Raw genomic sequence first — 56675 nt, 5'->3', positions numbered from 1 at the left:
TGAGCCTGCCGCCGGAGCCCTTGGAGCCAGAACCGATGCCGCCAGCCTCAGACCCGGCACGGGTCCGGCTGCGCGCCCGCCTCTCGGGCCTGGGCCTGGCTTCCAAGCTGATGGGCATCGGCGGGCTGTGCCTGGTGCTGGCGCTGGCCTCGGTCGGGCTCACGCTGTGGGTGACCTGGCAATTGGAGGGCGGTGCCGCCGCCGTCAACGAAGCCGGGCGCATGCGCATGCAAAGCTACCGGCTGGCCCTGCGCCTGCAGACCCCGGTGCCCGACACGGGCCGGGCCGAGCTGAATCAGCAGGTGCAAGGCCAACTGCAGGACTTTGACGCCAGCCTGAGCCTGCTGCGCGATGGTGACCCCGCCCGCCCCCTGGCCGTGCCCTGGGACCAGGACACAAGGGCCCATTTCGAGCTGGTGCAGCGGCGCTGGCAACCCCTGCGCGAGCTGGCCGGTGAACTGGCCGTCCAGCGACCTGGCCCCGGGCTGAGCCTGCAGGTGGACGACTTTGTGCATGAGGTGGACAGCTTTGTCTCGGCCATCGAGCTGCACCTGGCGCAATGGACCACCCTGCTGCGCACGCTGCAGCTGGTGATGATGTCGCTGGCCCTGCTCAGTGCCCTGGTGCTGTTGTACGTGGGCCATGTGCTGGTGCTGGACCCGGTGCGCCGACTGCAGCGCAGCCTGGGCCGCATCGAGCAGGGCGACTTCGGCACCCGCGTCCAGGTGGCCAGCCACGACGAACTGGGCGCCCTGGCCGAAGGCTTCAACCGCATGGCTGAGCGCCTGCAAGACCTTTACAGCGGGCTGGAAGGCAAGGTACGAGAGAAAACGGCCCGCCTGCAACTGGAGCAGCAGCGCCTGCGCACCCTGTACGAGACCGCCACCTTTGTGGCCCAGGCGGACACCCTGCAAGCCCTGGCCCAGGGGTTTTCACGCCAGTTGCGCAGCATTGCCGAGGCCGACGCGGTGGCCATTCGCTGGTCAGACGAGGCCAACCAGCGCTATGTGCTGCTGGCCAGCGATTGCCTGCCCAAGGTGATGGTGGAAGAAGAGCACTGCGTGCTCACCGGGGACTGCCTGTGTGGCGCATCGTCCGAACGCGCAATGGCCCAGCCACTGAAGGTGATCCCCATCCTGGATGCGGCGCGGCTGACCCCGCCCGACGGTGCCAGCCAGCGGGTGCAGCAGCATTGCGAGCGCGCCGGCTTCAGAACCCTGGTGACGGTCAGCCTGACCTGGCACCAGCGGGTGCTGGGCGAGATTGAACTCTTCTACCGCCACGACACGGTGCTGGGCCCTGAGGAGCGCAGCCTGTTCGAAGCCCTTGCCAGCCACCTGGCGGGGGCGATGGAAAACCTGCGCAGCGCCGCACTGGCGCGCGAATCGGCCGTGGCCGACGAGCGCCAGATGCTGGCCCGCGAGCTTCACGACTCCATCGCCCAGTCACTGGCCTTTCTGAAGATCCAGATGCAGTTGCTGCGCAGCGCCATGAACGACTCGCGCCCGGCGGCCGTCGAGGCCACCCTCGATGAGCTGGACGCCGGCATCCGCGAAAGCTACAGCGATGTGCGCGAACTGCTGCTGCACTTTCGCACCAACACCCATGCCGAGGACATGGAGCCCGCACTGCGCGAGACCCTCTCCAAGTTCGAGCTGCAGGCCGGCATCCGGCCCAGCCTGTCCATCCACGGCGAAGGCCTGCCGATTGCGCCCGATGTACAGGTGCAGGTGCTGCACATCGTGCAGGAGGCGCTGTCCAACATCCGCAAGCATGCCCACGCCCGCCAGGTCGAGGTGTGTGTCGACACCCACCCGCAATGGCAAGTCACCATCCGCGACGATGGCCTGGGCTTTGACGCCCGGGGCGGCCCGCCCGATGGCACCCATGTGGGACTGCGCATCATGCGCGAGCGTGCCGAACGCATCGGCGCGCAACTGACCCTCGAATCGGGCCACCAGGGCACCTGCGTGACCTTGCGCCTGCCTCAGAATCCGCAGCCTGCTGCGGCCCAGCCCCACGAAGCCCCTGTGACATGACCCTGCCTCCTCCGATCCGACTGCTGGTGGTCGACGACCACAAACTGTTCCGTCGCGGCCTGGTGGCCTTGCTGTCTCAGCAGCCCAGCCTGCAGGTGGTGGCCGAAGCCACCGATGCGGGCGAAGCCCTGAAGCTGGCCGCCCAGCACGCGCCCGAGGTGGTGCTGCTGGACAACCACCTGCCCGGCGTGCACGGGGTCGATGTGCTGCCCCAGTTGATGGCGCTGTCGCCCACGCCCCAGGTCATCATGCTCACGGTGAGCGAGGATGCCGAAGACCTGTCGCAGGCCCTGGCGCGTGGCGCCAGCGGCTACCTGCTCAAGACGGTGGATGGCGACGAGCTGGTGACCTCGATCCGCCGGGTGCGCGAGGGCCAGTCGGTGGTCTCGCCCGAGATGACGGGCAAATTGTTTGCCGCCTACCGGCAGGCCGTGGCGGCAGCCCCGGCGCCAGACTTCAACGCTGAACCTGCTGAGGCGCCCCCCCCTGAGCCGCAGGTGCGCCCGTCCGAATCGGCGCTGGCAGCGTCCAAGCTGTCGCCCCGCGAGCGCGAGATTCTGCGCGAGATCGCGCGTGGCGCCAGCAACAAAGAGATCGCCCGCACCCTCAAGATCGCCGAGACCACGGTCAAGATCCACGTGCAACACATCTTCCGCAAGCTCAACCTGAGCTCGCGGGTGCAGGCCGCGGTGTACGCCGTGACTGATCCAGATCAAAGCTGACGCTCGGGCTACTCCTTTCGGAGGATGGTGCCTGCCCGGATGCAGGATGTTCACGGCGCACTGATTTTTTGACACTGGGGACCACTCAAAAGGAGGTTCCCCCATGTCTTCACGCGGCAAAGCGCTTTCGGTACTGACCGTCAGCACGCTCGCCTTCACGGTGTGCTTCATGGTCTGGATGATGTTCGGCGTCATCGGCATCCCGATCCGCAAGACCCTGGGCCTCAACGCCACCGAATTCGGCCTGTTGACGGCCATGCCGGTGCTCACGGGTTCGCTGGTTCGTGTGCCCCTGGGGGTGTGGACCGACCGCTTTGGCGGGCGCATCGTGATGATGGGCACCCTCCTGGCCTGCGTGCTGCCGATCTGGCTCATGAGCTACGCCACCCAGTACTGGCAGTTTCTGGTGCTGGGCCTGTTCGTGGGCCTGGCCGGGGGCGTGTTCTCGGTGGGCACCCCTTACGTGGCGCGCTGGTTCCCCAAGCACCAGCAGGGCTTTGCCATGGGCGTGTTCGGCGCCGGCAACTCGGGTGCCGCCGTCAACAAGTTTGTGGCCCCGGCCCTGATCGTGGCCTTTGGCTGGGCGGTGGTGCCGCAGGTGTATGCCGCCATCATGCTTGGCGTGGCCGTGCTGTTCTGGTTCGGCAGCGCCAGCGACCCCAGCCACCTGGTGACCAGCAAGACCAGCTGGGGCGAACAGCTCAAGACGCTGAAGGACCCGCGCGTGCTCAAGTACTGCCAGTACTACAGCATCGTGTTCGGCGGCTATGTGGGCCTGAGCCTGTGGATGGTGCAGTACTACGTGGGCGAGTATGGCCTGGACATCCGCTGGGCCGCCCTGCTGGCCGCCTGCTTCTCGCTGCCCGGGGGCGTGCTGCGCGCCATCGGTGGCTACCTGTCTGACAAGCACGGCGCGCACCAGATCACCTGGTGGGTGCTGTGGGTGAGCTGGATCTGCCTGTTCCTGCTGAGCTACCCGCAGACCGACTTCAGCATCACCACCGTCAACGGGGTGCGCAGCTTCCACATCGGGCTCAACGTCTACAGCTTCACGGCCCTGATGTTCACCCTGGGCATTGCGTTTGCCTTCGGCAAGGCCAGCGTGTTCAAGTACATCAGCGATGACTACCCCGGCAACATCGGCGCCATCTCGGGCGTGGTGGGCCTCGCCGGTGGCCTGGGCGGCTTTGTGCTGCCGATCCTGTTCGGCGTGCTGCTCGACCTCACGGGCGTGCGCTCCAGCGCTTTCATGCTGCTCTACGGCGTGGTCTGGGTCTCGCTGATCTGGATGTACTTCACCGAAGTGCGCAGCCGCGACGTGCTGCGCGGCAACCCGGCCTGAGAAGCCCCCCCCCGACAACCCCTTCAAAAGGAATCCCCATGTCAAGCAAGACCGTGGCGCCCCAGCGCGCCCGCCCCGGCAAGACCCTGGCGGTCTGGACCCCGGAAGACAAGGCCTTCTGGGCCTCGCAGGGCCAGGCCATCGCCAAGCTCAATCTGTGGCTGTCGGTGCCGGCCCTGTTCCTGGCCTTTGCCATCTGGCAGCTGTGGAGCGTGGTGGCCGTGAACCTGCCCCTGATGGGCTTCAAGTACTCCACCAACCAGTTGTTCTGGCTGGCCTCGGCACCGGCCCTGTCGGGCGCCACGCTGCGCATCTTCTACTCGTTCATGGTGCCCCTGGTGGGCGGGCGGCGCTGGACAGCGATCTCCACCGCCTCGCTGCTGTTGCCCGCCATCGGCATCGGCATCGCGGTGCAAGACCCCAACACGCCCTACCCCACCATGCTGATGCTGGCCCTGCTGTGCGGCCTGGGCGGCGGCAATTTCTCGTCGTCGATGGCCAACATCAGTTTCTTTTTCCCGAAAGAGCGCAAGGGCTCGGCGCTGGGCGTGAACGCCGGCCTGGGCAACCTGGGGGTGTCGGTGGTGCAGTTTCTCAGCCCCATCATCATCTCGGTGGGCGTGTTCGGTGTGCTCGGCGGCGAGCCCCAACACATCAGCAAGGCGGGCCAGGTGATCGACGTGTGGGCGCAGAATGCCGCCTTCGTGTGGGTGCCGTGGATTGCGCTGACCGCCGTGGCCGCCTGGTTCTTCATGAACGACATCGCCGACGCCAAGGCCTCGTTCGCGGCACAGGCGGCCATCTTCCGCAACCCGCACAACTGGGTGATGTGCCTGCTGTACCTGGGCACCTTCGGCTCGTTCATCGGCTATGCCGCCGGCTTTCCGCTGCTCATCAAGTCGCAGTTCAAGGACGTGAACCCGCTGGCCTACGCCTGGATGGGACCGCTGGTGGGGGCCCTGATCCGCCCCGTGGGCGGCTGGCTGGCCGACAAACTGGGCGGCGCCCGCGTCACGCTGTGGAACTTCGTGGTGATGGCCCTGGCCGTGGTCGGGGTGCTGTTCTTCCTGCCCAAGGGCACGGGCAGCAGCCTGGCCCTGCCCTGGGGCCCGGCCGAGGGCAGCTTCACGGGCTTTTTCCTGATGTTCCTGGTGCTGTTCTTCACCACTGGGGTCGGCAATGGCTCCACCTTCCGCATGATCCCGGTGATCTTCATCGACCTGAAGACCCGCCGCGCACCGCGCAACGATGAGGTGGCCCAGGCCCAGGCCGTCAAGGAAGGCAACACCGAATCGGCCGCCGTGCTGGGCTTCAGCGCCGCCGTGGCGGCCTATGGCGGCTTTTTCATCCCCAAGAGCTATGGCTCGTCGATCGCCAGCACCGGCGGCCCTGAGCTGGCGCTGCTGACCTTCATCGTCTTTTACCTGCTGTGCATCGTGGCCACCTGGTGGTTCTACGCCCGCCGCGATGCCGATGTGCCCTGCTGAGCACGCCCCCCGAACCGACCCCAACGGAGCCATTCCATGAGTCATTTTCTGGACCGACTGAGCTTTTTTGCCCAGGCCCGCGAACCCTTTTCCAACGGCCACGGCGTCACCACCGGTGAAGACCGCACCTGGGAGGACGCCTACCGCAACCGCTGGCAACACGACAAGATCGTGCGCTCGACCCACGGCGTGAACTGCACGGGCTCATGCTCGTGGAAGATCTATGTCAAAGGCGGCATCGTGACCTGGGAGACCCAGCAGACCGACTACCCGCGCACCCGCCCCGACCTGCCCAACCACGAGCCGCGCGGCTGCGCCCGCGGCGCCAGCTATTCGTGGTACCTGTACAGCGCCAACCGCGTCAAGCACCCCATGGTGCGGGGCGAGTTGCTCAAGCATTGGCGTGCCGCCCGCACCGTGGCCAAGAGCCCGGTGGACGCCTGGGCGACCCTGATGGCCAATGACGAGGTGCGCCGCAGCTGGCAGACCCAGCGCGGCCTGGGTGGCTTTGTGCGCAGCAGCTGGGACGAGGTCAACGAGATCATTGCCTCGGCCAACGTGTACACCATCAAGGCCCACGGCCCTGACCGCATCATCGGCTTCTCGCCGATCCCGGCCATGTCGATGGTGTCGTATGCCGCCGGCAGCCGCTACCTGAGCCTGATCGGGGGCGTGTGCATGAGCTTCTACGACTGGTACTGCGACCTGCCGCCCGCCAGCCCGCAGGTCTGGGGCGAGCAGACCGACGTGCCCGAATCGGCCGACTGGTACAACTCGACCTTCATCATCGCCTGGGGCTCCAATGTGCCGCAGACGCGCACCCCCGACGCGCATTTCTTCACCGAGGTGCGCTACAAGGGCGCCAAGACCGTGGCCGTGACGCCCGACTACGCCGAGATCTCCAAGCTCGCCGACCTGTGGATGCACCCCAAGCAGGGCACCGATGCCGCTGTGGCCATGGCCATGGGCCATGTGATCCTGAAAGAGTTCTACTTCGACAAGCGCAGCGCCTACTTTGACGACTACGCGCGCCGCTACACCGATCTGCCCATGCTGGTGATGCTGCAGGAGCAGGACACCCCGGCCGGTCGCGCCCTGGTGCCGGGCCGTTACCTGCGCGCCAGCGACCTCAGCGCCAGTGCCGCCACGGCCAACGCCGACTGGAAGACCCTGGCCTGGGACGATGAAGGCCAGGTGGTGCAGCCGCAGGGTTCGATCGGCTTCCGCTGGGGCGCCGAAGGCCGACCCGACCAGGGCCGCTGGAACCTGGAGAGCCGCGAAGGCACCGAGGGCCGGCCGGTGCAGCTCAAGCTCTCGGTGCTGGAAGGGGCCGGTGGCAGCACCCCAGCCACGAGCAGCGTGAACAAGGTGGCCTTCCCCTACTTTGGCGGCATCGAGTCGCCCCAGTTCACCGCCAACAAACAAGGTGACGTGCTGCTGCGCAACGTGCCCATGCAACGCGTGCTGGTGCAGCAAGACGGTGTGCCACGCGAAGTCTGGGTGGCCACGGTGTTCGACCTGCAGGTGGCCAGCTACGGCGTGCACCGGGGCCTGCGCAATGCGGCCGGCGACCTGGTGGACGACGGCGCTGCCTCGTACGACGACAACCTGCCCTACACCCCGGCGTGGCAGGAGCAGATCACCGGCGTGCCGCGCCACCAGGTGCTGACCGTGGCGCGCCAGTTTGCCGACAACGCCGACAAGACCCGGGGCAAGTCCATGGTCATCATCGGCGCGGCCATGAACCACTGGTACCACAGCGACATGAACTACCGCGGCATCATCAACATGCTGATGATGTGCGGCTGCATCGGCCAATCCGGGGGAGGCTGGGCCCACTATGTGGGGCAGGAAAAGCTGCGCCCGCAGACCGGCTGGACGGCGCTGGCCTTCGCACTGGACTGGTCACGCCCGCCGCGGCAGCAAAACTCGACCAGCTTCTTCTACGCGCACACCGACCAGTGGCGATACGAAAAGCTGGGGGTGGAAGAGGTGCTGTCGCCGCTGGCCGACAAGACCCAGTTCGGCGGCAGCATGATCGACTACAACGTGCGCGCCGAACGCATGGGCTGGCTGCCCAGCGCACCCCAACTCAAGACCAACCCGCTGCAGGTGTGCCGGGATGCCAGCGCCCAGGGGCTGGACGCCAAGGACCATGTGGTCGACGCGTTGAAGAACGGCGCGTTGCAGATGTCTTGCGAAGACCCGGACGACCCGGCCAACTGGCCGCGCAACATGTTTGTGTGGCGCTCCAACATCCTGGGATCGAGCGGCAAGGGGCATGAGTATTTTCTCAAGCACCTGCTGGGCACCACCCACGGCGTGCAGGGCAAAGCTTTGGGCAGCGATGAAGCGCGGCCGCAAGAGGTGCGCTGGCACGCCGAGGCTCCCCAGGGCAAGCTCGACCTGCTGGTGACGCTGGACTTCCGGATGAGCACCACCTGCCTGTACTCGGACATCGTGCTGCCCACGGCCACCTGGTACGAGAAGAACGACCTCAACACCAGCGACATGCACCCCTTCATCCACCCGCTGTCCACCGCCGTGGACCCGGCCTGGGAGGCGCGTTCGGACTGGGACATCTACAAGGGCTTTGCCAAGAAGTTCTCCGAAGTGTGCGTGGGCCACCTGGGGGTGGAAAAAGAAGTGGTGCTGACACCCATCATGCACGACACCCCGGGCGAGATGGCCCAAGCCTTCGATGTGCGCGACTGGAAGCGCGGCGAGGTTGAGCTGATCCCCGGCAAGACCGCCCCGCAGATCACGGTGGTCGAACGGGACTACCCCAACACCTACCGCCGCTTCACCGCCCTGGGCCCGCTGATGGACAAGCTGGGCAACGGCGGCAAGGGCATCGGCTGGAACACCCAGGACGAGGTGCGCCAGTTGGGCGAGCTCAACGGCACGGTGCGTGAAGCCGGCGTGAGCCAGGGCCGACCCTCGATCGACACCGACATCGACGCGGCCGAGGTGGTGATGATGCTGGCCCCCGAGACCAACGGCCATGTGGCCGTGAAGGCCTGGGAGGCCCTGTCCAAACAGACCGGGCGTGAACACGCCCACCTGGCCCTGCACCGCGAGGACGAGAAGATCCGCTTCCGCGACATCCAGGCCCAACCGCGCAAGATCATCTCCTCGCCCACCTGGTCGGGGCTGGAGAGCGAGAAGGTCAGCTACAACGCCGGCTACACCAATGTGCATGAACTGATCCCATGGCGCACCCTGACCGGTCGCCAGCAGTTCTACCAGGATCACCCCTGGATGCGGGCCTTCGGGGAAGGTTTTGTCAGCTACCGGCCGCCGGTGGACCTGAAGACCCTGGCCGAAGTGCAGGGCCTGAAGCCCAACGGGCACCGCGAGATCGCGCTGAACTTCATCACGCCGCACCAGAAATGGGGCATCCACTCGACCTACACGGACAACCTGCTGATGCTCACGCTGAACCGTGGCGGGCCAGTGGTCTGGCTCAGTGAGGACGACGCCAGGAGCGCCGGCATCGTGGACAACGACTGGGTCGAGCTGTTCAACGCCAACGGTGCCATCGCGGCCCGCGCGGTGGTCAGCCAGCGGGTGAAGAACGGCATGGTGATGATGTACCACGCCCAGGAAAAGATCATCAACACCCCGGGCTCGGAGATCACGGGCACGCGCGGCGGCATCCACAACTCGGTGACCCGCATCGTGCTCAAGCCCACCCACATGATCGGTGGCTACGCCCAGCTCAGCTACGGCTTCAACTACTACGGAACGATAGGCACCAACCGCGACGAGTTCGTGGTGGTGCGCAAGATGGCCCGGGTCGATTGGCTCGACGGCGAAACCACCCAAGGAGCACACGCATGAAGATCCGAGCCCAAATCGGCATGGTCCTGAACCTGGACAAATGCATCGGTTGCCACACCTGTTCGGTGACCTGCAAGAACGTCTGGACCAACCGCCCCGGCGTGGAATACGCCTGGTTCAACAACGTCGAGACCAAGCCTGGCATCGGCTACCCCAAGGAATGGGAAAACCAGGACAAATGGAACGGTGGCTGGGTGCGCAAGGCCGACGGCCGCATCGAGCCCCGCCAGGGCGGCAAGCTCAAGCTGTTGATGCGCCTGTTTGCCAACCCCAACCTGCCCGAGATCGACGACTACTACGAGCCTTTCACCTTCGACTACGAGCACCTGCAAAGCGCGCCCAAGTCCAAGGCACCGCCCACGGCGCGCCCGCGCAGCCTGATCACCGGGCAGCGCATGGAGAAGATCGAATGGGGCCCGAACTGGGAGGAGATCCTGGGCGGCGAATTCAGCAAGCGCAGCAAGGACAAGAACTTCGACGCGATCCAGAAGGACATCTACGGGCAGTTCGAGAACACCTTCATGATGTACCTGCCGCGCCTGTGCGAGCACTGCCTGAACCCGACCTGCGTGGCCAGCTGCCCCTCGGGCTCGATCTACAAGCGCGAGGAAGACGGCATCGTGCTGATCGACCAGGACAAGTGCCGCGGCTGGCGCATGTGCGTGTCAGGCTGCCCGTACAAGAAGATCTACTACAACTGGCAAAGCGGCAAGGCCGAAAAGTGCATCTTCTGCTACCCCCGCATCGAAGCCGGTCAACCCACCGTGTGCTCCGAGACCTGCGTGGGCCGCATCCGCTACCTGGGCGTGCTGCTGTATGACGCCGACCGCATAGAGCAGGCGGCCCAGACCGAACACGACCGCGACCTGTACCAGGCCCAGCTCGACGTGTTCCTCGACCCGCACGATCCGGCCGTGATCGAGCAGGCCCGCCGTGACGGCGTGCCCGAAGCCTGGCTGACCGCGGCGCGCAACAGCCCGGTCTACAAGATGGCCGTCGACTGGAAGGTGGCCCTGCCCCTGCACCCCGAATACCGCACCCTGCCCATGGTCTGGTATGTGCCCCCGCTGTCGCCCATCCAGGCCGCCGCCAACTCGGGCGATCTGGGTGTGAACGGCGAGATCCCGGATGTGAACCAGCTGCGCATCCCCGTTCAGTACCTGGCCAACCTGCTGACCGCAGGCGACACCGGCCCCGTGATGCGGGCGCTGGAACGCATGCTGGCCATGCGGGCCTACATGCGCTCGCGCCATGTGGACCAGGTGGAGAACACCGCGGTGCTGAACCAGGTCGGCCTGGACGCCGCCACGGTGCAGGACATGTACGACATCATGGCCATCGCCAACTACGAAGACCGCTTTGTCATCCCCAGCACCCACCGCGAGTACGCCGAGAACACCTTCGATGTGCGCGGCGGCTGCGGCTTCTCGTTCGGCAACGGCTGCTCGGACGGCGCCAGCGACACCAGCCTGTTCGGTGCCAAGAAGAAGCGCACCATCCCGATCAAGGCAGAGGAATGAGCATGAACACGCCCCATCATCCAGCCTCCACGGCCCCTGCGACCCCGGCGTCCAACCCCCGGGCCCGCAGCCTGCGCGCCCTGGCTCATCTGCTGACCTACCCCGACGCCACCTTGCGGCAGGTGTTGCCGGAGATCGAGGCTGCGCTGCAAACTGATGCGGCGCTGTCGACCGAGCGCCGAGCCGGGCTGCTGGCCCTGACCCAGGCCCTGCTGCAAAACCACCCGCTGGAGGTTGAAGGCGATTATGTCGACCTGTTCGACCGTGGGCGAGCCACCTCGCTGCACCTGTTTGAGCACGTGCACGGTGACTCGCGCGACCGGGGCCCGGCCATGATCGACCTGCTGCTCACCTACGAGCAAGGCGGCCTTTACCTGGACCCGGCCCGCAGTGACGGCGAGCTGCCTGACTACCTGCCGGTGGTCCTGGAGTTCGCCTCCACCCTGCCACCAGAGGCCTGCTGCGACTTCATTGGCGAGTTTGCCCACATCCTCAACAGCGTGCACGACGCCCTGGAGGGCCGCCAGAGCGCCTATGCCCAGGCTGTGGCCGCTGTGCTGGAGCTGGGAGGGCAAGCCCTGGTGGCGCGCCCCCTGGTGGCCGAACCCGCCATGGACGACAGCTGGGCCGAGCCCGAAGCCTTTGCCGGCTGCAGCAGCCCGGGCCAGCAAAAGCCTGGCGACAGCCAGCCCATCCATTTCATGCCCCGCACCGGGGCTGCCCCCACACGAGGAGCCTTGTCATGAGCCTCAGCCATCAATTCGTCTTCGGCATCTACCCCTACCTCTGTGGCGTGATCTTTCTGCTGGGCAGCCTGATCCGCTTCGACCGCGAGCAGTACAGCTGGCGCAGTGAATCCAGCCAGATGCTGGCCTCAGGCAGCCTGCGCTGGGGCTCCAACCTGTTCCACGTGGGGGTGATCGGCCTGTTCTTCGGTCACCTGTTCGGCATGCTGACGCCGCCCGAGATCGTGCACGCCCTGGGCGTGAGCCCGGCGCAGAAGCAGCTGTTGGCCGTGGTGGCCGGGGGCACCCTCGGTAGCCTGGGTCTGGTGGGCCTGCTGCTGCTGATCCGCCGCCGCCTGGGCAACGCCCGGGTGCGCGCCACCTCGCGCAAGCGCGACTTCGTGGTGCTGTTCTGGCTGCTGGCCACCCTGTTGCTGGGCCTGTCCACCGTGCCGCTGTCGCTGCAGCACAGCGATGGCGCCACCATGCTGCTGCTGATGGCCTGGGCACGGCACATCGTGACGTTCCAGGGCGATGCAGCCAGCCTGATCGCGGGCGTATCGCCGGTGTTCAAGCTGCACATGTTCATGGGCATGAGCCTGTTCGCCCTCTTCCCGTTCACCCGCCTGGTGCATGTGTGGAGCGGCTTTGCCTCGGCCGGCTATGTGGCCCGCCCCTGGCAGATCGTGCGCAGCCGCAAGATCGGCCTTTGAGCCGGCGAGCTTTTGATCAAGGAACGCCCCATGGCACCCACCACCCCACAGCCCCTCCCCTTGAGCGTGGCCGGCCAGCGCCTGGACCAGGACCGCAACGACCTCAGCGAGGCCGAGCGGCACCAGCGTGCCCGCCTGGCCCTGCTGCGCCTCGCGGCCATGGCCGACGGCCTGTTGCCCGACAGCGACCCGGCCCCCCATGACGGCGTGCTCAGCGAGGCCGCAGCCGATGCCATCGACCAGTGGCTGGAGCAGAACCTTCAAGTACCCGACCCCGACGAAGCGGCCTGCCGCCGCTACCATGCCGCACACCGCGCCCGCTATGCCGTGGGCGAGCGGGTGCAGGCCCGCCACATCCTGTTTGCGGTCACCCCGGGCACCGATGTCAAGGCGCTGCGCGGTCGCGCCGAGCAGGCCTTGCTGAGCCTGCGCGCAGAGCCGCAACACTTTGCCGAGCAGGCCGCCGCCCTGTCGAATTGCCCCAGCGGACAGCATGGGGGCGAATTGGGTTGGCTGAGCGAAGCCGATTGCGCCCCCGAACTGGCCCGCGAACTGCTGGGCCAGGACGCAGACCGGGCCCACGTGGGGGTGCTGCCACGCCTGGTGCATTCGCGCTTCGGCCTGCATGTGGTGGAGGTCTTGGCCCGAGAGCCCGGCCAGCACCCCGAGTTCGAACAGGTGCGCGACGCCGTGGCCCAGGCCATGCGGCAAAGCGCCTGGATCACAGCGCTGCGCCAGCAATTGCTGGTGCTGGCCGCCCGCTGGCCGGTGCAGGGCGTGGCGCTGGAGCAGGCGGGGTCAGCGCTGATGCAGTGAGGGCGCGCTCACGCGCCACGCAACCGTGTCATCACGGCGTCGGCCTGGGCCTGTGCTTCGGCGTTGTCGCCAGCCCAGGCCACAAAGGCATCGGGACGCACCAGGATCAGGGGCGCCTCGTAGCGGATCAGCTCCTGCTCTCGCGGGGCTGCGATCAGCGTCAGGGGCAGGCCTGCACGGGTGGCCGCGTCTTGCAGTGCCTGCACGGCTTCGGTGGCGGCCCCCAGGGCCAGCAAGGTGTAGCCGCTGCCCAGGGCCTCGAACACATTGCGCCCATCGGGCAGCGCAGCGGGTGCCAGATGATGCCCTGCACGGGCCTTGAATTGATGCGAGCCCTTGGCGCTGCAAGCGGCCGCGCTCGGCCCGCCCGTGATGAGCGGGGAGCCTTCGTAATGAGGCTCAAAGGCATGGACCTCGCCCACCGCCCCTTGTGCGCGGGCCTGCCAAGCCTGCTCGAAGGCAGCCCGGTCCTGTTGAGGATCGAATGCGGCCAGAAAGTCGCGGTCGGTGGCAATGGAGCGGGCAATGAAGTCTTCGATCGTGGAGGCGAACACGGGGCGACGCTCCGCGTCGTAGGACGCCAGCAGGGCCTCGCCGCCCCAGCCTTGCCGATGCGCGGCCAGCTTCCAGCCCAGATTGCGGGCGTCTTCCAGACCTGAATTGATGCCATACCCCCCATACGGCGGATGGCTGTGCGCAGCATCACCGGCCACGAAAACGCGCCCCTGGCGGTACTGGTCGGCCAGCATGAATCGAAGATCCCAGAAGCCGATGTGATCGAAATCGACATCGAAGGACTCGCCCACGGCCTCCTGAAGATAGGCCTTGAAATCGAAGTTGTCCGCCGTGGTGCCGGCCGGCACAGGGGCATGGAAGAACCATTGACCTTGCAAGTCGACACGCCCGAAGAACTTCCAGTAGCCCTTCAACTGAGGATGCAGCACGTTGAAATAGGACTTGCCAGGGTAGCGCTCCAGCATGCGCTGATTGAGCTGGGCCGAGCGAAAGACGAGCAGCACCATGAGGCTGTCGTGGTCGGTGCGGGTCTGGTGGATACCCACCTGCTCCCGAACCCGGGATCGGGCACCATCGCAGGCCACGAGATAAGGGGCCCGAAGTTGCTGACTGGCGCCCCCATCGCGGGGCCGCACGATGACACTGACGCCATCCGCATCTTGCAGCACGCTGTCGGCGTCCCAGCCATACAGGGTCCGGATGCCCGGGATCTCGGCCACCCTGCTGCGCATGACCGCCTCAGTGGCGTATTGCGGCAGCCGTTCGTTGGCCGTGAAGTAGAAAGGCTTGACCAGATCGCGTTGCAGCCAGTCATAGGCATAGGGCCCGAGCAGGGTGCCATAGGCCGTCAACCCTCCGATGCCATAGGTGGGCGGGATGGTTCGCGCAGCCCGCAGGGCCGGCTCGGCGCCCCAGGCATGGAAGTGCTCCAGGGTGCGCTGGGTCAGGTTCTGCCCTTTGGGGATGGGCTGAGGTTGCAGATGGCGCTCCACCACGGTGCAGGCCACGCCGCGCTGTCCCAGCTCGATGGCCAGGCCCATGCCGACGGGCCCTCCCCCCACGATGATGATGTCAGTGTCCATGTTCTTGTCCTTGTTCTCGATTGGCGTTTTTCTGTGGGTCAGCGCTGGGTAGGCCAGGCTGTTGCGGGTCGATGCCAGCTCAGTCGGCGGTGATGCCCTGCTCACGGATCAGGTCGCCCCAGCGCCGGGCGTCGGCTTGCATGATCTGCTGCAGGGATTGGGGGCTGCTGGATTCAGGGGTCATGCCCTGGCTTTCGAAGGCCGTGCTGACATCGGGCTGCGCCAGGATGGCCTTGACCTCCTGGTTGACACGCTGGATGAAGGCCGGAGGGGTGGCGGCCGGCCCGAGCAATCCATACCACATGTCCACGTTCAAGTCGCCGAGGTTGAGGCTGCGCAGGGGCGGCACCTCGGGCAGCAACCGTGAGGATTGGTCAGAGCTGATGGCCAAAGCGCGCAACTTGCCGCTCTTGACATGCTGCAGTGCCACATGAATGGGCAGGAACATCAGGTCGATCTGCCCCCCCAGCAGTTCGGTGAGGGCAGGCGCTGTGCCGCGGTAGCTCACATGGGTCAGCGCGATCTTCGTCCGGGCCTTGAGCAGTTCCATGGCCAGGTGATGGGGCGTGCCGGCACCTGGTGAGCCGTAGTTGAGCTCGCCTGGATGGCTGTTGGCGTAGCTGATCAGGCCGGCCAAAGAGTCCACCTTCTTGCTGCTTCCCACCACCAACAGCAGTTGACCACGGCTGGTCAGGGTGATCGGCGCCAGATCCTGCAGGGGGTTGAAGCCGAGTTTCGGGTACAGCGAGGGGTTGATCACCAGGGTGTTGACGGTCACCAGAAGGGTGCTGCCGTCGGGTGTGGCCCGGATCACCTCCTGGGTGCCAATGTTGCCCGAGGCACCAGGCTTGTTGTCGACGTAGACCTGGCACTTGAGCCGAGCCGACAAGGGCGCGGCCAGTTGGCGGGCGATCAGGTCGATGCCCGTGCCGGGAGTGAAAGGCACCACCAACCGAATCGTGGACGGGCCAGGGGCTTCGGCTGCAGCGGCCACCCGGGGCAGGAACAGGGCGGAGGCCCCGGCCTGCAGGGCCTGACGACGAGACAGTTCGCCAAATACAACGGGGCTTGGGGACATGGTGTGACAAAGGTTGACGACGGGATGGATTCCAAACGCTTTTTTGATATAAATCAAACGAAATATTCTGCTTAATTCTTCAAAAATTTTGATCAATGTCGACAGCCGCCAGCTCATGGCGTTTTTGGAAATCACCCGCCATCAGAACTTTGCCAGGGCAGCCCACAGCGTGCACTTGTCACCGTCTGGGGTGAGCATGCTCGTCAAGGAGCTGGAGCGTCAGGTTGGGGCCCAGCTCTTTGAGCGCACCACGCGTTCGGTGGCATTGACCGAGGCCGGTCTGCGCCTGGTGCCGGTGGCCGAACGCATTCTTGAGGAATTGCATGGCCTGGGTGAGGCCGTGCGCGGCACCGAGGAGGCCTTGCGTTCACGCCTGGACATCGCGGCCACCCCCATCGTCGCCGCGAGTCTGTTGCCCCAGGTCCTTGGTGAATTCAGCCGCGACCACCCTGGCGTGAGGATGCGTTTGGCCGATCTTCCCGTGGGGGCGGTCCATGACGCGGTCATCCAGGGGGAGGCCGACCTGGGTCTGGGCTTTTTCGTGAAGGCTGCCCCCAGCCTTCTGCGCGAGCCATTGTGCCGTTTCCGGCTGGTCTGCATCAGCCCACCGGGGGTGGGATCAGCCAGCCAACGAGGTCGCCGGACCTGGCGCAGCCTGGCCGACGTGAACTTGCTGAGCCTGCCTGCCGACAACCCGATCCAGGCGGTGATCGAAAGCCACCTGCCGCGTCGTCTGGCCCGCACCGGGGAGCGCATGACGATGAACTTTCTGGGTTCTTTGATCGCCATGGTCGAAGCCGGCATGGGGCACGCCGTGGTGCCCTCCATCGTGATGGCCGAGTGTCTGCGGCATGGCCTGACTGTCGAGTTGCTGGAAGAGCCGGCCGTGCACCTTGAGCTCTTCGTTGTGACTCGCCGTGGCGCAGCGGTCAAAGCACAGGCCCAGGCCTTCGAGAGTGTTCTGAGAGCCGCTGCACAGCGGCTTGAGAAGGCGGGAACATGGGCGCCCGCATGAATCGCATCGGGCCGATTCGGCAAAAGACCTGACTCAGCGCAACGCCAGGGGACGCCCGCGATGAGAGGCACGCCCGGCCCAGCGGATTGAGCCCCCAGCACGTTCTGCACGGCTCACGCCTTCACGCCCCCGGCTTTTTCTGCACAAACGCCCGCGCCTCTTTGTCAGAACGCCGGATGTGCAGCGACAGCCAATCGCGCAGCACACTGGACAGCTGCGACGCCACGGTGATGCTGCCGGCCTCGTACTGCCGCTTCAATGCCTCGAGCTGGCCGATGAAATGGGCGTGACCGATCTGGTGCTGCTCCAGGTCCGGAAACCCCACGCTGCGCATCAGGGCCTCTTCACGGTTCAAGTGGTCTCGGGTGTAGGCCAGCAATGCATCAAGCACCCCTTGCACTACCTCACGCCCCCGCCCCTGGCTGGTGGCGGTGTGCAACTGGTTGACCAGATCGACCAGATGCCGGTGGTCGCGGTCGATGGGGCCGTGGTCGATCACCAGATCGTCGGCCCATTCAAAGTAAGCCATTCAGGATCTCCTGGGTTGAAGCGGGCCGGACGGTGTCATGCCCTCAGGCGAGCTTGAAAAACCGCACCGTGCCATCAAGGGACTGGGCCTGCTGCTCCAGCGCCTGGGTTGCCGCGGCCGCTTCTTCGACCAGGGCGGCGTTCTGCTGGGTGACCTGGTCCATCTGGCCCACCGCCTGGCTGACCTGGTCGATACCGGTGCTCTGTTCGCGGCTGGCCAGCGAGATTTCACGCATCAAGTCCGCCACCCGGCGCACGCTGACCACGGTTTCGTCCAGCGTGCTGCCGGCGCGTTCAACCTGGGCACAGCCCGCGCCCACATGGACCACCGAGGTGTCAATCAGGTGCCGGATCTCGCGCGCCGCATCCGCTGCCCGGCCAGCCAGTTGCCGCACTTCGCTGGCCACCACGGCAAAGCCACGCCCTTGCTCACCGGCACGGGCTGCCTCGACCGCCGCATTGAGTGCCAGCAGATTGGTCTGGAAGGCGATGCCATCGACCACGCCGATGATGTCGGCAATGCGCTTGGATGAGCTGTCGATGGCCTCCATGGTCTGAATCACCTCGGCCACCACCTGGCCGCCCTGCACCGCCACCTTGGCAGCCGACTCGGCCAGGCGGTGGGCACGCAAACCGCTGTCGTCGTTCTGCCGCACGGCGGCAGCCAATTGCTCCATGGAGGCCGCGGTCTGCTCCAGGGCGCTGGCCTGCTCTTCGGTGCGCGACGACAGGTCCAGGTTGCCGGCGGCAATCTGGCGCGTGGCTGTGGCCATGGCCTCGGTGCCACCTCGGACCTGACCGACCACGTGATGCAGGCTGCGGCTCATCTCGTGCAGTGCCGCCTGCAACTGGCCGATCTCGTCACGGCGGGTCGTTTCGATGCGGCGGCTCAGGTCACCTTGAGCCACATGCCGGGCCAGCAGCAGGGCCTGTCCCATCGGAACGGTGATGTCACGCGTCAGCCAAGCCGACAGACCGACGCCGCAGAACAAGCCCAGACCGCCCAGCACAGCCATCAGCAGGCGAGACTCGTTGCTGGCTTCCAGTACCTCCTGCGCGCTGAGGTCAGCCAATGACTTCTGCAGCCGATTGAGGTGGTTGATGGGGGCTTGCAGGGCATCAAGGGCCGGCAGCGTCTCGTGTTGCAGCAAGGTGGCGGCCTGTTCGCGCTGGCCACTTTCGACCAATTGCATCACGCGCGAAAACGAAGCCACATAGCGCTCGCGGGCCTGCTGCAACGCCTGCATCAGGGCCCGACCTTCAGCCCGGTAGATCAGGCGATCCAGGGCTCCCAAGGCTTCGGTGATGTCGCGCTTGGTGTGCTCGATCCGCTCACGGAGGATGTCGCGCTGAGGCCCCTCGACCCCAAGCACCAGTTCCATGGTGCGTCGCGCGTTGGCCCGGGTGCCCACGTCCACCGCATGGATGGCCTCGACCTTGGCCCAGTCTTTGTCGACCAGGCGTTGATTGATGTCACGCACCTGCGTGAAACGCCATCCGCTGATCAGGGCCATGCCCATCATCATCACCATGAGCAGGCCAAAGCCCAGGCTCAGGCGAACCCCGATCTTCATGTCACTGAATTTGCGCATGCCATCCCCCTGTCAGAGCCGATGCGGAACACCCCGCATACATGCAACGGATGGTAGGCAAGACCGGGCGATTTGCCCCTCCTCCATTGGAACTACGGCGAGCCCTGTCGGCCCCGAATTTGATGTAAATCAAATTTCAGGACATCCAGCCATCAAGCGCTCAGGCCTGTGCAAGACAGCAGGCATGAGGCCTCAGCCCACGCCAAGCTGGCTCTGCGCCAATTCTTGCGTGATGCGCAAGAACGCATCCACCTCCGCAGGGCTGTTGCAATGCAAAGGCGAGACCCGCACCGCGCCCTGCAGGCCGAGGGATTGCAGCATGCGGCGCGAATACAGGCTGGCCACACTGCGTTCGTAGACGGTCACGCCACGCAAGCCGTATTCGTGCACGGCACGAGTGCAGTCCAGGCCGTTCACACCCAACGCAATGATGAGGTCGCGGCGGGTCAGGTCGTCATGGTCCAGGTAAACCTGCACGCCCGCCATGGCCCGCAAGCCGGGCTGCGCCTGGCTGCCCAGCAGCAGTCGGGCCAGCAGGGCCCGCTCGTGCAACGCAATGCGCTCCATGCCGGCCTCGAACAGCGCGCGACGCGACAGCGTCGCCTCTGCCGCAGGCCGCCACTCGGGCAGTTCCTGTGCGGCCTGTTCGCCCAGCCAGCACACGTAGTCGGCCACTTCCTTCAGCACGGCAAACTGCCAGGGCGAAGAGCTGCCCAGGTCCCAGAAGTTGGCGCTCTTGCCTGCCAGCTTGTGGTGGGGCAGCAAGGCGGCGCGATCAGACAACCAGGCCAGGCCCGAGCCGCGGCAGCCAAAAAACTTGTAAGGAGCCAGGTTGATGCCATCCACCGGGGTTTTGCGCAAATCGATGAGCCCATGGGGCGCATGCTGCACGGCATCGACCACGATGTAGAGCTCGGGCTTGATGGCCCGCGCCCGGGCCACGATCTGCTCAAGATCGAGCTTGGCCCCCGAAATGTTGGAGGCATAGATCACGTTGAGCAACACCGTGTCGGTGTCCACCAGGCCCACGATGGCGTCGACATCCACCCCGCCAGTCAGCGGGTTGCTGGGCGCCACCCGCAGTTCGCGCCCGGTTTCTCGGGCATAGCGTTCCATGGCGTCGTAGGAGGATGGATGCTCCAACACCGTGGTCACCAGATTGCCGCCGGGCACGTTCTGCACAATGGCCCGAACCATGTCGAACATGGCAGCCGATGCCGTCAACGCGGCGAAGACGGTGCCGCCTTCGGCCTGTAGCATCATGCGGAAGTCATCCGTGCCCGCGGCCTGAATGGCCTGCAACTCACGCGCCACCGGGTGGATGCGCTCGGTGTTGTCGGGCACGGCATCGATCAGCGCAAAGCGCTCGACGGCCGCCTTGAGCCGGAACGAGCCGCCGGCGTTGTCAAAGTACAGGCGCGGGCGGCCCAGGTGATCGTGCTCAATCTGCAGAAAGCGCTCGCGCACCGCCTGCATCAGCGCGGGCGGGAACAGCAGCCCCTGAGGGTACGCGGCGGCCGTGCTTGTCATGTTCAGACCCCCTTCTTGCTGGGGTTGCGATAGGCCTCGCGGATGGCCTCGGTCATCGGGAAGTTCAGATTGATGTTGCTGGGCGGGATCGGCTGGGTAAACCAGCGGGCGTACAGGCGCTCGATCTCGCCCGATTTCATCAACTGGGTGACGGTATCGTCGACCACCGCCTGGAATTGCGGGTCGTTCTTGCGGTACATGATGCCGTAGGGCTCCTGGCGCAACACCACGTCGTGCAGCATGCGGAAGTCGCCCGGCCGCGGTGCGGTGGCGATCAGGCCGGCCAGCTGCACATCGTCCAGCACATATGCGACAGCACGTCCGCTGGCCAGCAGCAGGAAGGCGTCGGCCGTGTCCTTGCCAGTGATCTCTTGCACTTCGACGTTCTCGGCCCGTTTGTAGGCCCGCAACAGCTGGATCGAGGTGCTGCCAGCCACGGTGGCCACCGTCTTGCCCGCCAGATCGGCCAGGCTGTTGATGCCCGAGTCTTTTTTGACTGCCACGGTGATGCCCGCGACGAAGTGGCTGGGCGCAAAGGCCACCAGTTGCTGGCGCGCCACCGAGTTGGTGGTGGTGGCACAGTCCAGATCCACCGTGCCGTTCTGCATCAGGGGCATGCGGTTGAGCGAAGTCAGGGTGGTGTACTCAACCCGCAGCGCGGGCAACCCGAGCCTGGCTTTCACCGCATCGACGATTTTCAGACAGATGTCATTGGAAAAGCCGATCGGATCGCTGCCACCCTTGGCCACATAGGAAAACGGAATGGAGCTGTCGCGGCTGCCGATGCGGATGACCCCGCTGTCCTTGATCTTGCGCAGCGTGTCAATGTCCTGCGCCGAAGCGGCCTGAGACGCAAGCAGGGACACAAAGGCTGCGCCGAGCAGCAGGGCCCGTGGCAATTTGGCAAGGCGGTTCATGGTGCTGAGACTCCATTCGAGGGAACAGGCGGGGTGGTTGATTCGGTCTCCGCCAACGGTGACGACGGCGGTTGAGTGAATTCTGGTGCGCCCCTCAATTCAAAAAAAGCGATTTTTTGTTCTGCTTTAACATTCCATAAAGAGATTTGAATACGCGCCCGCACCATGATGACCTTCAAGCAACTCGAGGCCCTGTATTGGATCGTTCAGCTGGGGGGCTTTGCCCAGGCCGCCCAGAAGCTGCACACCACGCAGTCGGCCGTGTCCAAACGGGTGCATGAGCTGGAGCAGGTGTTCGACACCCCCCTGTTCGACCGCAGCCAGCGCGCGGCCCGCCTGACCGAGAAAGGTGAAGAAATGTTTTTGCTGGCGCGCAAGCTGCTGAGGGAGCGAGACCTGGCGGTGGAGCAGTTTGCCAAGCCCGAAGTGATTGAGCGGCGGCTGCGCATCGGCGTGACCGAGCTCACCGCCATGACCTGGCTACCCCGCCTGGTGGCCCTGGTGCAAGAGCACTACCCCAAAGTGAAGCTGGAGCCCGATGTCGACGGCAGCCTGCCGCTGCGCGACAAGCTGCTGGCCGATGAGCTTGACCTGATCCTGGTGCCCGATGCGTTTGCCGACACCCGCCTGCGCTCCAAGGTGGTGGGACACGTCGACAGCGCCTGGATGGCCAAGCCTGGCCTGGTCCCCGCTGACACAAGCCGCCTGCACCAACTGGCACAAGTACCTTTGCTGGTGCAGGGCGACAGCTCGGGCACCGGCCGCCTTTATGACACCTGGCTGCGTGATCAGGGCATCGAAACCACCGACGCGATCGTGGTCAGCAACCTGATCGCGCTCACCAGCCTGACCCTGTCGGGTTTTGGTGCCAGCTACCTGCCGCGTCAATGCATGGCCCCACTGGTGGAGCTGGGCATGCTGTCGGTCATCGAGGTGGAGCCCGCCCTGCCCCCTGTGCCCTACGTTGCCATGTACAAGGGCGAGGTGCGCAGCACGCTCACATCGGCCTTGATCATGCTGGCCCAGTCGTGCTGCGACTTTTCACGGGCTTTCCAGGCCGTGCCGGCCTGAAGGCCCGGCACCTGTCCACCGAGCAGACCGGACACACCAGACATGACACCCTGGATTCAGGAGCCTGGGTGCTGCGCCCCATCATCCAGGTGTGCCAGGCTGGCCTCGTATAGCGCGGCCACCAGGTCGCTCTGCGTGACCATGCCCACCAGGCGGTTCTCGGCGTTCACCACCGGGACCTGGTGCAGCCCCTGATCCGACATCAGCGGGACCAGCTCGACCATGGGCTGCGTGTCCAGCACGGTCCGAACCTGGGGGCTCATGATCTGCCCGACCACCTCAGCCTTGGTGCTGTGGCTGAAGGGCGAAGCCTGCAGCAGGCGTTGCAGGCGCCGGCTCAGACCCGGGTAGCGCCGGGCCTGGGCATGGGCCAGAAAGTCGGCTCGGGTGACGATGCCCTGCACCCGCCGCACCCGGTCGAGCACCGGCAATGCCGGCAAGGCGTGGCGCTCCATCAGGCGCCAGGCCTGGCTCAACTCGGTGGCAAACACCACCGACACCACGTCGCGCGACATGATCTGCCCGCAAGTCACCGAGCCGAAGCGACGGCGAAAGGCTTTCATCTCGGTCTGCAGGAACAGCGCCTCCAGGTCATCGCGGCTGATGTCGAGCACCTGGTTGTAGTCCTGCATCACACGGGCCAGGTCATCGGGCCGGAACCCCAGCCGGGCTGAGGGGCGCAGGTCCTCCGTGTGGTGCACGCTGCGGGCATCCGGCAAGGCGGTGTGGGGGTAACGACGGCCCACCGCCTTGTTGTAGAGCACGGCGATGAGCAGTAGCAAAGCCGTGTTCAAGCCCACGGGGGTGAGCACGAAGCCATAGCCAGCCTGATGCACCGGCGCACCGCCCAGCACCGCCGTGAGCGCCACCGCCCCCGATGGCGGATGGATGCAGCGCAGCGCAAACATGGCCGCAATGGCCAGGGCAATGGCCAGCGCCGCCGCCAGCACCGGGGCATCGACGAAGCGCGCACAACTCACCCCGACCAAGGCCCCCACCAGGTTACCGCCCACGATGGACCAGGGCTGTGCCAAGGGGCTGGAGGGCACCGCGAACAGCAGCACGGCCGAGGCCCCCATGGGCGCGGCCAACCACAAGGCGCCCATGTTGGTGCCCAGGGCCCAGGCGCTGATCAGGCCCGTGAGCAGGATTCCGATCAGGGCACCAGCACTGGCGCGCAGGCGTTCCATGGGGTCGACAGGGGATGCGGCAGGCCACTGGCGCTGCAGCCAGCTGAAGAGAGACGTGTTCATGGTGCGGAAAGTAGGCCGACCGTGGGTCGGCAAGTGATTCAAGCCCCGGGCGTGCTTCGACAAGCCCAGCGCCGGGCGACGGATTACATCACAGCGCGATATATAATTTCAAGCCGATTGAAAAGCCCTGAGAAGCCTTGAAAAGCCCCATGACTGCACCACCCGCCCCTGAGCCACTGCACAAGCGCGACTACGAAGCACTGTCCGAATTTCGCTATCAGCTCAGGCGCTTTCTGCGCTTCAGCGAAGACGCCGCCCAATCCGAAGGGCTCACGCCCCAGCAATACCTGCTGATGCTGCACGTGAAAGGCACACCCGGCCGCCACTGGGCCAGCGTGGGTGAACTGGCCGAACGCCTGCAGACCGTGCACCACGCGGTGGTCGCCCTGGTGTCGCGCTGCGAGACCGCTGGCCTGGTGGAGCGCCAACCCAGCGCCACCGACCGGCGCCAGGTGCAGGTGCACTTGAGCGAGGCGGGCGAGCAATGCCTGGAGCGCCTGGCGGGTCGCCATCGGGCCGAGTTGCAATCGCTGTCAGGGGTGTTCCAGGTGGCCCATATTTCAGCCTTCAATGACCACCAGGGCGGCTGAGGTCGACCCTTTTTTTGCCTTTTAAGTTGCATAAAAGATGCATTTGAATTTCACAACCGATCAGGTGCCCAGATGACAAGCCCCCGTGTGATCCCCATCCAGCCAGACACGGCCCAAGACCCAGAGCCGGAAATGGTCTCGCTCTATGCCAGCCAGGCGAAGGTCTACCCGCGCTCCGTCAGCGGACGCTTTGCTCGCTGGCGCTGGGTGATGGTGTGGCTGACCCAGTTGTTCTTCTATGGCCTGCCCTGGCTGAACTGGAATGGGCGCCAGGCCGTGCTGTTCGATCTGGGGGAGCGGCGCTTCTACATCCTGGGGCTGGTGATGCAGCCGCAAGACTTCATCTACCTGGCCGCCTTGCTGGTGATCGCGGCGCTTTCGCTGTTCTTCTTCACGGCGGTGGCTGGGCGGCTGTGGTGCGGCTACGCCTGCCCGCAAACGGTGTACACCGAGATCTTTCTGTGGATTGAGCGCCGGGTGGAGGGTGACCGCCAGGCCCGCATGCGCCTGGACGCCGCACCGTGGTCGGCCCACAAGCTCGGCCGCAAGGCGCTCAAGCAGGCCTTGTGGGTGGGCGTGGCGCTGTTCACGGGCTTCAGCTTTGTGGGCTACTTCACGCCGGTCCGTGTGTTGAGCAGCGAGCTCGCGCTGGGTGCGTTCTCGCCCTGGGAATGGTTCTGGGTGCTGTTCTATGGCCTGGCCACCTACGGCAACGCGGGCTATATGCGTGAGCAGATCTGCAAGTACATGTGCCCCTACGCCCGGTTCCAGAGCGCGCTGATCGACATGGATTCACTGGTGATCGCCTATGACACCCGGCGCGGCGAACCCCGTGGCTCACGCCCACGCAAGGCCGACCCGGCCAGCCTGGGGTTGGGCAGCTGCATCGACTGCACCCTGTGCGTGCAGGTCTGCCCCACGGGCATCGACATCCGCCAGGGCCTGCAAAACGAGTGCATTGCCTGTGCCGCCTGCATCGACGTGTGCGACGACGTGATGGGCAAGATGGGCTACCAGCCCGGGCTGATCCGCTACAGCTCGGGCCACGCCATGGAGCAGCAACTGCCCCGCTCGGCCCTGTTGCGGCGGGTGTTGCGCCCCCGCGTGCTGATCTACGCCGGACTGCTGTCGCTGACCTGCCTGGGCTTTGCGCTGAGCCTGGTGCAGCGGCACGACTTTGCGGTGAACGTGATCAAGGACCGCGGCACACTGGCCCGCCAGGTGGGGCGCGGTGGCATCGAGAACGTGTACCGGCTGCAGGTGATCAACAGCACCGAGCAAGCCCATGAATTCAAGGTGGAGGTGCTGGGCCAGCCCGGGCTGACGCTGGCCAGCGAGCCCGGGCTCAGCGTGCCGGCCACCGGCATCGGCACCCTGGCGCTGCGCCTCAACCTGGAGGCCGGTGAAGCTGAAAGCCATCGGGGACAGGTGCTGCCGCTGCAATTGCGCATCACCCGTGAAAGTGGCCAGAACGGGCCCGCCACGAGCATCACGGAGAAGACCACCTTCGTGGTGCCCCGCTGACCCGGACGGCCCCGGGGCCGCTTTCGCCCTTCAGGGGCGGCGCGGCGCCTTCATGGGGGCGCCGGGGCCTGGGCCCGCACGAAAGCCGCCCCCAGGTTCATGCCCCAGAGGCCCCCCCATGCCGTGAGGACCGGGGCCATGCGGGCCGGGCTGCGTCAACAGATCGAAAATGGTTTTCTGCTTGGCGTCCAGCGTGTCATAGAAGGCCTGGGTGCGCACCTGGCCGGCTTCGAGTTGTTGCAAATGCTGATCCAGCAGGTATTTGTGGTCGCGCAGTTGCGAAATGGCCCGGGCCATGCGCTCCGGTGCGCTCAGCTCGACAGGGGGCTGGCCCTGCGGCACGTGGGCGGCCTGCCAGGCCTGGTGTTGCTCCATGCCTTGCTTCAAGGCCTGCAGCTCAGCCGCAGACCAGGTGTCCCATGCACTCTTCTGCTCGGGGGACAGGCTCAGCTTGCGCTGCAGCTCGCTCAAGCGGAACTGCGCATGCTGCAGCTCATCATGGCGATGGGGCTGCAGGGCCGGTGTCGGGCCAAAGGTGGGCCCCACTGCGGGAGCAGGAGCCGTCTGGGCCTGGGCCAGCGTGAGGTTCATCAGCAGGGCGGTGCCCAGGGCCAGCAGCGAGGGGCTGGATTTTCGAATCGACAACATCTTCAAACTCCCTGAAAAGGTACTGGGTTCAAAGCTTAATGGCCGCGTGTTACCTGGGCGTTAACACTTGCACAAGCTCAGGTATCGATCTCGCAAGGCCGCAGAAACATGGCCCGGAGCCACTCAACCGCGCAGCGCAAAGCGGATCGGAAACTCAACCCAGCTGGCGATCGCCTGATCGCCGCTTCGGGCCGGTACAAAGCGCCAATCCCTGACGGCCCGCATGGCCGCATCGTCGAGCAAGCGGTAGCCGCTGCCTCGGGCCAGGCGGACCTCACCGGGGCGGCCTTCGCCATCCACCCAGACACGCAACCAGACCACGCCAGCGATCCCCTGCTCGCGCATCGCCAGCGGGTAATCGGGCGGCGGGTTGTAGGCGTAGTCGGGGCGCGCGCCCACATGAGGCTCGGTGGTCTGAACGGCCGCGGGGGCGGTGGCGACGGTGGGGGCGATGCGGGGTGCCGGCGCCGACGCGGCCTGCGTGCCCTGCCCCGCCGAGACCAGGGGGCCGGAGGGCGGGCCTTCGGGCATGGCCTGGCTCTGCGGACCCGGGGCAGGCTCCACCTGCCAGGGCGCCTCACTGTTCGCCTGGCGCCAGAATGGCCGCTGCGGAGCACTGGAGGGCCGGGCGGGACGGGTCGCTGGCCTGGGTGGGCTGGACACGGGATTCAAGGCAGCGTGGTTGACCTGGGCCGGTGGGGGCGCCACCCAGACCAGCGCCAAGGGCGCCGATCCCCGTGCGCGATCGACCGGCGCCAATCGGCCCCCAAGCTGAAGCAGGCCCAGCAGCGCCAGCCCATGCATCAGCAGAGCCATGCCCGCCGCCACCCACTCGCGACGCCGTCGCCTCGGCGTCATGCCCGAACCTCTCCGGCCGGTCCTTGCGCTGGCCGCTTGCTCCGGGGTTGGCGCAAGGGCGCCACCACCAGTGCCCCGTGGCGATCGGTGAAGCAGCTCAGGCTGACGCCGTACAGCGCCTCCAGCGCCGGCAGCGCCGGTGCTGTGGCGGGCAGATCGGCCACCAGGCGGCCCTGGCGGATCAGCAGCAGACGGTCAAAGCCTGCCAGGGCCTGATTGATGTCGTGAAGAATGGCCACCAGGGCGTGCTGTCGTGCGCTGGCGTAGCGGTCCAGGCTGTCAAGCAGCTCACACTGCAGGCCCGGGTCCAGCGCCGCCAGGGGCTCATCCACCAGCACCAGGCCCTGCTGGCGGTCCCACAACTGGGCAAAGATGCGCGCCAACTGAACCCGCGCCTGCTCGCCCCCTGACAAGGTATCGAAACGCCGCCCCAGCAGGTGGCCGGCGTGGGCCAGCCTGGCCGCATCCTCCACGATGCGGGCCCGCTGCGGGTCGTGCGTGCGAGCCACCCGCCCCAGGCCGATCACCAGTTCGGTCTGCAGGCCGAAGGCCACATCGCCCGCCTGGGGCAGCACGGCCCGGTGCTGGCTCAGCTCGGCCAGTGGCCAATCGGCCGTGGCTCGGCCCAGGAACAGCACCTGCCCACCGGCTGGCCGACGCTCGCCCGAAAGGAGCTTGAGAAAGGTGGATTTGCCCGCCCCGCTGGGCCCCAGCACGGCGATGCGTTCGCCCGCAGCCACTTGCAGCGAAAAAGGCCCGAAGCGCTGCTCGCCCACGACGAAGGTGGCGGCCTCCAGGGTCAACAGCCGGCTCATGCCATCCGCCCGCGCGCCCCGCGCAGCAAAAACAGAAAGAACGGGCTGCCCAGCAAGGCCGTGAAGATGCCCACCGGGACCTCTGCCGGGATGACCACGGTGCGCGCCAGCGTGTCGGCCACCAGCAGCAGCAGGCCCCCCATCAGCAAAGACAGCGGCAAGACCCGGTGCTGATCGCCCCCCACCCAGACCCGGACCAGGTGCGGGGCGATCAGGCCGATGAAACCGATCATGCCGCACCAGGCTACCGAGAACCCGGCCAGCACGGCCACCAGCACAATGACCCGGCTGCGCAGACGCTGCACATCCACCCCGACATGGGCCGCAGCGGCTTCGCCCAGGGCCAGGGCATTCAGGGCGCGAACGATCTGTCGCAAAGGCCAGGCGGCGGCCAACAACAAGGCCCCCATCAGCAGCACCAGCCCCCACTGGGCCCCGGCCAGTGAGCCCAGAGTCCAGAACGACAGGCTGCGAAGTTGCTCGTCCGTGGCCAGATAGGTGCACAGGCCGATGATGGCGGCAGCCAGGGCATTCAGGGCCACGCCGGTCAGCAGCAGGCCCGAGATGGACCCTGGCGTGATCCAGCGAGCCACACGGTCCAACGTGAAACACACCCCCAGCGCACCCGCAAAGGCTGCCGCCGGCAGGCACCAGACACGCCACGCCAGCGGCAATGCCAGCACCGGGCCCGAGACCAGCACGATGGTGAGGGCCGCTGCGCAGGCGGCCCCTGCACTCACGCCCAGCAAACCGGGATCGGCCAAGGGGTTGCGGAACAGGCCCTGGGTCAAAGCCCCAGCCAGCCCCATGCTGGCGCCCACCAACAGGGCAAACACCGCCCTGGGCAGGCGGATGTGCCACAGCACATAGGCCCCACCGCCCAAACGGGGCGGCGCGTCGGTGCCTGCGCCTGCGGGCGCCAGCAGAGCCCACCAGTCATGCCCACTCACAGGCACGGCGCCGGCTTGGGCGGCCAGTACCCCAGCCAGCAGCAAGGCGGCCCCCAGCACCCGTGCAGGCGACGCCCGCCAGCGCGCTCCGCCCCTTGCCGTCCAAGTGACTGGCGCACTCATGTCTTCATCGCCCGGCCGATGGCCTTGTCCAGCGCCGCCACGGCGGCAGGCAGACGGGGCCCAAAGCCCAGCAGAAACATGGCTTCCAGGGCCAGCACCCGCCGCTGCTGCCCTGCCGGGGTCTGTGCCAGACCGGGCAGCCGAAGAATGCCGTCCACCCCGCCTGCGGTGCTCAGGCCCTGGTCGGTCAGCAGCACGAGGTCTGGCTGGGCCGCAATGACGGCTTCGGGCGTCAGGGGCTTGTAGCCGCTGACGCCGGTGATGGCGTTGCGGGCCCCCACGTAGTCGAGCATGGCCTGGGCACTGGTGTCGGCACCAGCCACCAGGATCTGGTTGGGCGCATGGGCCAGCACAAACAAGACGCGGGGTGGCTTGCCAGCCCGCTCAGCGATCTGTGCCTGGACCCGGGTCCACTGCTGAACCAGCGCTTGCTGCAGCGCCCGGGCTTCGGCCACCCGGCCGGTCAGCTCGCCCAGACGCTGAACTCGCTCACACAGGCCCTCGAAGCGGTGCCTCGCCGGCAGCACCGAAACCTCGACACCGGCGCTCGTCAATTGCCGGATCACGCCCGGGGGACCTGCATCCTCGGTGGCGATGACCCGCGTCGGCGCCAGCGCCAGCACCCCTTCGGCCGACAACGTGCGGGCGTAGCCCACACTGGGCAGCTTCTGGGCCGCCTCCGGAAACAACGAGGTGGTATCCACCCCCACCAGCTCGGCCTGGGCCTGCAGGGCAAACACGATCTCGGTCAGCGCCCCGCCCACACTGACAATGCGCTGCCTGGCCGGCGCGGCACGGGCCGATGATGTGAACCATGCGGCAGCCAGCAAACCACCTTGCAGACAATGGCGGCGTCGGGGGAGTAACCCACCGAGGCCTGTGATCGGGGACATCACACCAGGCATGGGCGGCGCTCCTCGGTCAGGGTGTCGAGCAGGGCCCGCCACTCGCAACGCTCGGCCTGCCCGGGTTGGCGGGCGCCAAACAGCATGGCGATGCTGTCGCCCTGGCTGTCGAACAGCTCCAGCGAGCTGACCAAACCGTCCAACGTGGGCTTTCTGACCACCCAGGCGCTGGCAATGTGGTCCTCGCGCAGGTGCAGGTTGAAGCCCGGGTCCAGCACATTGAGCCAGGGGCCCATCAGCACCACCTGACGCACCGGGCCGGTGTGGATCTGGAGGGCGCCGGGATTGCCCACGAAGACCATGATCGGTAAGCCCTGCGCGGCAGCGGCCTGCAACAGACCTTGAGCATCTTCGGGCTGCACGGCCTGGGCAAACCGGGGGTCAGCCAGGCGCAGGGCCTGGGTGCGCGTGGTGCCAAAAGCCCTCAGCAGGCCCACGAAATCATGGGTGTCGCGCAAGCGGCCCCAGGCCTGACGCAGGCCGGCCACATCGATGTCTGCGTCAGACCGCTCAGGCTCGCATGGGGGCGGCGCCTGCATGCCCAGGCGGGCAGTCTGGTCGGGATCGGCCAGCCCCTGCACCAGGCGGGTGTAGGCTGGCAGATCGCTGGCGGAGCGCAGAAATACCTTGTGCAAGGCCATGCCCGCGGCATCGAAGAACTGCAGGCTGCGCTGCACGCCCTGAGGGGTCTGCTCCTGGACCGCGAAACCATGGGCCCAGGCCTGGTAGTACAAGCGCAGGTCGATGTCGGGGCCCAGCACCAGGCCGACCTGTTCGTGCAGGGAGGGGGGCTGGTAAGTGCCCGTTTTCTCGTGCACACAGGAGGCATTGCGGGTCAGGGCCATCACCTCGCCCAGGGTGGGCAAGGCCTCGACGATGGCCGGCCACTGGGGGCGCAGGCGGGTGGCGCTCAACCAGGCTTGCGGATCGGCGTGCGGCAGGCCAGTGTGCGCCGCGATCAACTCGCACTCGGACACACGCAGTTGCTGGGCGATGTCTCGGTGGCGGGCCTTGCCGTCGTGCCGCAGCAGGCGAAAGGCGTCGCGGAGGGTCTGGGGGGAAGCGTTCATGAGTGCTCCTGATTGAGGGGGGCAAGGTGCCGAGTCGGTGGCTGGCGTCAGTGCGCCGAGGCGCCCAAGGCCGTGGCCGTGGCCTGATCGGGGCTGCGGTGGCCTTGTTCGCGCCGATGCCGGATCTCGCCCAAGCCAACACCCGCCAGGGTGTAGGCCTGGGCAAAGCCCGCCACATAGGCGCCACTGAGGGGGCGCAGGCGATACAGGTGAAAGTCGGTCAGCTTGCGCAGCATCGCCATGAAGGCACCGAACTGCTCGACAAACTGATCCAGCGTCCGGTCAAACTCGGCGCTGCCGCGGGGGCACTCGGTGGCAGCACACTGCAGGGTCAGGCGACGCCGCGCAAACAGGTGCCGGGCCTGGTCCTCGCTCTCGATGAACATCACCGAGCAGCGGCCGCTGGCCGCCAGGTTGGCGGTGTGGGCAGACAACTCGCTGGTGTAGACGTAGTAGCTACCCTGGTGCTCGACGTAAGCCGCATAACTGGCCTCAGGCTCGGCGTCGGCATTGCAGGTGGCCAGATGCAGGCTCTGGAACAGTCCTGGGAACTGCCGGCATTCATCCAGTACAGCCACGAGGTCGGGGAGGTGGGACATGGCGGATCCTTTCTTCAGAAGTCGTAACGAACAGAGACCTGGGCGTTGCGCCCCGGTGCGGTATAGGCCTCGGCCACCGTGCTGCTGGCGGCCAGGCCGCTGACATCAGACCAACGCCAATACTTGGCGTTGAAGACGTTGTTCAGGTTGGCATTCAGGGTCACCTGGGGTCGCACTTTCCAGTGCCATCCCAGGTCCAGCACGTTGTAGGCGGGTGGGGCAAACTGGGCCGCACCGGTCGAGATGTCACTGCGGGCCTTGCCGGCGCTGTGAGTCAAATGCGCGCGGGCACCCCAGGTGGCCTGCTCGTGGCGCAGGCCCAGGACCAGCTTGAAGGGCTGCACCGTGTCCAGCGGGGTTTTCACACCGTTGGCTTCGCTGTGACCCTTGGCATAGGCCAGGCCGGCGGTGCCCGTCCAGCTTCGGCTCAGCGTCCACTCCGAGCGCGCCTCCAGGCCATGGATGCGGGCGTTGGCGAGGTTGATGTACTGAAACACTGTGGGGTTGGCCGCTGTGCCGGCGCCACTCACAGCCTGTTGGCTGATGAAGTCGCGGTAACGGTTGTCATAGGCCGCCACCGAATAGCGCACCCGATCCAGCCGGCCGCGAAAGCCCAACTCGAGGCTGTCGGCGTGCTCGGCCTTCAGTTGGGCATTGCCGACGGTGGTGTAGCCCGAGGCCAGGTTGCTGAAGCCGTTGTTGACCTGGTCTGGCGTGGGGGCCCGAAAGCCCTTGGCCCACTGGCCATAGGGCGCAAAGGCAGGTGCCCATGGCCACACCACCCCCAAGCGCGGTGTGACAGCTTGGCCAGACAGGCTGACAGCCGTGCCGCTGTAGCCCGCGGTGGACGGTGAAAGCTTGTAGTGATCGAAGCGCAGGCCAGGGATGATGCTGAACGCCCCAGCCTGGATCTCGCTTTGCACAAAGGCGCCAGCCAGCACGTGGTCGGTGTCCGGGAAAGGCTTGGTCGGAAAGCTTTCACCGTAGGGTGGCACCGTGCCGTCGCGCACCCCGCTGATCTTGCTGCGGCTCCAATCCGCGCCGTAGGTCAGGCGCTGGTTGAGCCAGCCCGTCAGATTGCTTTCGGCCAGGGTCGAGAAACCGGCCACCTTGCTGCGGTAGGTGGTATCGCGGGTTCGATCCGCTGCGGTGTAGCGGTCTTCAGCGCCGTATTGGCTGACCTTGGCGTCCTGCCAGTAGACGCGGGTTTCGGCGCGCTGAATGGCCAAGGCATTGAGGTCGTTGAAGCGATGCTCCAGTGAGACTCGGTTGCGTTCGATGCGGTCGCGCGCATCCAGATCGATGACACTGGTCGAACTCAGTGGCGCCACGCCCCGGGCCGAGTAGACCTCGGTGTCCTGCTGGCGCTTCTGGGTTTCGAAGGTAAAGCCCAGTTGCTGGGTCGGGTCGATTTTCAAAAACGCCTTGCCCAGCAGGTAGCGGTTGTTGTAATCCACCGGGTTGGGGGTGGTGCGGTTGGCATTCAAGACATCGTTGCTGCCCTGGTTGCCCACCTCGTGGCCCTGGCGGTAACTGCCCAGCAGCATGCCTTGCCAACGCTCATTGGCGCCGGCCACCCCCAGGGTGTTGGACCAGGACCGGTCGATCGACGCATAGCTGGAGCGCGCAAAGCCCCCCACGGTCTGTCCCGGCTTGAGCAGGTCACCCGGGTCGAGGGTACGAAAGCTGACTGCGCCGGCCAGCCCATCGCTGCCGAACTGGGTGGACGCAGGGCCCCGCAGCACTTCGACGGTCTTGATGCCATCGACGTCGAGGTAGTCACCCCGACCGGAGGCAAACGAGCCGAACGAGAAGCTGTTGGGCACGCGGATGCCATCGACCAGCATCAGCACCTGATTGCCTTCGAGGCCGCGGATGTTGATGCCCTCGTTGCCAGCCCGACCCGTGGAAGCCCCCGCAGCGGTGAAGCGGGTGGGCGCGGCCCGCACGGACACGTCGAGTTCGTCACGGAACACATCCTTGAGGTCGCGGGCGCCGCCTTGTTCTATTTGGGCGGCCGGGGTGACGGTCACGGTGGCGGGCACCTTGTCCACCCGCCGCTCCGAACGGGTGGCACTGACCGTGATCTCATCGAGGCGGGTGGCCTCGGCCGGTGTCGGTGGTGCGGTCTGGGCCAGCAGCAGGGTCGGGGCCGTGCCCCAGACCATGCCCAGCGCCAACGCGAGCTTCTTCTTGCGCAGCATGGTGGTTCCTAAAACGAAGTTCAGGCACTGGCTGGCAAGCGCTTGCTGGTGCAGAGAGTGAGACGATTCGCAGCTTCGCCGACGGGTCTGGCCCCGGAGGGCAAGGGAGACGAAGACTGGACGCCGGGCGATTCTTTCGGCGTTGTTTGCATTCTAGATGAGATTCATTCTTATTTGCGACACATTTGAAGTCGACAATCTTTCTCCACGGAATCTTTTCAAATGACAATGGTTATCATTCAGAATCTGATAACCCCCTTGACCACTCCACGCCGCACCGGCCTGCCCCTCCCGAATGCCATGAAAACGCCAGCCGCCAGCGCCCCCCTTTTGTCGACAGACACCGCCCGGGCCAAACGCCGCCACCAGACCTATTCGCGTTTTGTCCACTGGGTGCGCAAGACCCATGGCTGGATCGGCCTGTGGGGCGCCTTGCTGGGCCTGGTCTTCGGCTTGAGCGGCATCTGGCTGAACCACCGGACCGTGCTCAAGCTGCCCTTGAACCAGCAGAAAAGCCATGCTCAGATGGCCCTGGCCGATCCGCCGCCCAGCACCCCTGAGGCCATGGGCCAGTGGCTGGCCCCGGCACTGGGCCTGTCCGGGCCGCCGAACAGCGTGCGCATCGACCCAGCCAAAGCCTTGCCCTGGGCCGAAAAGAACAGCGATGCCCCGCGTCAACCGGAGCGTTGGGTGTTCAACTTCGGTGGCCCGAGCGAAACCGTGCAGGTGGAGTACTGGAAAGGCAATCGATCGGTCGGTATCAACACCACGCAGCACGGCTTCATCGCCGCTCTGACCAACCTGCACAAGGGCACAGGCATGACCGTGCCCTGGATCCTGCTGGTGGACACGATTGCGGGCAGCATGGTTTTTTTGTCCATCTCAGGCGTGATCCTGTGGGTGCAGATGAACCGCCGAAGAGCCCTGGGGGTGGGCATCTTCAGCGCCTCGGTGCTGACCGCACTGGGCATGGTCCTGACACGGCTGTAGGCCAGCCCGCAAGCGCACCCATCGGATCTGTTGGACCCGTTGGACCCATTTCAGGGGCCTGCCTCGCTCCATGCCCGAAGGCCTGTTCTTTCAGTTTCTTGAAGGCCGACAGACATGAACCCACCCCGGCGAGGCAGGCCTGTTTTTGCCAACTCGTGAGGCGCTCTTCACACTGAGTGCAAACCGCGGCGTCGCATCATGTCCCGGCTCATTTCGGCGTTTGACGCCTCGTTGCCCAGTTGGCACGCCGCAGGGTAGGCCACTTCGTCTTCCGCCTGCAGGTGGGCCCGGTACAGGCTCACAAAGGCCTGCAACTCCAATGCCCTGCCCTGGCCAGCGACCACCTGTTCCAACTGTTGCCGCAGCCCCGCCCAGGCCGGCACCATGTCACGGTGCTCCTGTTGCAAACGCCCTGCCAACGCCACCCAGGCCGGCTCGCCACTTTGCATCAGCAGCGGGAACACGTGACGCTCTTCGTCTTCGTGGTGCAAGGGCGCCGCCAAGTCAAAGTAGCGCATCACGTCGCGTGCGGCCTGTGCGGCCTGGCTGTCGGGGCCGTGCTCTCGCAGGTGGGCCTGCAAGCGCTCCAGCAGGTCGAGCATGCGCTGCACCTTGTCATGGCAGGCCCCCAGCATCTCGTAAGGGGCGGCAAAGCCGGCCTCGGGCGCGGGGCGGCCGGGCAGCAAAGAAGCGTTGGCAATACGGACGGTGGGGGTCATGGCAGGCATGGCAGGTGGCTGGAAAGTCGATCATGCGGCAAACCGTGGCCGCATGAGCCCTCTCATGCGCAGGAACAGGCCCCTTCGCACGCAGCGACCACCGGCGCGGCGGCCGGCTCAAACTGCGGAAACAGCACGTTGTTTTCGAGGTGAATGTGCTGGATCAGATCGTCATGAAACTGCTGCAAGCCGGCATACAGCGCTTGCCAGGTGTTGCAGGCGCCAGCTGGCGGCACCATGTCATGGGCCAGCGCCAGCATGTGTGCCAGCTCGGCGCCATGGGACACATGCTCGTGGCGCATCATGGCGATCGGTTGCGGCACAAAGGGATTGCCACCGGCCTTGAGCATCGGAAACAGCACGTTCTCTTCCTTGGCCATGTGGTCCAGCAGTTCCTGTTCCATGTGTTCCAAGTGAACGGCCAGGCCGGCCGGGGCCTCGGGGTGATCGCGGTGCACGGCCTCGACCCGCCGCGCCATGCGGATCAGTTCGGGCAACTGTTGACGGTGCACCGCATGAAAGCGCTCCAGGATGTGGTCGACGAGGGCAGGTGCGGGTTGCGGGGCTGCCGGCTGGTCTTCGCGCTGCAGGCTCTCCAGTTCGCGCAACAGGGCCGCCAGGTCCAGGCTCTTGTCCTGTGCCGCCTGGCGCAGGCTGATCTGGCCGCCGCAGCAGAAATCAAGCTTCAGACGCCGAAAGACAGCCGTTGCGCCGGGCAGTTGCACGGCGATACGGCCCAAGGCCTGTTCGGCCAGCCCATTGACGCTGGCCTGGTTGGCAGAGGGTTCGAGCGTGGCGGTGTTCATGCAAAGGTCCTTTTTAAGATGCATTGTTTGCACATCTTAAAAAATATAAACATGCATGTCTAATGTATTTTTAAAACCAGGCGCTGACTGGGGGTGTCACGGTAGAACGGCGCTCTGTACAGGCCAGTGCCAACAGCACCTGCCGCATCTCGCTATTTTTTGACGGCCCGCAAATGCCCATGCCCACCACTGAAGCGGTCAAGCCGCGGCTTGCGGACCCAGGCCGGCTATATTGAAGGGCTTGCCAAGGGCCGATGAAAAGCCAGACGGAGCAGCCGCCGCTGGCGCTCCGGCTCCGATCCAAGGCAGGTCGGTAGAGGTGCGATGCAGCTAAAACCATGACCCCGTTGAACGCCATGAAATCCGCTTTCATTCGTCTCCTTTTTGGCGATGTCTCCTTCGAGGAGAAGGAGGAGCTGCGCGAATTTCAGTACAAGTTTCTGCTGGCCTTGATGTTTGCCGGGGCCGTCTTCACTGCCGCGCTGGTGGCTGCCCACCTGAGTGGGATCAACGTGCTGGATGGGCCGCACATCTATTCCATGATGGGCTTCACTGTGCTGGCGCTGGGCTGTTGGGCCGCTTTGCGATCGAGGCCTGAGCGCTTTCTTGGTGTCGCCTGGGCTTACGAGCTGCTGTGCATGCTGGAGTACACCTCTGCCCTGCTCTTTGTTCCGGCCGACGAGCTGCGACTGCTCTGGTTCATGGTGAACATTCCAGGGGTCTTCATTCTGCTGGGGCCCCGTGCGGGGTGGGCGATGACGGGCCTGTCGCTGCTGATCGTCCTGGGCCTCAACCCCAGACTGGCCCACCCTTATTCGGGCAACGCACAAGCCACCTTGCTGCTGGCGGTGCTTTACATGAGCGTGATGTTCCACGTGTTCGGCGATCGCTCGGTGTCGTACTTCTCGCGCATGCGCAAGTACAACCTCAAGCTGCTCCGGATCGCCTCCCATGACGCGCTGACCGGCGTGTTCAATGCCCGGGCGTACCAGGCCCAAAGCCAGGCCCTGATCCAGACCGGCGCCGACGCTGGACGAGGCTACTCCGTGCTGTTCGTGGATCTGGACCACTTCAAGCGCGTCAACGACCAACACGGCCACGCGGCAGGCGACAAAGTGCTTCAGGCCGCCGCCAGGGCATTGCAAAAAGGGGTTCGACACAACGATGTCGTGGGCCGCATCGGCGGCGAGGAGTTCGGGGTGCTGCTGCCGCAGACCGACCTGGGCCAGGCCCTGCGGGTGGCCGAGCACCTGCGGCTCAGCATCGAGCAGTTGCCGATCGACGTGGGCGGGCATTCGCTGCAGATCACGGCCAGCATCGGCGTGGCGCACAGCCCGGATGGCCGCCTCGACTTGCCAAGCCTGCAGCAGCGCGCCGACAGCGCCATGTACCAGGCCAAGGCCGCCGGTCGAAACCGGGTCACCTGCCTGCCCTGAGGCAAGCACCCGAGGCGGCACAACGTCATTCGGATTTCCGAACGCCTGCGGGCCAACAGGTTCGGGAAACCGACCATAGCCGCCACGCCGGTTTGAAATTCTCCTTTTAAATCAAGCCTCTCCGCTCAGGCAAAGACTGGCACGCTCCGTGCAAAACAGAAGGCGGCTGCGCCTGGCGTGGCCCTGGATTTCCTGGAGACAAGAACTGATCCGACTCGCGCCAAGCCCCTGCAGAGGGGCTGGCGTGGGCTGGGTGGGGCCCGGTCGCCAGGGATTTCTACCCCTCCGGACGACAGATCGCATCCATCGGAAAACAACATGAAACTCAATCGCTTGACCACCCTGGTCATCCTGGCCATGGTCCTGGGCGTGCTGGTCGGCTACGCCTGCCATGAATTCGCTCCCAGCCCCGAAGCCGCGAAAGACATCGCGGGCTACTTCAGCATCCTGACCGACATCTTTCTGCGCATGATCAAGATGATCATTGCGCCACTGGTCTTTGCCACGCTGGCTGCCGGGTTGGCCAACATGGGCGACTCCAAAGCCGTGGGTCGCATCGGCACCCGCGCTGTGGGTTGGTTCCTGGGGGCCTCGCTGATGTCCCTGCTGCTGGGTCTGGTGATCGCCAACCTGCTCCAGCCCGGGGCTGCCTTGAGCGTGCCGCTGCCCGACGTGGGCACCAGCACCCAGCTCAAGACCGGGTCGCTCAACCTGAAAGAGTTCATCACCCAGGTGTTCCCCAAGAGCATCGTCGAATCGATGGCCAGCAACTCGATCTTGCAGATCCTGGTGTTCTCGCTGTTCTTCGGCCTGGCACTGGGCCACCTGCACAACCAGGCCGCCCGCTCGCTGGTGGCCACCCTCGATGAGGTGGTGCATGTGATGCTCAAGGTCACGGACTATGTGATGCGTTTCGCCCCCGTGGGCGTGTTCGGTGCCGTGGCCGGGGCCATCACCACCCAGGGCATCGGCATGCTGAGCGTGTTCGGCCGTTTCATGCTGAGCTTCTACCTGGCTCTGGGTTGCCTGTGGCTGGTGCTGATCGGTGCCGGCTTCCTGGTGCTGGGCCGCGATGTGTTCCGCCTGGTCAAGCTGGTGCGCACACCGATGCTGATCGGCTTCTCGACCGCCAGCAGCGAATCGGTCTACCCCAAGTTGATGGAGCAGCTCGAGAAGTTTGGCGTGAGCCCGCGCGTGACCGGCTTTGTGCTGCCGCTGGGCTATTCGTTCAACCTCGACGGCTCGATGATCTACACCACCTTTGCGGCGATTTTCATCTCCCAGGCCTACGGCATCGACATGCCGCTGAGCGCTCAGATCACCATGCTGCTGGTGCTGATGGTGTCGAGCAAGGGCATTGCTGGTGTGCCGCGGGCCTCGCTCGTGGTGGTGGCGGCCGTGCTGCCGATGTTCAAGCTGCCTGAGGCAGGTGTGCTGCTGATTCTGGGCATCGACCACTTTCTGGACATGGGCCGCACCATGACCAACGTGCTGGGCAATGCCATTGCGACCGCTGTGGTGGCCAAATGGGAAGGCGCCATCTCGCCCGTCGATCCGGCCCTGGCCGAGGCTGAAGAAGCCCTGCCGGTGGAAGGCGACGACAGCGCCGTGGCCGCCCGAGCCTGAGGACCCCCCAGCCCCCTGGGGGCTGGCGGCGCTGCTACCATCCCCGTCTGCCGCCCATGCCTCCACGCCTGTCCCCACGTCTTTCAAAGCGCCTCGTCAGCCCACCCCTCACACGCCACCTGCCGCGTGTACTGCGCTTCGCCCCCATTGTCTTGCTGCTGTTGGCCCTGATGGGCCTGAGCAGCCTGGGCGCGTATCAGATGGCGCAACGCCTGGGCCTGGCCGAGATGCAGACCACCGGGCTGCACCGGCTCGATCTGTATGCCGCCAGCCTGGAGCGCGAGATCGGCAAATACGCTTTCCTTCCGGGCACCCTGGAGCTGCAAGCCAACGTGCTGGACTTGCTGGCCCATCCGGCCGGTCAGAAATCGCCAGGTCGGGTCAATGCCTACCTGGAGCAGCTCAACGACCGCGCAGGCACCCTGGCCATCTACGTGATCAACCCCCAGGGCCAGGTGCTGGCCACCAGCAACTGGCGCCGTGCCGACAGCTACCTGGGCGAAAACCTGTCGTTCCGCCCGTATTTCCGCGATGCGGTGGCCAACGGCAGCGGCCGTTTCTTCGGCATCGGCACCACCCGCGGTGAGCCCGGCTACTACCTGGCCTCCACCCTGGTGGACCCGCGTGGCACCCAGGGCGTTGCCGTGATCAAGGTCAGCCTGGACCAGTTGGAGCAGTCCTGGACCACGGTGGAGGCGCCAGTCATGGTCAGCGACGAGAACGGCGTCGTCATCCTGGGCTCGGTGCCCGACTGGAAGTTCACCACCCTGCGTCCGCTCGACGAAGCCACGGCCAAAGCCTTCGATCAGACCCAGCAATACAACCGTCGCGCCCTGAAGCCCCTGGGCCTGCGTGAACTGCGCGAGCTGGAACACGGCGCCCGCCTGGTCAGCATCGCCAAGGAGCGCCCCGAGATGGTCTCGGTCTACCCCGTGGCGGGGCGCTTTCTGGCGCAGTCCAGGGCCCTGCCCGGCACGCCCTGGACCTTGACCGTGCTGTCGCACCTGGAGCAGGTGGATGAGATTGCCCAAAGCCGTGCCCTGATCGCCTTGATCGGTGCGGCCCTGTTGTTTGTGTTGGGCCTGATGCTCAATGAGCGCCGCCGCCACCTGAAAGACCGGCTGGCCGCGCGCGAGGCCTTGCAGGCCGCCCACGACGAGCTAGAGCGCAAGGTAGACCAGCGCACCGCCGACCTGTGGGCGAGCAACCACCGGTTGCAGGCTGAGGTGACCGAGCGCACCCGCACCGAAGCCAACCTGCGCGCCGCCCAGGACGAACTGGTGCAGGCCGGCAAGCTGGCCGCGATCGGTCAGTTGTCCACCGGGATCGCGCACGAGCTGAACCAGCCCCTGACCGCCCTGCGCACCCTCTCGGGCAACAGCCTGCGATTTCTGGAGCGGGGCGACCTGGCCACCACCCGAACCAATCTCGAACGCATGGCCCAGTTGGCCGACCGCATGGGCCGCATCACCGGACAACTGCGCTCGTTTGCCCACAAGTCGCCCGCGACCAGCCGCCCCGTGCCGCTGGATCAGGCGCTGGACAATGCCCTGGCCGTGCTGGAGGGCCGGATCACCGAAAGCCGCGCCGACGTCGTGCGCGCGGCCAACAGCCCCTGCCCTGTGGCGCTGTGCGACGGCAACCGGCTGGAGCAGGTGCTGATCAACCTGATCGGCAATGCGCTGGACGCGGTGCATCCACCCCAGCGCCCCCGCATCGAGATCGCCTGCAGCCAGGAGGCCGACCGGGTGCGCGTGCGTGTACGCGACCACGGCCCCGGGCTGGCCGACGCCGCGCAGGCCCACCTGTTCGAGCCCTTCTTCACCACCAAAGAGGCCGGCGTCGGTCTGGGACTGGGCCTGGCCCTGTCGGCCGGCATCGTGCGCGAGTTCCAGGGAAGCCTCAGCGGCGCCAACCACCCCGACGGCGGCGCCCTGTTCACGCTGGAGCTTCCAAGAGCCCTCGACGTGCCAACCGAACCACCGAGCCCACCCCATGACTGACGCCCTCAAAGTTCTGATCATTGAAGACGACCCCGACATCGTGCTGGGCTGCGAGCAGGCGCTGCAACTCGAAGGCATCGCCTGCGACAGCGTGGGCAGTGCCGAGGCGGCACGCAAGCGTCTGGGGGCCGACTTTGCGGGCATCGTGGTCAGCGACATCCGCCTGCCACGCTGCGACGGGCTCACCTTCATGCGCGAGCTGATGGCCCTGGACCCCGAATTGCCCGTGGTGCTGATCACCGGCCATGGCGACATCGCCATGGCGGTGCAGGCCATGAAGGACGGCGCCCACGACTTCATCCAGAAGCCCTTCGCCCCCGAGTACCTGGTGGGTGCCGTGCGCCGTGCCCTGGAGAAACGCCGCCTGGTGCTGGAGGTGCGCGAGTTGCGGCGCCAACTGGCCCAGCGCGACACCATCGAAGGCCAGTTGCTGGGCCAGGCGCCCGGCATGCAGCGCCTGCGCCAGCGGTTGGCGGGCCTGGCCAGCAGCGCGGCCGATGTGCTGATCCAGGGCGAGACCGGCACCGGCAAAGAGCTGGTGGCGCGCTGCCTGCACGAGGCCAGCGCGCGCCGGCAGGGCCACTTTGTGGCCATCAACTGCGGCGGCCTGCCCGACACCCTGTTTGACAGCGAAATGTTCGGCCACGAGGCAGGTGCCTACACCGGCGCTGCCAAGAAACGCATCGGCAAGATCGAACACGCCAACGGCGGCACCTTGTTCCTCGACGAGATCGAGAGCATGCCCCTGGGCATGCAGATCAAGCTGCTGCGCGTGCTGCAGGAGCGCACCCTGGAGCGCCTGGGCTCCAACACCCTGATCCCGATCGACTGCCGCGTGATCGCCGCCACCAAGACCGACCTGCTGGCCCTGTCGGACCAAGGCGGCTTTCGGGCCGACCTGTACTACCGCCTGAGCGTGGCCACCCTGCCGCTGCCGCCGCTGCGTGAACGGCGCGAAGACATCCCCTTGTTGTTCGAGCACTTTGCGCTGCAGGGCGCCGCCCGCCACCAGCGCACCGCCCCCGAGACCAGCGCCGAGCGCATGCGCCAGCTCATGGCCTACCACTGGCCCGGCAATGTGCGTGAACTGCGCAACGTGGCCGAGCGCTGCGTACTGGGCATCGAAGGGGGGTCGCCCCCGTTTTCAGAGGCAACCGGCCCCGCCCCTGCGCAAGCACTGGCCAGCACCGTCGAGGCCTTTGAACGCGCCCTGATTGCCGATGCCCTGCGCCGCCATGGCGGCAGCCTCGCGCGCAGCGCCGAGGCCCTGGGCGTGGCCAAGACCACGCTGCACGACAAAATCCGCAAGCACGGGCTGGATCAGGGCAGCACCTGAGCCTTTGCGGGCCAGGTTGAGGGTGGGCCACCAGGCTGGGCCCGGTGGTACCAAGCCGCGCTTGCGTCTTGGATCAGAAAGATTCCCAGTCTTCATTGCCACCCACCACCGATTTGGCCGAGTTGGTCAAGGCCGGACTGGGCGACTTGCCCAGGGTGGGCCGACTGGGTGCAGCGGCCTTGGTCAGGGGCGCCATTGCCGGCGCCTTGCCGAACTTGCGCGAAGGCAGTGGCGCCAGGTTGGCCTGCCCCAGGCGGGCGGGCTGCCCAGTGATCTTGAACACCGACACCAGTTCGGCCAGTCGCTGCGACTGGTTCTTCAGGCTGTCGGCAGCGGCCGCACTTTCTTCGACCAGGGCCGCGTTCTGCTGCGTCACCTGATCGAGCTGGTTCACCGCATCGCCAATCTGGCTGATGCCACTGCTTTGCTCCATCGAGGCGCTGGAGATCTCGCTGATCAGCGCGCTCACGCGCTTCACCTGGGTCACGATGCCCTCCATGCTTTGGCCGGCCTCGTCTACCAGCGTGGTGCCGGCCTCCACCTTTTCGACACTGGCGCCGATCAGGGTCTTGATCTCTTTGGCTGCCTCGGCCGAACGCCCGGCCAGGCTGCGCACCTCGCTGGCCACCACGGCAAAGCCGCGGCCTTGCTCTCCGGCCCGGGCCGCTTCCACCGCCGCGTTCAGCGCCAGGATGTTGGTCTGAAAGGCAATCCCGTCGATCACACCGATGATGTCCGAGATCTTCTTCGAGGATGCCGAGATGTCCTGCATGGTCGCTACCACCCGGCCCACCACGGTACCCCCCTGTTCCGCGGCTTGGGTGGCTTCCGACGCCAGCCGGTTGGCCTGCTGGGCTGTGTCGGCATTGGTCTTGACCGTGCTGTTGAGCTCCTCCATCGAGGCCGCCGTCTCTTCGAGGTTGCTGGCCTGCTGCTCGGTGCGCTGGCTGAGGTCGGCATTGCCGGTGGCGATTTCTGCCGAACCAGTGGCGATGCTGTCGCTGCTCAGGCGCACTTGGCCCACGATGTCTGCCAGGCGTTCATTCATGTGCTGCAGGGCGCGCAGCAGGTCGGCCGGCTCATCGTGGCCCTGAATATCGAACTTGGTTGTCAAATCCCCTTGGGCCACGGCCTCGGCCACAGTCACACCTGTGTTCAAGGGCTGCACAATCGAGCGGGTGACCAGCACCGCGCCCATCAACAGAGCGATGACGATCACGGCACTCGAAACGATCAATGAATGCTGGTAGCTTGATTTGGCTGATGCTGTTGCGTTGTACGCGCCCGCCAGATTGATGTTCACATCTTTTGTGACGCCGGCCATGATCTCTGTGAAAGCACTCGCGGCAGGCCCCACGGCCAGCTGACGCGCTGCGTCGCGATCGGCTTCATTGCCGGCGGCCAAAGCCATCTGCTTTTTCTCGATCTCCAAAAAGGCCGTCCAACCGTTCCTGATCTCTTCATAGGCCTTGCGCTCTTCCGGCGAAGCGATCATGGGTTCGTATTCGGCAAATAATTTGGGCACCTCCGTCTCTACAGCGGCCTCGTAGAGCTTGACCTGCTCGGCTTTGGCCTCCGGGGTATTTTCAAGCAGGTGCCGCAGGCTGACTCGACGCACTTCATTGAAGGTTGTGCGAATGTCGCCCAACACTTTCACGCTGGGTAGCCAATTCGTGCCGAGGTCATTGGCATAAAAGTTGGCACGGCTCATCTGGTACATGCCAAAGCCGCCGAGCAGGGCCAGCATCAGCAGCACAGCTGCAAACGCCCAGCCCAGGCGGGCGCCTATCTTGACTTGTCGCAATACGTTCATCATGACCTCCATCCGTCCGTGAATTGTTCAAAAAATCACTTCTTATTTTAGTCAAATTCCATCAAAAAACAAGCATTAATATCATTTCAATGATACTTTTAATCAATATTTCGGCGCATCCACAAGACAACATGCCGCTCAATTGAGAAATACCATTTCTTCTCTTTTGTTCGTTTAACGAATTCCATGCGCAATTCGCATGCCACGGCCTGCCTGAGGCATCTGAATAAGCGATCATCGAGACTGCGTCTGCCAACGCTCCCCCCCATGCCTTCACCACTCCGCCTCTACCTCGCCGGCTTTGACGTGTTCCGCCCTGATGCCCGGCAACAGGGCGAGGCCTTGCAGCTTCTTTGCCAGCGACACGGCTTTGTGGGCCACTACCCCACCGATCCCAGCCCACCCCCTGCCCTGACGGGCGCGGCCCTCGCCCACTGGATCCTGCAAAGCAACTTGGCCGCGATCCGGCAAGCTGACGCCGTGATGGCCAACCTCAACCCTTTCCGCGGCCTGGAGCCCGACTCGGGCACGGTGTTCGAAGTGGGCTATGCCCACGCGCTGGGCAAGCCCGTGTGGGCCTATGTGGACGATGACCGCCCCTTGCCGCAGCGTGTCCCCCATGAGCTGAGACAGGACGGGCGTCGGTTCGACACACAGGGCTACCAGGTGGAAGATTTCGGCCTGCCCCTCAACCTGATGCTGGCCTGCAGCGTGCGACTGGTGCGGGGCAATGCAGCCACCTGCCTGCAGGCCATGGCCGCGGCCTGGGGCAACAGGCCCGGTTGAAGCCACCGCAATGAAAATGAGGCCTGCGCTCATCGCGCTTTGCCGCAGGACGGATTCAAGCCACCCCATCGAAGGGCCTGCGCTGAGCGGCGCCCCGAGGCTGCGGGCGACTTCGGGCCACCTCGGGCAACCTCGGGCATGTGCGCATCGACAGTGGGCGCAGCCCGGGCTAGGCTGGCGGCCGCCTTCAACACCCTCACTCAACGCCCTCACTCAACGCCCTCAGTTAGTGACTCACAGCCCTCGCACCGATTGCCATGAAACACCAACCCCAACCCTCAGCCGACACGGTCCACCACACCGCCCTGAACCAGGCCCTGCACTGCGCCGAAACCCTGGCCAGCCAGTTCGCCACCACCGCGGCCGCTCGCGATCAGGCCGGAGGCACCCCCAAGGCCGAGCGCGATGCCCTGCGTGGCAGTGGCCTGCTGGCCCTGTCGGTGCCCACCGAACTCGGCGGTCTGGGGGCCGATTGGCGCACCACCCTGGGCGTGGTGCGGCGCCTGGCCCAGGCCGACAGCTCGCTGGCCCACGTGTTCGGCTTTCACCACCTGATGCTGGCCACCGTGCGCCTGTTCGCCGAGCCCGCCCAATGGCAGCCCTGGTTGACCGATACCGTGCAACATCGCTGGTTCTGGGGCAATGCCTTGAACCCGCTGGACAAACGCACCACGGTACAGCACCACGACGGCTGGCATGTGTTCTCAGGCCGCAAAAGCTTTTGCTCGGGCTCGGCCGACTCTGACATGCTGATCGCCTCAGCCCTGGACGAGGCCACCGGCAAGCTGTTGATCGCCGCCGTGCCCACCACGCGCCCCGGCATCACCCTGCATGGCGACTGGGACAACATGGGCCAGCGTCAGACCGACAGCGGCAGCGTCACCTTCGATCAGGTCCGGGTGGAAGAGCGCGAGTTGCTGCTCAAGCCTGGCCCGCTCAGCACCCCCCAGGCCTGCCTGCGCCCCCTGCTGGCGCAGCTGATCTTCAGCCACATGTTCCTCGGCGTGGCCGAGGGGGCATTTGAGGAAGCACGCCGCTTCACCCGCACCGAGTCGAGGCCCTGGTTCAAGTCGGGGGTCAGCGAGGCCGGCCAGGACCCTTATGTGCTGGCCCATTACGGCGAGTTCTGGGTCGGCCTGGAAAGCAGCCGCCTGCTGGTCGAACGGGCCGCCGCTCTGTTCGATGCGGCCTGGCAGCAGGGCGACCAGCTCGCCGCAGAACAACGCGGCCAGGTGGCCGTGGCCGTATCCACCGCCAAGGTAGCCAGCAGCCGCTACGGCCTGGACCTGAGCAGCCGCCTGTTCGAGGTGACAGGCGCCCGCGCCACCCATGGCGCCCTGCGCCTGGACCGCTTCTGGCGCAACCTGCGCACCCAGAGCCTGCACGACCCGATCGACTACAAGCTCAATGAGCTGGGCCAGTGGGCCCTCCATGAGCAAGCGCCAGCGCCCAGCTTCTATTCCTGAGGCCATCCAAGTTGGCGGTCCGCTCAGCGCGTTGCGCCAGCAGACCGGTTGGGCTCCCGCGGAACTCTCCAGGGCTCGACACCGCCCCCCTGTGCGCTGCGATGAAGACCTTGCCCCACCCGGGTGATCTATTGAGGCCGCCCCCGAAGGCCGCAGATGCTATCAGGGGCACAAGACGCAGTGCCACAACGACCCTCTGCCCAGGCAGACTCGGCTGATGAATGAGGTCATCGGTCTTGGAACACCGTTGGGATCCGGGTGGCCTTGGTTCCGGCACCGTCACGGACACTGGGCCCTACAGTTCACGTTGCGCCTACTTCGGACCCCTGCCATGCCCCAACGAATTGACCTGCGCAACGACATTGCAGCCATCACGGACTCACCCCTGGCACGTTTCAGCGATCTGCAACCTTGGGAACTGACGGCCGCAGCAGCACCCATCGTCGCGAATCTGCTGGTGGCGCTGCCAGCCGACGACTACCTGATTCAGGGGCAGATCGCCATCCACCGCAGCGCTACCATTGAACCAGGCGCCACGCTCAAGGGTCCCCTGATTGTGGGGGCCCGCTGCTTCGTGGCCTCAGGGGCCTATTTGCGAGGGGGCAACTGGCTGGACCGAGACTGTTGCATCGGCCCTGGCGCCGAGTTGAAGTCTTCGTTCATCTTTGCGCATACCCACCTGGCGCACTTCAATTTTGTGGGCGACTCCGTGCTGGGATCGGGTGTGAACCTGGAGGCCGGCAGCATCATCTGCAACCACCGCAACGAACGGCCCGGGCGTGAACTCCGAGTGCGGCTGGGCTCAACATTGCACTTGCTGCCGCAAAGCAAATTCGGTGCCCTGGTGGGCGATGGCGCCCAGATCGGTGCCAACTCAGTGCTCGCGCCCGGCACACTGCTTGGACCTGGCGCCGTGATACAGCGAGGCGCCCTGTGCGATCAGGAACTGACAGAACCACACTGACCAACGGGCACCATTTGGAGCGCTTGTAAGCCGCGACTCAGAGGCAGACCCCGAGCCGCGTGCAAAGCCATTGGAAGGTATCCCCTTCCAGCATGGCGAACCGGAACACCCGGTGCTCACCCGGCATAACCTGCTGGGCGATGGGTTCAGCCAGCGCCAGTCCGTTCTCGCTGTTGGTCAGCATCACAAAGCCGTCACCGCTTGCGGGGTGGGCCATCACAAAAGCCCGGTAGCCTGGGTTGTTGCCCCAATGCCAAAGCGTGAACCCCTCCGCCGAGCGCTCCAGGCCCCAGCCCAGACCCCAGGCCAGGTTCAGGTGGCGGTCCACCTCGACGGGCGAGGCAAGCGAGGTGACGAGCAGGGGTTGATCGTTGAGCAGCGCCACGAGAAATCGAGCGTAGTCTGCCGCACTGGTGTAGAGCGTGAACGCCGCAAACGGCGTGGTCAGCTTCAAGGTTTTGCGGGGCGAACCGTTGGCCTTGGTGCCGGGCAGGAAGTCGGGGGCCATCGCCTCATCCCAGGCATAGGCACTGTGCTGCATGCCCAACGGCACAAACACCTGCTCGTTCATGAAGAGGTCCAGGGCTTGGCCGGTGATGGCTTCGACCGCCCGCTGTAACAGCACAAAGCCCTCACCTGAGTAAGACCAGCGCGCGCCCGGCTCGGCCTCGAAACGCAGCGGCCCGGAGGCCCAGTTGGGCAAGCCCGTGGTGTGTTGGAGTACCTGGCGCGCCGTGAGCCCCTGAATGCGCACATCGGTGACCCATTCCGAGGGCTCCGCCTTCAGCGGCTGATATCGGTGGCGGTAGCCCTGCGGCAGGTAACGCATGAGGGGAGCATCCAAATCCAGCCGCCCCTGTTGCACCAGCTTCAGCACTGCATAGGCAAACACAGGTTTGCCCAGCGAAGCAGCCTGAAAGAGGGTGTCAGCCCGCACGCCCTGTGAGGCGTCGCAGGTGCTGGCCGTGTCCACGCGATCAAGCTGCCGGTTCCGGATCTGCGCCAGCGCAACTGCGCACACATGGCTGCGAGCGGCCCATTCATTCAAGTGCCCCGACAGGGACTGACCCTGCGACGCATCTGGGCCCGGGGCAGCGCATCCTGCCAGGGTCAACGCAATGGCCCCTGCCAGACCTGCCGGGCAGCGCCGCCCGAACCGCAAGGCTGAAGCCCATGACAGAGTGAGGGTTGGCGGCACAGGATTCCTTTTTGAGCACAACAGTGGCAACCGGTCAGTCTTTCAGGGCCCGCAGCACCCGCCCCAGCACGTCGGTAAAGCGGTCTGGCCGCTCTGCCAGCCAGTCGTGCAGGCGGTGGCCCGCGCCCTGCAAGCGCATCAACTCGACACTTTGAGCCTGGTCGGCCCGGCTGAGGTACTGCTGCTGAACCGCCTCGGGGATCACGTCGTCCTCGGTGCCAAATACCAGCAACAAACGCCCGGTAAACCGCCCCAGGGCCTCGTAGGCAGGCGACGAATCAAACGATGTCGTGGCGCGCAGGGCGCCCTGGAAAGCAGGCCCAAAAGGCAGGCGCTGAGCCACCGCCGCGTAGGCCGCCGGGCAGAACAGCACCAGGGCCCGAGGTGCCAGGGCGTCGATCAATGTGCAGGCCACATGGCCCCCCATGCTGCTGCCCAGCAGCGCCACCGGAGGCTGCAGGCCCAGGTGGCCGGCCACCGCCAGTGCCTGCTCGGCGCGGTGTGCCAGGCTGGAGCCGATGAGCTGCCCGCCGCTTTCGCCGTGGCCGGCAAAGTCGAACGCCGCGCTGGTGTGGCCGTGGGCGGCCAGCGCAGACAGCAACGGCCGAAAGCCCCGGCGCGACGACGTTCCGCCCCCATGCAGGGCCAGGATGCGCGGCGCCTTGGCCGCCTGGCCAGGATGATGCACGCTGCCGCGCAGCTCGGTGCCATGCAGCGCCAGTTCGAATTGGGTGGTGTGGACCATGTCAGGTGGCTTGATCGTCAGCAAGGCCGGACAGCGCGGCCGCCACCGACTCTAACCGCGTCCGCTGAGCCACCCCGCTCTGAAGCCCCGCACGCGACACGCCCCCATGGATAATCGGCTGGAGCCCCCCGGCCCGAAGGTTGCGTCGCCCCCAATCCCATCCACCCCGCTAACGCCCACAGCAAGCCCCATCACCATGCCGCCCAAGTCCACACCTCTTCGCTACCTGAGCGCCCTGGCGCTGATTGCAGCCGGCTGCGCCTTCGGTCCTGCCCGGGCCGACAGCCTGGCCTCGTCGGCCTCCAGCGCCGGCTCTTCGGCCAGTGGCAGCGTGTCGGATTCGTTGCATGGCTCCAGCAACAGCTCGGCCGACAGTTCGCGCGATGGCCGCCAGGTGGCCAATGGCGACTACCGCATCCTGGCGCTGGCCCCGGTGCCGGAGCGCCCCGGCAAGCTGCGCCTGACGCTGCAATGGCAGCCTGCCTTGCCGACAGCCCAGGTCACGGCGGCGGCCGACCCGACCCTGCTGATGCTGGACTTGCCGGCCGACGTGGTGCGCCAGCAAGACCTGGGCGCGGGCGGCACCGTGCATGCCGAGCAGCGCGTCTATGGCATTGAGTTCAGCCGTACCGAAACCCGGCAAGCCTTCTTCCTGGTGCTGGCCGACGACTGGCACGACGACCTGGCCGCCCGCCCTGTCATCGGGCTGTGAAGCCGCGGGTGATCCGGGGCCTGCTGGCGGGCCTGGCACTCGCCGGCGCCTGGGCCACGGCACAGGCTGCCGGATGGGCGTCGTCGTCATTTTGTGAGCGCAACCCCACGCTGAGCGCTGGCGAGCAGGACACCCTGCTGCGTTTTGCAGGTGTGTTGCGGGCCGAACTCGACGCCACCGGCGAAGACACGGTGCTGATCAGCCGCTCGGGCCTGGATCTGTCCGAGTTCGGGCTGCGCTACTCGCACGCCGGGGTGGCCTTGCGTGACCGCGACACCGGCGTGTGGCGCGTGCGCCAGCTCTACTACGCCTGCGACGAACAGGCCCCACGCCTGTACGACCAAGGGCTGGCAGGTTTTGTGATGGGCTCCGAGCGGCCGCAGCGGGGCTATCTGTCCATCGTGCGCCTGCCACCTGATGCCGCCCGGGCCTTGCGCGCGGCCGCCCTCGACACGCCTGCAGCCCTGCAACTGCTGGCCGGCCGCTACAGCGCCAATGCCTATGCCTGGAGCCTGCGCTACCAAAACTGCAACCAATGGGTCCTGGAGCTGATGGCCCTGGCCTGGGGTGCCCTGCCCCCTGGCCCCGATCTGCGCGCCCAGGCTCAGCAATGGCTGCGCCAGGCCGGCTACGCCCCCGCCCCTGTGCCTGTGCCCTCGCATTGGCTGATGTTTGCCGCCAGCTTTGTGCCGCTGGTGCACCTGGACGACCACCCCGAAGACGACCGCTACGCCTTGCGACTGAAGGTCAGCGTCCCGGCCACCTTGGAGGCCTTTGTCCGGGCCCGCTGGCCCGACAGCCAGCGCCTGGAGCTGTGCCATGACAGCCAGCAGGCCGTGGTGCACGGGGGCTGGGCCCTGGTGGACGAAGCCTGCCGTGCCGGACCGGCAGATCGCCAGCAAGCGCTGCAGTGAAGGCCTGTGCTGGCCGAGTCCGGTCAGGGGGCATGGCGCAGGCGCCAACGCCCCAGGCTCAAAGTTGCTATAACCCGCCAGGCCACCAGCCCTGTTGAGGCGCAAAGACTGCGCCCGACAGGGTTGCCCCCACTGGCCTTGGCCCTGCAACCCACCTGGACCCCCATGACAACAAAGCACCCCATCCCCTCGGCCCTGATGATGGCCGTTCTGCTGGCCAGCACAGCGGCATCGGCTGCTCCCCCCACTGCCGACGAGGTGGTCAGCACGATGGAGAAGCTCAATGGCGTCACGCCGGGCGCCCGGCGCAATCACATTCAGGGCCTTTGTGCCACGGGCAGCTTTGTGGGTGCACCGGCGGTGCAGGCCTACTCGCGCTCGGCGCTGTTCAGCGGCCAGCCCGTGCCCGTGGTGGCCCGCTTCTCGCTCGCAGGTGGCAACCCCAACACCCCTGACTCGGCGAAATCACCGCGAGGGCTGGCCGTCGAGTTTCGCCTGCCGGGCGGCAGCCTGCAGCACTTCACCATGCTCAACGTGCCGGTCTTCAGCGCGGCCACGCCACAGACCTTCCAGGATGCCCTGTTGGCCAACCTGCCCGACCCGGCGACCGGCAAGCCCGACCCCGCCAAGCAGCAGGCCTTTCGTGACAACCACCCTGACGCCAAGCCCCTGGCCGCCTTCATGGCCAGCCACAACCCGCCTGTGAGCTACGCCCAGAGTGACTTCTACAGCGTGCACACTTTCAAGTTTGTGAGCGCCAAAGACCAGACCACCCTGGTGCGCTGGCGCTTTGACCCCGAAGCCGGTGTCAGCCGCTGGAGCGACGAAGCCCTGAAGACGGCTCCGGCCCGCTTCCTGGATGAAGACCTGCTGAGCCGCGTGAAGGCCGGGCCCCTGCGCTGGAACATGGTGGTGACGCTGGGCGAGGCCGGCGACGAGCAGAACAACCCCACCGTGTTTTGGCCCGCCGAACGCCGCCAGATGCAGGCGGGCGTGCTGACCCTGACGGCCGCCACGCCACAAGCCGGGGCCGAATGCGAAAAGATCAACTTCGACCCCCTGGTCATCGCCGAGGGCATGGCCCCCACTGAAGACCCGGTGCTGCTGTTTCGCTCGCCGGCCTACGCCGCCTCGTTCGTCAAGCGGTTGACCGGCCGCTGAGCCCGCGGCTCACACCGCGTCTGGCTTGCCAATGGCTTTCAGCACGGCCGGGCCAATGATGCGGTGCATGGGGGTGACCGGAAGCATGTAAAGCTTGCCCAGCAGGTTGTGCACATGCACCACGGTGGTCACGGTGACGGTGCTCGGCCCTCCGGCCGGGTCGGCGGCCCGATGCACCGACAGGGTCACGTCCAGATGCTTGTCCTGGTCACCCAGCAGCACCTCGTCGGGGGTGTTGCGGATCAGGGTGAATATGCCGACACGCTCACCCACGGCATACGCTGATCCGGGCTTGGCGGGGTCCAGTCGCGACAAGGCGCCCAGGTCTTTCAGGCCCAGCAGGGCCACCACCCGGTTGCGCAGCACCATCAGGGTGTCAACCCAGCGCGGTGTGTGCCGCAAAGCCTGCAGAAAATGGTCCAGCGCGGTGGCCTGGCTGGGCCCCACGGCAATGGCGTTGGCATCGTGAAAATAGGCCCCGGGCAGCAAGGGGCTGATCAGGCTGCCAGCGGGCGCTTCGCAGGTGTAGGGGCGTGAGGGCATGGGGGTCATCGGGTGAGGGCTGATCGGCTGGGCCAAGCAAGGTGCTCAGGGCTTGTCGCTGAGCATCTGCAATTTGGCGAGCAGTTCGGTCACGCTGAAGGGCTTGGCGATGTACTCGTCGGCTCCCGCCATGAGCCCATCAAACTGATCCATCAACTGGGCCTTGGCGCTCAACATGAGAATCTTGCAGCTGTGGCTGGTGTCAGCCCGGATCACCTTGCAGACCTCCAGGCCGTCCAGCCCACCGGGCATCATCACGTCGAGCAACACCACATCGGGTTTGTGCTCGTGGTATTGATCCAGGCCACTGCGTCCGTTCACAGCCTCGATCACCTCGCAGTCCATGAAATCGAGCGCCATCACGATCAGCTGCCTGACAGAGGGGTTGTCTTCGATGATCAGGATTTTCATGCGCCTGCCTTGCCTGAGATGAATGTCTAGGGGCGTCAGCTTATCAGCCAAACCAGGGCCTTCAGCAAAGCCCGGCCAAGTCAGGCCGCGGTCAGACGCACCACGCTAAGGTCATGCCACTTCATGAAGGACCGCTGATCTTGCCCACAGAACCTCGATACGACGCAAGGCCTGGCCTGCAGGCCGAGCGCCCCTGGCGCCCCTTGCCTGGTGCCACCAGCGATCCCGGCGAATCGCTTTGCTGGGTTTGGCTGAAGGTGCTGGCCGTGGGCTTTCTGCTGGCCACGGCCGTGGGACTGATCGGGCTGACGCTCGACATCCTCTGTGTCTGAAGCGCTGCCCAAAGGGCGCTCAGACCAATGAGCGTTCCCTCAGGTGACGTCAGCGGCACACCGGCAGCATCAGGCCCCCATCGAGCAGGCGCATCGAACAAGCCCAGCCGGCCAAGAGGTCGCCCGACCGGCGGCTGTTCGAGGCCATCCAGGGCCGTGCCCAGGCGATGACCGGGGCGCGGCCCACTGACAGATCCTGACCCAGTTCGGTCAGAGGCCGGGGTGCAAGCCTTGGTCGCGGAACTTTGTAAAGATGAGCTCGTCTACCTTGAGCGGTGCCGAGAGCGGCCCGCCCTGCGGCCCCTCAGCCTCAGGTGATGAAGACCTCTCAGGGAGAAAATACAAAGTGAAGCACTTCAACAACTTTCGTCGGCCCCTGCTGACCCTTTCCATCGTGGCCCTTCTTGGATTGTCAGCCTGTGGCGGCGGTGGGCTGGATGCCCTGGTCGGCGGCACGATGTCGGGACTGCCAACGGGCCAGCAGCTCGTGTTGCAAAACAATGGTGCCGACGACCTGACGCTGACCCAGAACGGCGACTTCCGCTTTGCCACGGAGCTCAAGGCCAACGCCAGCTACAGCGTCACCATCAAGACCGCCCCCACCGGCGTGAGGTGCCAAGTCACCAATGGCAGCGGCAAGATCAACAACGTGGGCTCTTCGGTCCAGAACATCAAGGTCAGTTGCGACACCGGCCCCTCCATCGGCGGCACCCTGACCGGGCTGCAAAGCGGCTACAGCGTGATCTTGAGCACCAACGGCATGTCGGTGGTCCTGGCACAGAACGGCGACTTCAGGTTCGCCAATTCGCTGCCCAACGGCACCAACTACAACGTGGTGGTGGCACAGCAACCCCTGGTGGGCAACTGCCTTGTCAGCAACCCGACGGGCGTCACCGCCACCAACAAGCTTTCGCTGGTCAGCGTGAGCTGTCAGTGAACATGGCCACCCCGGTGCGGTTCAGGTAGACAAGATCCCACTCGGACTCTTCCACCAGCTCAAAGCCATGCCGCTGGTAGAAGTGGTTCGAGCGGCTGCCTCGCAACGCCGTCACCTTGACCGGCAGGCCCTGGGCCGCAGCCTGCCTCAACACATCGACCACCACTGCGGCCCCCAGGCCCCGACCTTGGTGATCGGGGTGCACGTACAGGTGATCGAGCAGCAGGTGCTGCGGTTCAAGCCGCAGCACCACCACACCGACCCTGCGCCCCCCCACCATCAGGTGACGAGTGCACTCAGGCGAAAAATGCTCAAGAAAGCGGGCCCGGGCCCGCACGGGGTCAAACCGACCCAAGGCCTCCAGGCTGGCTTGCATGGCCGCGATGCGCAGGGCGACCAGTTCCTCGGCATCGCCGAGGCGGGCGGGTTCGTAGTGAAGTGTCATGGCAGGCCTGGAGCATACGGCCCCGGGCTTGGCTGGGGGCAAGCCCTTGCACAGCTGGCGTAAGACCGCCTACCGCGACGGGTCACGCGCCGTCAGGGAGCGCACCCAAGGAACGGGTCAACCGGGCCCGTCACGGGGCGCATCAAAGGCAGATCAAGGGCTTCAGATAGGCGTCCCGACGACCCTTGAAGCCCGCGGCCTGCTCCATCAACCACCCCTGCACCAGCGCCACCGCAGGCGGCGGGCTGGCCGAACAGATGAGGTGGTAAGCCGCCCGGGATGTGACGTAGCCCTGAAACGGCAGCACCAGCCGGCCCGCCAGCAACTCGTCGAGCACCATGCTCAGGCGCCCCATGGCCACCCCCTGATGCGCCATCGCCGCACCGACGGCCAGCAGTGACAGATTGAACACCCGCCCTTGCGGCAAGCGGTTGGCCGGCCAGGCCACACCGGCCTGCGTCAGCCAGTGCAGCCATTCTTCGCCGGGCCGGGCGCCGGCCCAAGGGGACTCATCGTGCAGCAACCAGGCCCCATCGAGATCGGTGGGCGAGCGGATCTCGGGGTGCTCGGCCATGAAGACCGGGCTGGCCACTGGCAACAAAACCTCGTCGAGCACCTGCTGGGCCTTCAGGTCGGGATAGTGCCCCAGGTCGTACCGCAACGCCGCAGCCAAGCCCTCGGCCCGCATGCGCTGGGCATCGAGCGGATGGAACTCGGCCATGACCTTGAGCCCCACCTCTGGCAGACGGCGGTAGAAATCACCCAGCCGGGGCGTGAGCCAGCTCATGGCCAATGTGGGTGAGCAGCTCAGCAGCAGGGCTTCTTGTGCGTCGGGGGTGCGAATCTGTGCCAGTCCTTGCTCGATGGCTTGCAAGGAGGGGGTGAGCGCCGAGGCCAGGCGCTGGCCCTCGGTGGTGGGCGAGAGCGTGCGGTGATGGCGCACCAGCAAGGGCTTGCCTGCCCATTCTTCGAGTTGGCGCACTTGCTGGCTGACCGCCCCCTGGGTGATGCAGAGGTCTTGCGCCGCCTTGGTGAAGCTCTGGCAACGCACCACGGCCTCGAAGGTGCGGGCCCAGACCAGCAAGGACGGCGAAAGGTGGACCAGGCTCACAAGTTCACATTGGTTTGACTAATGAATCGCATCAGTATAGGCCGCTTCTCTGTTGGCATGGCTGGATGAACAATGCAACCATCCATTAGCGAAAGCAGCCCATGCGCTCCCCCAACACCGACTCCCACACCGACTTCAAGATCGAC

The 56675-nt window shown here is 65.9% G+C and carries 51 protein-coding genes (1 of these 51 only partly in view); 27 read left to right on the top strand and 24 right to left on the bottom strand.

The features are described 5' to 3' along the window. Window positions 1-35 precede the first annotated feature (35 nt). From AC07VS_RS21910 to AC07VS_RS21870, 9 genes are all read left to right on the top strand, one after another. On the top strand, window positions 36-2039 hold the full coding sequence (locus AC07VS_RS21910) for a type IV pili methyl-accepting chemotaxis transducer N-terminal domain-containing protein (protein WP_494751986.1): 2004 nt from the start codon (window positions 36-38) through the stop codon (window positions 2037-2039). Then, on the top strand, window positions 2036-2761 hold the full coding sequence (locus AC07VS_RS21905) for a response regulator (protein ID WP_494751985.1): 726 nt from the start codon (window positions 2036-2038) through the stop codon (window positions 2759-2761). The genes AC07VS_RS21910 and AC07VS_RS21905 overlap by 4 nt, the downstream gene beginning before the upstream one ends. A gap of 103 nt (window positions 2762-2864) precedes the next feature. Then, window positions 2865-4103 (top strand): MFS transporter, encoded by a 1239-nt coding sequence (locus tag AC07VS_RS21900; protein WP_494751984.1) that lies wholly within the window; start codon window positions 2865-2867, stop codon window positions 4101-4103. A 38-nt stretch (window positions 4104-4141) separates the two neighbouring features. Then, a complete protein-coding gene (locus AC07VS_RS21895; RefSeq protein ID WP_494657047.1) occupies window positions 4142-5590 on the top strand; it encodes a NarK family nitrate/nitrite MFS transporter in 1449 nt (482 codons plus the stop codon). Between the two features lie 36 nt (window positions 5591-5626). Continuing rightward, window positions 5627-9433, top strand: coding sequence for a nitrate reductase subunit alpha (locus AC07VS_RS21890; RefSeq protein WP_494657048.1), 3807 nt, complete (start codon window positions 5627-5629; stop codon window positions 9431-9433). After that, on the top strand, window positions 9430-10953 hold the full coding sequence (narH, locus tag AC07VS_RS21885; protein ID WP_494657049.1) for a nitrate reductase subunit beta: 1524 nt from the start codon (window positions 9430-9432) through the stop codon (window positions 10951-10953). Before AC07VS_RS21890 ends, narH begins: the two co-directional genes overlap by 4 nt. Before the next feature lie 2 nt (window positions 10954-10955). Further along, on the top strand, window positions 10956-11699 hold the full coding sequence (gene narJ / locus AC07VS_RS21880; RefSeq protein WP_494751983.1) for a nitrate reductase molybdenum cofactor assembly chaperone: 744 nt from the start codon (window positions 10956-10958) through the stop codon (window positions 11697-11699). After that, the gene (narI, locus tag AC07VS_RS21875; RefSeq protein ID WP_494751982.1) at window positions 11696-12391 is read left to right on the top strand and encodes a respiratory nitrate reductase subunit gamma; all 696 of its coding nucleotides are present in this window, start codon (window positions 11696-11698) and stop codon (window positions 12389-12391) included. The genes narJ and narI overlap by 4 nt, the downstream gene beginning before the upstream one ends. Before the next feature lie 30 nt (window positions 12392-12421). Next, window positions 12422-13207, top strand: a complete 786-nt coding sequence (locus AC07VS_RS21870) for a peptidylprolyl isomerase (protein WP_494657051.1) — start codon at window positions 12422-12424, stop codon at window positions 13205-13207. Window positions 13208-13215: 8 nt separating this feature from the next. Here AC07VS_RS21870 and AC07VS_RS21865 read toward each other — a convergent pair whose 3' ends face one another. Together AC07VS_RS21865 and AC07VS_RS21860 are read right to left on the bottom strand one after the other, a co-directional pair. After that, window positions 13216-14805 (bottom strand): FAD-dependent monooxygenase, encoded by a 1590-nt coding sequence (locus AC07VS_RS21865; RefSeq protein ID WP_494751981.1) that lies wholly within the window; start codon window positions 14803-14805, stop codon window positions 13216-13218. A gap of 79 nt (window positions 14806-14884) precedes the next feature. After that, on the bottom strand, window positions 14885-15883 hold the full coding sequence (locus AC07VS_RS21860) for a Bug family tripartite tricarboxylate transporter substrate binding protein (RefSeq protein ID WP_494751980.1): 999 nt from the start codon (window positions 15881-15883) through the stop codon (window positions 14885-14887). A 115-nt stretch (window positions 15884-15998) separates the two neighbouring features. Between AC07VS_RS21860 and AC07VS_RS21855 the strand changes: the two genes are divergently transcribed. Next, complete coding sequence (locus tag AC07VS_RS21855) at window positions 15999-16898, top strand: LysR family transcriptional regulator (RefSeq protein WP_494751979.1); 900 nt, start codon at window positions 15999-16001, stop codon at window positions 16896-16898. A 121-nt stretch (window positions 16899-17019) separates the two neighbouring features. On the opposite strand, the gene AC07VS_RS21850 is transcribed toward AC07VS_RS21855, so the two are convergent. The 4 genes from AC07VS_RS21850 to AC07VS_RS21835 form a co-directional block, all read right to left on the bottom strand. Next, window positions 17020-17427 (bottom strand): bacteriohemerythrin, encoded by a 408-nt coding sequence (locus AC07VS_RS21850; protein ID WP_494751978.1) that lies wholly within the window; start codon window positions 17425-17427, stop codon window positions 17020-17022. A 43-nt stretch (window positions 17428-17470) separates the two neighbouring features. Then, entirely contained in the window at window positions 17471-19018 is a 1548-nt protein-coding gene (locus tag AC07VS_RS21845; protein ID WP_494751977.1) for a methyl-accepting chemotaxis protein, read from the bottom strand. A 192-nt stretch (window positions 19019-19210) separates the two neighbouring features. After that, the gene (locus tag AC07VS_RS21840; RefSeq protein ID WP_494657055.1) at window positions 19211-20548 is read right to left on the bottom strand and encodes an aminotransferase class V-fold PLP-dependent enzyme; all 1338 of its coding nucleotides are present in this window, start codon (window positions 20546-20548) and stop codon (window positions 19211-19213) included. Window positions 20549-20550: 2 nt separating this feature from the next. Next, entirely contained in the window at window positions 20551-21465 is a 915-nt protein-coding gene (locus tag AC07VS_RS21835) for an amino acid ABC transporter substrate-binding protein (protein WP_492345973.1), read from the bottom strand. Window positions 21466-21630: 165 nt separating this feature from the next. Between AC07VS_RS21835 and AC07VS_RS21830 the strand changes: the two genes are divergently transcribed. Then, window positions 21631-22536 carry a LysR family transcriptional regulator gene (locus AC07VS_RS21830; protein ID WP_492345974.1) on the top strand — a complete coding sequence of 302 codons (906 nt, stop codon included), beginning with the start codon at window positions 21631-21633 and terminating at the stop codon, window positions 22534-22536. A 56-nt stretch (window positions 22537-22592) separates the two neighbouring features. Here AC07VS_RS21830 and AC07VS_RS21825 read toward each other — a convergent pair whose 3' ends face one another. Then, the gene (locus AC07VS_RS21825; RefSeq protein ID WP_492345975.1) at window positions 22593-23789 is read right to left on the bottom strand and encodes an HPP family protein; all 1197 of its coding nucleotides are present in this window, start codon (window positions 23787-23789) and stop codon (window positions 22593-22595) included. A gap of 149 nt (window positions 23790-23938) precedes the next feature. Here AC07VS_RS21825 and AC07VS_RS21820 point away from each other — a divergent pair, with 149 nt between their 5' ends. Both AC07VS_RS21820 and ccoG read left to right on the top strand, forming a co-directional pair. Next, window positions 23939-24379, top strand: coding sequence for a MarR family winged helix-turn-helix transcriptional regulator (locus AC07VS_RS21820; RefSeq protein WP_492345976.1), 441 nt, complete (start codon window positions 23939-23941; stop codon window positions 24377-24379). A gap of 72 nt (window positions 24380-24451) precedes the next feature. Further along, window positions 24452-25903: a cytochrome c oxidase accessory protein CcoG gene (gene ccoG / locus AC07VS_RS21815; RefSeq protein ID WP_492345977.1), complete on the top strand. Its 1452-nt coding sequence runs from the start codon at window positions 24452-24454 to the stop codon at window positions 25901-25903. A gap of 30 nt (window positions 25904-25933) precedes the next feature. On the opposite strand, the gene AC07VS_RS21810 is transcribed toward ccoG, so the two are convergent. The 8 genes from AC07VS_RS21810 to AC07VS_RS21775 form a co-directional block, all read right to left on the bottom strand. After that, window positions 25934-26551 (bottom strand): hypothetical protein, encoded by a 618-nt coding sequence (locus AC07VS_RS21810; RefSeq protein ID WP_494751976.1) that lies wholly within the window; start codon window positions 26549-26551, stop codon window positions 25934-25936. A 123-nt stretch (window positions 26552-26674) separates the two neighbouring features. Beyond that, window positions 26675-27409: an energy transducer TonB gene (locus AC07VS_RS21805; RefSeq protein WP_494751975.1), complete on the bottom strand. Its 735-nt coding sequence runs from the start codon at window positions 27407-27409 to the stop codon at window positions 26675-26677. Then, window positions 27406-28224: an ATP-binding cassette domain-containing protein gene (locus AC07VS_RS21800; protein ID WP_494657059.1), complete on the bottom strand. Its 819-nt coding sequence runs from the start codon at window positions 28222-28224 to the stop codon at window positions 27406-27408. The genes AC07VS_RS21805 and AC07VS_RS21800 overlap by 4 nt, the downstream gene beginning before the upstream one ends. Continuing rightward, window positions 28221-29297: a FecCD family ABC transporter permease gene (locus AC07VS_RS21795; protein WP_494751974.1), complete on the bottom strand. Its 1077-nt coding sequence runs from the start codon at window positions 29295-29297 to the stop codon at window positions 28221-28223. Before AC07VS_RS21795 ends, AC07VS_RS21800 begins: the two co-directional genes overlap by 4 nt. Next, window positions 29294-30127 (bottom strand): heme/hemin ABC transporter substrate-binding protein, encoded by an 834-nt coding sequence (locus AC07VS_RS21790; protein ID WP_492345982.1) that lies wholly within the window; start codon window positions 30125-30127, stop codon window positions 29294-29296. Before AC07VS_RS21790 ends, AC07VS_RS21795 begins: the two co-directional genes overlap by 4 nt. Before the next feature lie 62 nt (window positions 30128-30189). Beyond that, entirely contained in the window at window positions 30190-31272 is a 1083-nt protein-coding gene (locus tag AC07VS_RS21785; RefSeq protein WP_494751973.1) for a hemin-degrading factor, read from the bottom strand. 47 nt (window positions 31273-31319) lie between these two features. Then, complete coding sequence (locus AC07VS_RS21780; RefSeq protein ID WP_492345984.1) at window positions 31320-31871, bottom strand: HugZ family pyridoxamine 5'-phosphate oxidase; 552 nt, start codon at window positions 31869-31871, stop codon at window positions 31320-31322. A gap of 14 nt (window positions 31872-31885) precedes the next feature. Beyond that, window positions 31886-34075, bottom strand: a complete 2190-nt coding sequence (locus tag AC07VS_RS21775) for a TonB-dependent hemoglobin/transferrin/lactoferrin family receptor (protein WP_492345985.1) — start codon at window positions 34073-34075, stop codon at window positions 31886-31888. Window positions 34076-34375: 300 nt separating this feature from the next. Between AC07VS_RS21775 and AC07VS_RS21770 the strand changes: the two genes are divergently transcribed. Then, complete coding sequence (locus AC07VS_RS21770) at window positions 34376-35065, top strand: PepSY-associated TM helix domain-containing protein (RefSeq protein ID WP_494752010.1); 690 nt, start codon at window positions 34376-34378, stop codon at window positions 35063-35065. Between the two features lie 167 nt (window positions 35066-35232). Here the strand turns inward: AC07VS_RS21770 and AC07VS_RS21765 are convergent, their stop codons facing one another. Together AC07VS_RS21765 and ytfE are read right to left on the bottom strand one after the other, a co-directional pair. Further along, entirely contained in the window at window positions 35233-35784 is a 552-nt protein-coding gene (locus AC07VS_RS21765) for a hemerythrin domain-containing protein (protein ID WP_494751972.1), read from the bottom strand. A gap of 62 nt (window positions 35785-35846) precedes the next feature. After that, entirely contained in the window at window positions 35847-36590 is a 744-nt protein-coding gene (gene ytfE, locus AC07VS_RS21760) for an iron-sulfur cluster repair protein YtfE (protein WP_494751971.1), read from the bottom strand. A gap of 338 nt (window positions 36591-36928) precedes the next feature. On the opposite strand from ytfE, the gene AC07VS_RS21755 reads away from it, so the two are divergent. From AC07VS_RS21755 to AC07VS_RS21740, 4 genes are all read left to right on the top strand, one after another. Beyond that, window positions 36929-38026: a GGDEF domain-containing protein gene (locus tag AC07VS_RS21755; protein ID WP_494751970.1), complete on the top strand. Its 1098-nt coding sequence runs from the start codon at window positions 36929-36931 to the stop codon at window positions 38024-38026. 318 nt (window positions 38027-38344) lie between these two features. Further along, window positions 38345-39652, top strand: coding sequence for a dicarboxylate/amino acid:cation symporter (locus AC07VS_RS21750; protein WP_492345990.1), 1308 nt, complete (start codon window positions 38345-38347; stop codon window positions 39650-39652). Window positions 39653-39822: 170 nt separating this feature from the next. Next, window positions 39823-41655, top strand: a complete 1833-nt coding sequence (locus AC07VS_RS21745) for a sensor histidine kinase (protein ID WP_494752009.1) — start codon at window positions 39823-39825, stop codon at window positions 41653-41655. Beyond that, on the top strand, window positions 41648-42991 hold the full coding sequence (locus AC07VS_RS21740; RefSeq protein WP_494657069.1) for a sigma-54-dependent transcriptional regulator: 1344 nt from the start codon (window positions 41648-41650) through the stop codon (window positions 42989-42991). The genes AC07VS_RS21745 and AC07VS_RS21740 overlap by 8 nt, the downstream gene beginning before the upstream one ends. 73 nt (window positions 42992-43064) lie before the next feature. On the opposite strand, the gene AC07VS_RS21735 is transcribed toward AC07VS_RS21740, so the two are convergent. Beyond that, window positions 43065-44804, bottom strand: a complete 1740-nt coding sequence (locus AC07VS_RS21735) for a methyl-accepting chemotaxis protein (RefSeq protein ID WP_494751969.1) — start codon at window positions 44802-44804, stop codon at window positions 43065-43067. Between the two features lie 267 nt (window positions 44805-45071). On the opposite strand from AC07VS_RS21735, the gene AC07VS_RS21730 reads away from it, so the two are divergent. From AC07VS_RS21730 to AC07VS_RS21720, 3 genes are all read left to right on the top strand, one after another. Further along, entirely contained in the window at window positions 45072-45590 is a 519-nt protein-coding gene (locus AC07VS_RS21730; protein ID WP_494751968.1) for a nucleoside 2-deoxyribosyltransferase, read from the top strand. Window positions 45591-45847: 257 nt separating this feature from the next. Continuing rightward, window positions 45848-47056, top strand: coding sequence for an acyl-CoA dehydrogenase family protein (locus AC07VS_RS21725; RefSeq protein ID WP_494751967.1), 1209 nt, complete (start codon window positions 45848-45850; stop codon window positions 47054-47056). A 331-nt stretch (window positions 47057-47387) separates the two neighbouring features. Further along, window positions 47388-48020, top strand: a complete 633-nt coding sequence (locus AC07VS_RS21720) for an LbetaH domain-containing protein (protein WP_492345995.1) — start codon at window positions 47388-47390, stop codon at window positions 48018-48020. Window positions 48021-48057: 37 nt separating this feature from the next. On the opposite strand, the gene AC07VS_RS21715 is transcribed toward AC07VS_RS21720, so the two are convergent. Both AC07VS_RS21715 and AC07VS_RS21710 read right to left on the bottom strand, forming a co-directional pair. Continuing rightward, the gene (locus AC07VS_RS21715; RefSeq protein ID WP_494751966.1) at window positions 48058-48993 is read right to left on the bottom strand and encodes a serine hydrolase domain-containing protein; all 936 of its coding nucleotides are present in this window, start codon (window positions 48991-48993) and stop codon (window positions 48058-48060) included. A gap of 259 nt (window positions 48994-49252) precedes the next feature. After that, entirely contained in the window at window positions 49253-49963 is a 711-nt protein-coding gene (locus tag AC07VS_RS21710; protein ID WP_494751965.1) for an alpha/beta fold hydrolase, read from the bottom strand. A gap of 196 nt (window positions 49964-50159) precedes the next feature. Between AC07VS_RS21710 and AC07VS_RS21705 the strand changes: the two genes are divergently transcribed. From AC07VS_RS21705 to AC07VS_RS21695, 3 genes are all read left to right on the top strand, one after another. Then, window positions 50160-50675, top strand: a complete 516-nt coding sequence (locus AC07VS_RS21705; protein ID WP_492345998.1) for a hypothetical protein — start codon at window positions 50160-50162, stop codon at window positions 50673-50675. An 8-nt stretch (window positions 50676-50683) separates the two neighbouring features. Beyond that, window positions 50684-51589: a DUF2145 domain-containing protein gene (locus tag AC07VS_RS21700; RefSeq protein ID WP_492345999.1), complete on the top strand. Its 906-nt coding sequence runs from the start codon at window positions 50684-50686 to the stop codon at window positions 51587-51589. A gap of 165 nt (window positions 51590-51754) precedes the next feature. Next, window positions 51755-52750: a catalase family peroxidase gene (locus AC07VS_RS21695; RefSeq protein WP_494751964.1), complete on the top strand. Its 996-nt coding sequence runs from the start codon at window positions 51755-51757 to the stop codon at window positions 52748-52750. Window positions 52751-52759: 9 nt separating this feature from the next. Here AC07VS_RS21695 and AC07VS_RS21690 read toward each other — a convergent pair whose 3' ends face one another. Together AC07VS_RS21690 and AC07VS_RS21685 are read right to left on the bottom strand one after the other, a co-directional pair. Beyond that, on the bottom strand, window positions 52760-53293 hold the full coding sequence (locus AC07VS_RS21690) for a DUF2867 domain-containing protein (RefSeq protein ID WP_492346001.1): 534 nt from the start codon (window positions 53291-53293) through the stop codon (window positions 52760-52762). Between the two features lie 45 nt (window positions 53294-53338). Beyond that, window positions 53339-53704: a response regulator transcription factor gene (locus AC07VS_RS21685; protein WP_492346002.1), complete on the bottom strand. Its 366-nt coding sequence runs from the start codon at window positions 53702-53704 to the stop codon at window positions 53339-53341. A gap of 140 nt (window positions 53705-53844) precedes the next feature. Between AC07VS_RS21685 and AC07VS_RS21680 the strand changes: the two genes are divergently transcribed. Further along, window positions 53845-54036, top strand: coding sequence for a hypothetical protein (locus AC07VS_RS21680; RefSeq protein ID WP_494657078.1), 192 nt, complete (start codon window positions 53845-53847; stop codon window positions 54034-54036). Window positions 54037-54382: 346 nt separating this feature from the next. Continuing rightward, window positions 54383-54973, top strand: coding sequence for a hypothetical protein (locus AC07VS_RS21675; protein ID WP_494657080.1), 591 nt, complete (start codon window positions 54383-54385; stop codon window positions 54971-54973). Here the strand turns inward: AC07VS_RS21675 and AC07VS_RS21670 are convergent. Both AC07VS_RS21670 and AC07VS_RS21665 read right to left on the bottom strand, forming a co-directional pair. Continuing rightward, window positions 54954-55418, bottom strand: coding sequence for a GNAT family N-acetyltransferase (locus tag AC07VS_RS21670; protein WP_494657081.1), 465 nt, complete (start codon window positions 55416-55418; stop codon window positions 54954-54956). The genes AC07VS_RS21675 and AC07VS_RS21670 overlap by 20 nt on opposite strands. A gap of 142 nt (window positions 55419-55560) precedes the next feature. Continuing rightward, on the bottom strand, window positions 55561-56529 hold the full coding sequence (locus AC07VS_RS21665; RefSeq protein ID WP_492346006.1) for a LysR family transcriptional regulator: 969 nt from the start codon (window positions 56527-56529) through the stop codon (window positions 55561-55563). A 101-nt stretch (window positions 56530-56630) separates the two neighbouring features. Between AC07VS_RS21665 and dsdA the strand changes: the two genes are divergently transcribed. Beyond that, window positions 56631-56675, top strand: the 5' end (the start) of a protein-coding gene (gene dsdA, locus AC07VS_RS21660) for a D-serine ammonia-lyase (protein ID WP_494751963.1). 1329 nt of this gene lie beyond the right edge of the window; the window shows 45 of its 1374 coding nt (coding positions 1-45); the start codon lies at window positions 56631-56633; its stop codon lies beyond the right edge, outside the window.

Source organism: Curvibacter sp. GW821-FHT01G03 (assembly GCF_059422285.1).
This window is presented reverse-complemented; position numbering and strand designations above follow the sequence as displayed.

Bases quoted from the DNA above. Each gene is read 5' to 3' on its own strand.
- AC07VS_RS21910 (WP_494751986.1), top strand. From the start codon at position 36: ATGCCGCCAGCCTCAGACCCGGCACGGGTCCGGCTGCGCGCCCGCCTC.
- AC07VS_RS21905 (WP_494751985.1), top strand. From the start codon at position 2,036: ATGACCCTGCCTCCTCCGATCCGACTGCTGGTGGTCGACGACCACAAA.
- AC07VS_RS21900 (WP_494751984.1), top strand. From the start codon at position 2,865: ATGTCTTCACGCGGCAAAGCGCTTTCGGTACTGACCGTCAGCACGCTC.
- AC07VS_RS21895 (WP_494657047.1), top strand. From the start codon at position 4,142: ATGTCAAGCAAGACCGTGGCGCCCCAGCGCGCCCGCCCCGGCAAGACC.
- AC07VS_RS21890 (WP_494657048.1), top strand. From the start codon at position 5,627: ATGAGTCATTTTCTGGACCGACTGAGCTTTTTTGCCCAGGCCCGCGAA.
- narH (WP_494657049.1), top strand. From the start codon at position 9,430: ATGAAGATCCGAGCCCAAATCGGCATGGTCCTGAACCTGGACAAATGC.
- narJ (WP_494751983.1), top strand. From the start codon at position 10,956: ATGAACACGCCCCATCATCCAGCCTCCACGGCCCCTGCGACCCCGGCG.
- narI (WP_494751982.1), top strand. From the start codon at position 11,696: ATGAGCCTCAGCCATCAATTCGTCTTCGGCATCTACCCCTACCTCTGT.
- AC07VS_RS21870 (WP_494657051.1), top strand. From the start codon at position 12,422: ATGGCACCCACCACCCCACAGCCCCTCCCCTTGAGCGTGGCCGGCCAG.
- AC07VS_RS21865 (WP_494751981.1), bottom strand. From the start codon at position 14,805: ATGGACACTGACATCATCATCGTGGGGGGAGGGCCCGTCGGCATGGGC.
- AC07VS_RS21860 (WP_494751980.1), bottom strand. From the start codon at position 15,883: ATGTCCCCAAGCCCCGTTGTATTTGGCGAACTGTCTCGTCGTCAGGCC.
- AC07VS_RS21855 (WP_494751979.1), top strand. From the start codon at position 15,999: ATGGCGTTTTTGGAAATCACCCGCCATCAGAACTTTGCCAGGGCAGCC.
- AC07VS_RS21850 (WP_494751978.1), bottom strand. From the start codon at position 17,427: ATGGCTTACTTTGAATGGGCCGACGATCTGGTGATCGACCACGGCCCC.
- AC07VS_RS21845 (WP_494751977.1), bottom strand. From the start codon at position 19,018: ATGCGCAAATTCAGTGACATGAAGATCGGGGTTCGCCTGAGCCTGGGC.
- AC07VS_RS21840 (WP_494657055.1), bottom strand. From the start codon at position 20,548: ATGACAAGCACGGCCGCCGCGTACCCTCAGGGGCTGCTGTTCCCGCCC.
- AC07VS_RS21835 (WP_492345973.1), bottom strand. From the start codon at position 21,465: ATGAACCGCCTTGCCAAATTGCCACGGGCCCTGCTGCTCGGCGCAGCC.
- AC07VS_RS21830 (WP_492345974.1), top strand. From the start codon at position 21,631: ATGATGACCTTCAAGCAACTCGAGGCCCTGTATTGGATCGTTCAGCTG.
- AC07VS_RS21825 (WP_492345975.1), bottom strand. From the start codon at position 23,789: ATGAACACGTCTCTCTTCAGCTGGCTGCAGCGCCAGTGGCCTGCCGCA.
- AC07VS_RS21820 (WP_492345976.1), top strand. From the start codon at position 23,939: ATGACTGCACCACCCGCCCCTGAGCCACTGCACAAGCGCGACTACGAA.
- ccoG (WP_492345977.1), top strand. From the start codon at position 24,452: ATGACAAGCCCCCGTGTGATCCCCATCCAGCCAGACACGGCCCAAGAC.
- AC07VS_RS21810 (WP_494751976.1), bottom strand. From the start codon at position 26,551: ATGTTGTCGATTCGAAAATCCAGCCCCTCGCTGCTGGCCCTGGGCACC.
- AC07VS_RS21805 (WP_494751975.1), bottom strand. From the start codon at position 27,409: ATGACGCCGAGGCGACGGCGTCGCGAGTGGGTGGCGGCGGGCATGGCT.
- AC07VS_RS21800 (WP_494657059.1), bottom strand. From the start codon at position 28,224: ATGAGCCGGCTGTTGACCCTGGAGGCCGCCACCTTCGTCGTGGGCGAG.
- AC07VS_RS21795 (WP_494751974.1), bottom strand. From the start codon at position 29,297: ATGAGTGCGCCAGTCACTTGGACGGCAAGGGGCGGAGCGCGCTGGCGG.
- AC07VS_RS21785 (WP_494751973.1), bottom strand. From the start codon at position 31,272: ATGAACGCTTCCCCCCAGACCCTCCGCGACGCCTTTCGCCTGCTGCGG.
- AC07VS_RS21780 (WP_492345984.1), bottom strand. From the start codon at position 31,871: ATGTCCCACCTCCCCGACCTCGTGGCTGTACTGGATGAATGCCGGCAG.
- AC07VS_RS21775 (WP_492345985.1), bottom strand. From the start codon at position 34,075: ATGCTGCGCAAGAAGAAGCTCGCGTTGGCGCTGGGCATGGTCTGGGGC.
- AC07VS_RS21770 (WP_494752010.1), top strand. From the start codon at position 34,376: ATGAAAACGCCAGCCGCCAGCGCCCCCCTTTTGTCGACAGACACCGCC.
- AC07VS_RS21765 (WP_494751972.1), bottom strand. From the start codon at position 35,784: ATGACCCCCACCGTCCGTATTGCCAACGCTTCTTTGCTGCCCGGCCGC.
- ytfE (WP_494751971.1), bottom strand. From the start codon at position 36,590: ATGAACACCGCCACGCTCGAACCCTCTGCCAACCAGGCCAGCGTCAAT.
- AC07VS_RS21755 (WP_494751970.1), top strand. From the start codon at position 36,929: ATGACCCCGTTGAACGCCATGAAATCCGCTTTCATTCGTCTCCTTTTT.
- AC07VS_RS21750 (WP_492345990.1), top strand. From the start codon at position 38,345: ATGAAACTCAATCGCTTGACCACCCTGGTCATCCTGGCCATGGTCCTG.
- AC07VS_RS21745 (WP_494752009.1), top strand. From the start codon at position 39,823: ATGGGCCTGAGCAGCCTGGGCGCGTATCAGATGGCGCAACGCCTGGGC.
- AC07VS_RS21740 (WP_494657069.1), top strand. From the start codon at position 41,648: ATGACTGACGCCCTCAAAGTTCTGATCATTGAAGACGACCCCGACATC.
- AC07VS_RS21735 (WP_494751969.1), bottom strand. From the start codon at position 44,804: ATGAACGTATTGCGACAAGTCAAGATAGGCGCCCGCCTGGGCTGGGCG.
- AC07VS_RS21730 (WP_494751968.1), top strand. From the start codon at position 45,072: ATGCCTTCACCACTCCGCCTCTACCTCGCCGGCTTTGACGTGTTCCGC.
- AC07VS_RS21725 (WP_494751967.1), top strand. From the start codon at position 45,848: ATGAAACACCAACCCCAACCCTCAGCCGACACGGTCCACCACACCGCC.
- AC07VS_RS21720 (WP_492345995.1), top strand. From the start codon at position 47,388: ATGCCCCAACGAATTGACCTGCGCAACGACATTGCAGCCATCACGGAC.
- AC07VS_RS21710 (WP_494751965.1), bottom strand. From the start codon at position 49,963: ATGGTCCACACCACCCAATTCGAACTGGCGCTGCATGGCACCGAGCTG.
- AC07VS_RS21705 (WP_492345998.1), top strand. From the start codon at position 50,160: ATGCCGCCCAAGTCCACACCTCTTCGCTACCTGAGCGCCCTGGCGCTG.
- AC07VS_RS21695 (WP_494751964.1), top strand. From the start codon at position 51,755: ATGACAACAAAGCACCCCATCCCCTCGGCCCTGATGATGGCCGTTCTG.
- AC07VS_RS21690 (WP_492346001.1), bottom strand. From the start codon at position 53,293: ATGCCCTCACGCCCCTACACCTGCGAAGCGCCCGCTGGCAGCCTGATC.
- AC07VS_RS21685 (WP_492346002.1), bottom strand. From the start codon at position 53,704: ATGAAAATCCTGATCATCGAAGACAACCCCTCTGTCAGGCAGCTGATC.
- AC07VS_RS21670 (WP_494657081.1), bottom strand. From the start codon at position 55,418: ATGACACTTCACTACGAACCCGCCCGCCTCGGCGATGCCGAGGAACTG.